48 protein-coding genes and 1 pseudogene (2 of these 49 cut by a window edge) are annotated in these 57,671 nt (G+C 63.1%); 23 read left to right on the top strand and 26 right to left on the bottom strand.

Annotated elements, in window-relative coordinates; translation table 11 throughout:
* The 6 genes from G7016_RS11455 to G7016_RS11430 form a co-directional block, all read left to right on the top strand.
* Positions 1-220, top strand: partial view of a LysR family transcriptional regulator gene (locus tag G7016_RS11455; protein ID WP_181114177.1) — the end only. 668 nt of this gene lie to the left of the window's left edge; the window shows 220 of its 888 coding nt (coding positions 669-888); its start codon lies off the left edge, out of view; the stop codon is at positions 218-220.
* A 130-nt stretch (positions 221-350) separates the two neighbouring features.
* Entirely contained in the window at positions 351-3,014 is a 2,664-nt protein-coding gene (gene acnA, locus G7016_RS11450) for an aconitate hydratase AcnA (RefSeq protein WP_181114175.1), read from the top strand.
* Positions 3,015-3,197: 183 nt separating this feature from the next.
* A complete protein-coding gene (locus G7016_RS11445; RefSeq protein WP_181114571.1) occupies positions 3,198-4,250 on the top strand; it encodes a lactonase family protein in 1,053 nt (350 codons plus the stop codon).
* 57 nt (positions 4,251-4,307) lie between these two features.
* Positions 4,308-5,633 (top strand): MFS transporter, encoded by a 1,326-nt coding sequence (locus G7016_RS11440; protein WP_181114173.1) that lies wholly within the window; start codon positions 4,308-4,310, stop codon positions 5,631-5,633.
* 32 nt (positions 5,634-5,665) lie between these two features.
* Positions 5,666-6,397, top strand: a complete 732-nt coding sequence (locus tag G7016_RS11435) for a transporter substrate-binding domain-containing protein (protein ID WP_181114171.1) — start codon at positions 5,666-5,668, stop codon at positions 6,395-6,397.
* A gap of 66 nt (positions 6,398-6,463) precedes the next feature.
* Positions 6,464-7,099 (top strand): helix-turn-helix transcriptional regulator, encoded by a 636-nt coding sequence (locus G7016_RS11430; protein WP_181114168.1) that lies wholly within the window; start codon positions 6,464-6,466, stop codon positions 7,097-7,099.
* Between the two features lie 11 nt (positions 7,100-7,110).
* Here the strand turns inward: G7016_RS11430 and G7016_RS11425 are convergent, their stop codons facing one another.
* Together G7016_RS11425 and G7016_RS11420 are read right to left on the bottom strand one after the other, a co-directional pair.
* Positions 7,111-8,061, bottom strand: a complete 951-nt coding sequence (locus G7016_RS11425) for an ornithine cyclodeaminase family protein (protein WP_181114165.1) — start codon at positions 8,059-8,061, stop codon at positions 7,111-7,113.
* Positions 8,058-9,032: a threonine/serine dehydratase gene (locus G7016_RS11420; RefSeq protein WP_181114163.1), complete on the bottom strand. Its 975-nt coding sequence runs from the start codon at positions 9,030-9,032 to the stop codon at positions 8,058-8,060. Before G7016_RS11420 ends, G7016_RS11425 begins: the two co-directional genes overlap by 4 nt.
* Positions 9,033-9,589: 557 nt before the next feature.
* On the opposite strand from G7016_RS11420, the gene G7016_RS11415 reads away from it, so the two are divergent.
* From G7016_RS11415 to G7016_RS11400, 4 genes are all read left to right on the top strand, one after another.
* Positions 9,590-10,765, top strand: a complete 1,176-nt coding sequence (locus tag G7016_RS11415) for a carbohydrate porin (RefSeq protein ID WP_258195148.1) — start codon at positions 9,590-9,592, stop codon at positions 10,763-10,765.
* Between the two features lie 93 nt (positions 10,766-10,858).
* A complete protein-coding gene (locus tag G7016_RS11410; RefSeq protein WP_181114157.1) occupies positions 10,859-13,282 on the top strand; it encodes a glucose/quinate/shikimate family membrane-bound PQQ-dependent dehydrogenase in 2,424 nt (807 codons plus the stop codon).
* A gap of 103 nt (positions 13,283-13,385) precedes the next feature.
* Positions 13,386-13,568 carry a hypothetical protein gene (locus G7016_RS11405; RefSeq protein ID WP_181114155.1) on the top strand — a complete coding sequence of 61 codons (183 nt, stop codon included), beginning with the start codon at positions 13,386-13,388 and terminating at the stop codon, positions 13,566-13,568.
* A gap of 149 nt (positions 13,569-13,717) precedes the next feature.
* Positions 13,718-15,337 (top strand): methyl-accepting chemotaxis protein, encoded by a 1,620-nt coding sequence (locus tag G7016_RS11400; RefSeq protein WP_181114152.1) that lies wholly within the window; start codon positions 13,718-13,720, stop codon positions 15,335-15,337.
* Here G7016_RS11400 and G7016_RS11395 read toward each other — a convergent pair.
* The 3 genes from G7016_RS11395 to G7016_RS11385 all read right to left on the bottom strand — a co-directional run bounded on the left by G7016_RS11395 (position 15,334) and on the right by G7016_RS11385 (position 16,630).
* Positions 15,334-15,849 carry a hypothetical protein gene (locus tag G7016_RS11395; RefSeq protein WP_181114149.1) on the bottom strand — a complete coding sequence of 172 codons (516 nt, stop codon included), beginning with the start codon at positions 15,847-15,849 and terminating at the stop codon, positions 15,334-15,336. The genes G7016_RS11400 and G7016_RS11395 overlap by 4 nt on opposite strands.
* Positions 15,850-15,914: 65 nt before the next feature.
* The gene (locus G7016_RS11390; RefSeq protein WP_181114146.1) at positions 15,915-16,352 is read right to left on the bottom strand and encodes a helix-turn-helix domain-containing protein; all 438 of its coding nucleotides are present in this window, start codon (positions 16,350-16,352) and stop codon (positions 15,915-15,917) included.
* Complete coding sequence (locus G7016_RS11385; protein ID WP_258195147.1) at positions 16,349-16,630, bottom strand: DUF4258 domain-containing protein; 282 nt, start codon at positions 16,628-16,630, stop codon at positions 16,349-16,351. The genes G7016_RS11390 and G7016_RS11385 overlap by 4 nt, the downstream gene beginning before the upstream one ends.
* A gap of 164 nt (positions 16,631-16,794) precedes the next feature.
* Here G7016_RS11385 and G7016_RS11380 point away from each other — a divergent pair, with 164 nt between their 5' ends.
* Positions 16,795-17,328, top strand: a complete 534-nt coding sequence (locus G7016_RS11380) for a GNAT family N-acetyltransferase (protein WP_181114144.1) — start codon at positions 16,795-16,797, stop codon at positions 17,326-17,328.
* A 127-nt stretch (positions 17,329-17,455) separates the two neighbouring features.
* Here G7016_RS11380 and dctA read toward each other — a convergent pair whose 3' ends face one another.
* Together dctA and G7016_RS11370 are read right to left on the bottom strand one after the other, a co-directional pair.
* Positions 17,456-18,772, bottom strand: coding sequence for a C4-dicarboxylate transporter DctA (dctA, locus tag G7016_RS11375; RefSeq protein ID WP_181114142.1), 1,317 nt, complete (start codon positions 18,770-18,772; stop codon positions 17,456-17,458).
* Between the two features lie 74 nt (positions 18,773-18,846).
* On the bottom strand, positions 18,847-20,016 hold the full coding sequence (locus tag G7016_RS11370; protein WP_181114140.1) for a mandelate racemase/muconate lactonizing enzyme family protein: 1,170 nt from the start codon (positions 20,014-20,016) through the stop codon (positions 18,847-18,849).
* 207 nt (positions 20,017-20,223) lie between these two features.
* On the opposite strand from G7016_RS11370, the gene G7016_RS11365 reads away from it, so the two are divergent.
* From G7016_RS11365 to G7016_RS11355, 3 genes and pseudogenes are all read left to right on the top strand, one after another.
* Positions 20,224-21,117 carry a LysR family transcriptional regulator gene (locus G7016_RS11365; protein ID WP_181114138.1) on the top strand — a complete coding sequence of 298 codons (894 nt, stop codon included), beginning with the start codon at positions 20,224-20,226 and terminating at the stop codon, positions 21,115-21,117.
* Positions 21,118-21,256: 139 nt separating this feature from the next.
* Entirely contained in the window at positions 21,257-21,508 is a 252-nt protein-coding gene (locus G7016_RS11360) for a helix-turn-helix transcriptional regulator (RefSeq protein ID WP_181114136.1), read from the top strand.
* Positions 21,508-22,707: pseudogene (locus tag G7016_RS11355) on the top strand (type II toxin-antitoxin system HipA family toxin). Before G7016_RS11360 ends, G7016_RS11355 begins: the two are co-directional and overlap by 1 nt.
* 35 nt (positions 22,708-22,742) lie before the next feature.
* On the opposite strand, the gene G7016_RS11350 reads toward G7016_RS11355, so the two are convergent.
* On the bottom strand, positions 22,743-23,648 hold the full coding sequence (locus G7016_RS11350; protein ID WP_181114134.1) for a carbohydrate kinase family protein: 906 nt from the start codon (positions 23,646-23,648) through the stop codon (positions 22,743-22,745).
* 12 nt (positions 23,649-23,660) lie between these two features.
* Positions 23,661-24,581, bottom strand: a complete 921-nt coding sequence (locus tag G7016_RS11345; protein ID WP_181114132.1) for a helix-turn-helix domain-containing protein — start codon at positions 24,579-24,581, stop codon at positions 23,661-23,663.
* A gap of 294 nt (positions 24,582-24,875) precedes the next feature.
* On the opposite strand from G7016_RS11345, the gene G7016_RS11340 reads away from it, so the two are divergent.
* The 4 genes from G7016_RS11340 to G7016_RS11325 all read left to right on the top strand — a co-directional run bounded on the left by G7016_RS11340 (position 24,876) and on the right by G7016_RS11325 (position 28,908).
* Complete coding sequence (locus G7016_RS11340) at positions 24,876-26,174, top strand: ABC transporter substrate-binding protein (protein ID WP_375139692.1); 1,299 nt, start codon at positions 24,876-24,878, stop codon at positions 26,172-26,174.
* A gap of 45 nt (positions 26,175-26,219) precedes the next feature.
* Positions 26,220-26,993: an L-iditol 2-dehydrogenase gene (locus tag G7016_RS11335; RefSeq protein WP_181114128.1), complete on the top strand. Its 774-nt coding sequence runs from the start codon at positions 26,220-26,222 to the stop codon at positions 26,991-26,993.
* Between the two features lie 121 nt (positions 26,994-27,114).
* Entirely contained in the window at positions 27,115-27,945 is an 831-nt protein-coding gene (locus G7016_RS11330; RefSeq protein WP_181114126.1) for an oxidoreductase, read from the top strand.
* A gap of 24 nt (positions 27,946-27,969) precedes the next feature.
* Complete coding sequence (locus G7016_RS11325; RefSeq protein ID WP_181114124.1) at positions 27,970-28,908, top strand: AraC family transcriptional regulator; 939 nt, start codon at positions 27,970-27,972, stop codon at positions 28,906-28,908.
* Positions 28,909-28,923: 15 nt separating this feature from the next.
* Here G7016_RS11325 and prpF read toward each other — a convergent pair whose 3' ends face one another.
* From prpF to G7016_RS11300, 5 genes are all read right to left on the bottom strand, one after another.
* Positions 28,924-30,105 (bottom strand): 2-methylaconitate cis-trans isomerase PrpF, encoded by a 1,182-nt coding sequence (prpF, locus tag G7016_RS11320; protein ID WP_181114122.1) that lies wholly within the window; start codon positions 30,103-30,105, stop codon positions 28,924-28,926.
* 24 nt (positions 30,106-30,129) lie between these two features.
* Positions 30,130-32,724: a Fe/S-dependent 2-methylisocitrate dehydratase AcnD gene (acnD, locus tag G7016_RS11315; RefSeq protein WP_181114120.1), complete on the bottom strand. Its 2,595-nt coding sequence runs from the start codon at positions 32,722-32,724 to the stop codon at positions 30,130-30,132.
* Positions 32,725-32,789: 65 nt separating this feature from the next.
* Complete coding sequence (gene prpC, locus G7016_RS11310; RefSeq protein ID WP_181114118.1) at positions 32,790-33,917, bottom strand: bifunctional 2-methylcitrate synthase/citrate synthase; 1,128 nt, start codon at positions 33,915-33,917, stop codon at positions 32,790-32,792.
* Between the two features lie 58 nt (positions 33,918-33,975).
* Positions 33,976-34,866, bottom strand: a complete 891-nt coding sequence (prpB, locus tag G7016_RS11305) for a methylisocitrate lyase (RefSeq protein WP_181114116.1) — start codon at positions 34,864-34,866, stop codon at positions 33,976-33,978.
* Positions 34,867-34,887: 21 nt separating this feature from the next.
* A complete protein-coding gene (locus G7016_RS11300; protein ID WP_181114114.1) occupies positions 34,888-35,583 on the bottom strand; it encodes a GntR family transcriptional regulator in 696 nt (231 codons plus the stop codon).
* 178 nt (positions 35,584-35,761) lie between these two features.
* On the opposite strand from G7016_RS11300, the gene G7016_RS11295 reads away from it, so the two are divergent.
* A complete protein-coding gene (locus G7016_RS11295; protein ID WP_181114112.1) occupies positions 35,762-36,271 on the top strand; it encodes a GNAT family N-acetyltransferase in 510 nt (169 codons plus the stop codon).
* Here G7016_RS11295 and G7016_RS11290 read toward each other — a convergent pair.
* Positions 36,268-37,158, bottom strand: coding sequence for a helix-turn-helix domain-containing protein (locus tag G7016_RS11290; RefSeq protein ID WP_181114110.1), 891 nt, complete (start codon positions 37,156-37,158; stop codon positions 36,268-36,270). The two genes, G7016_RS11295 and G7016_RS11290, sit on opposite strands and share 4 nt — an antisense overlap.
* Before the next feature lie 192 nt (positions 37,159-37,350).
* On the opposite strand from G7016_RS11290, the gene G7016_RS11285 reads away from it, so the two are divergent.
* The 3 genes from G7016_RS11285 to G7016_RS11275 are packed head-to-tail and all read left to right on the top strand — an operon-like array spanning position 37,351 to position 40,657.
* Positions 37,351-38,103, top strand: coding sequence for a TorF family putative porin (locus G7016_RS11285; RefSeq protein WP_181114108.1), 753 nt, complete (start codon positions 37,351-37,353; stop codon positions 38,101-38,103).
* 21 nt (positions 38,104-38,124) lie between these two features.
* Complete coding sequence (locus G7016_RS11280) at positions 38,125-39,993, top strand: CocE/NonD family hydrolase (protein ID WP_181114106.1); 1,869 nt, start codon at positions 38,125-38,127, stop codon at positions 39,991-39,993.
* 49 nt (positions 39,994-40,042) lie between these two features.
* The gene (locus tag G7016_RS11275; protein ID WP_181114104.1) at positions 40,043-40,657 is read left to right on the top strand and encodes a DUF3237 domain-containing protein; all 615 of its coding nucleotides are present in this window, start codon (positions 40,043-40,045) and stop codon (positions 40,655-40,657) included.
* A gap of 44 nt (positions 40,658-40,701) precedes the next feature.
* On the opposite strand, the gene G7016_RS11270 is transcribed toward G7016_RS11275, so the two are convergent.
* The 8 genes from G7016_RS11270 to G7016_RS11235 all read right to left on the bottom strand — a co-directional run bounded on the left by G7016_RS11270 (position 40,702) and on the right by G7016_RS11235 (position 52,678).
* Positions 40,702-41,652, bottom strand: coding sequence for a 2-hydroxyacid dehydrogenase (locus tag G7016_RS11270; RefSeq protein ID WP_181114102.1), 951 nt, complete (start codon positions 41,650-41,652; stop codon positions 40,702-40,704).
* Between the two features lie 142 nt (positions 41,653-41,794).
* A complete protein-coding gene (locus G7016_RS11265; RefSeq protein WP_181114100.1) occupies positions 41,795-43,942 on the bottom strand; it encodes an ATP-binding protein in 2,148 nt (715 codons plus the stop codon).
* Positions 43,943-44,218: 276 nt separating this feature from the next.
* Complete coding sequence (locus tag G7016_RS11260; RefSeq protein WP_181114098.1) at positions 44,219-45,859, bottom strand: dipeptide ABC transporter ATP-binding protein; 1,641 nt, start codon at positions 45,857-45,859, stop codon at positions 44,219-44,221.
* Positions 45,856-46,752 carry an ABC transporter permease gene (locus G7016_RS11255; protein ID WP_181114096.1) on the bottom strand — a complete coding sequence of 299 codons (897 nt, stop codon included), beginning with the start codon at positions 46,750-46,752 and terminating at the stop codon, positions 45,856-45,858. Before G7016_RS11255 ends, G7016_RS11260 begins: the two co-directional genes overlap by 4 nt.
* Before the next feature lies 1 nt (position 46,753).
* Positions 46,754-47,704, bottom strand: a complete 951-nt coding sequence (locus tag G7016_RS11250; protein WP_181114094.1) for an ABC transporter permease — start codon at positions 47,702-47,704, stop codon at positions 46,754-46,756.
* Positions 47,701-49,329 carry an ABC transporter substrate-binding protein gene (locus G7016_RS11245; protein ID WP_181114092.1) on the bottom strand — a complete coding sequence of 543 codons (1,629 nt, stop codon included), beginning with the start codon at positions 49,327-49,329 and terminating at the stop codon, positions 47,701-47,703. The genes G7016_RS11250 and G7016_RS11245 overlap by 4 nt, the downstream gene beginning before the upstream one ends.
* A gap of 54 nt (positions 49,330-49,383) precedes the next feature.
* Entirely contained in the window at positions 49,384-51,804 is a 2,421-nt protein-coding gene (locus G7016_RS11240) for a TonB-dependent receptor plug domain-containing protein (RefSeq protein WP_181114089.1), read from the bottom strand.
* Between the two features lie 76 nt (positions 51,805-51,880).
* Positions 51,881-52,678, bottom strand: a complete 798-nt coding sequence (locus G7016_RS11235; RefSeq protein WP_181114087.1) for a class II aldolase/adducin family protein — start codon at positions 52,676-52,678, stop codon at positions 51,881-51,883.
* A 223-nt stretch (positions 52,679-52,901) separates the two neighbouring features.
* Between G7016_RS11235 and G7016_RS11230 the strand changes: the two genes are divergently transcribed.
* Positions 52,902-53,867 carry an ABC transporter substrate-binding protein gene (locus tag G7016_RS11230; RefSeq protein WP_181114085.1) on the top strand — a complete coding sequence of 322 codons (966 nt, stop codon included), beginning with the start codon at positions 52,902-52,904 and terminating at the stop codon, positions 53,865-53,867.
* A gap of 10 nt (positions 53,868-53,877) precedes the next feature.
* Here the strand turns inward: G7016_RS11230 and G7016_RS11225 are convergent, their stop codons facing one another.
* The 3 genes from G7016_RS11225 to G7016_RS11215 all read right to left on the bottom strand — a co-directional run.
* A complete protein-coding gene (locus G7016_RS11225; RefSeq protein WP_181114082.1) occupies positions 53,878-55,098 on the bottom strand; it encodes an acyl-CoA dehydrogenase family protein in 1,221 nt (406 codons plus the stop codon).
* Positions 55,095-56,447 (bottom strand): LLM class flavin-dependent oxidoreductase, encoded by a 1,353-nt coding sequence (locus tag G7016_RS11220; RefSeq protein ID WP_181114079.1) that lies wholly within the window; start codon positions 56,445-56,447, stop codon positions 55,095-55,097. Before G7016_RS11220 ends, G7016_RS11225 begins: the two co-directional genes overlap by 4 nt.
* A gap of 93 nt (positions 56,448-56,540) precedes the next feature.
* Positions 56,541-57,671, bottom strand: the 3' portion of a protein-coding gene (locus G7016_RS11215; protein WP_181114075.1) for a rhodanese homology domain-containing protein. Its footprint extends 453 nt past the window's final position; the window shows 1,131 of its 1,584 coding nt (coding positions 454-1,584); its start codon lies off the right edge, out of view; its stop codon occupies positions 56,541-56,543.

Below are 57,671 nucleotides of genomic sequence, written 5' to 3'. Positions count from 1 at the left end.
CAGCAGCTTTGAGTGCATGTGTCGGCTGGTGGCCGCCGGGGTTGGCGTGGCGATCCTGCCGCGTACAGCCATCGGTCATTACCTGCGAGGGCTGAAGCTGCACACGCGTGAGCTCGAAGACACCTGGGCCCGGCGTTCACTGGTGATCGGCATCCGTCGGCTGGACCTTCTGGCGCCTACCGTTCGCACGCTGGTGGAGCATCTGCAGGGCCAGGCATAACCTCCAAGCGTTCGCATTAGGAGAACGCTGCCGTGGCGAATGATCAATTTTACGGTCGGGTTGGAGGGCCTAGCATGGCCCCATAACCGGTTGCATCGACAGCCGCGCTGACAACAACGAGAGCGCCCCCGTGAACGCCACTAGTTTCTATTCTGACCTGACGATAGGCAGCGACCACTTTTGCTATGTGGACCTGTGCAAGATCCTCCCCGCAGACACCCTCGCCTCATTGCCGTATTCGGTGCGCCTGCTGATTGAAAACGTGGCCCGGTGCAACCCCGAAGTGCTGCCCGGGGTACTGGCGGCTGCGCTTGGTCGCGGGCCTGCCTGCGAAGTTCCTTTTTTGCCCAACAGGCTGATGTTTCACGACACCACCTGCCTGCCCGCGCTGGCGGACTTCGCCGGCATGCGTGACCGGGTGGCCGCGCTGGGGGGCGATCCCCAGCGGGTCAATCCGCGCATTCCGGCGGTACTGGCGATCGACCATTCGGTGATCGTCGAGCGTTACGCAGAAGCGGGCGCGGTGGATGCCAACCTGGACATCGATTTCCGCCGCAACAGCGAACGCTACCGCTTCATCAAATGGGCGCAGAAAAGCCTGGATAACTTCCGAGTGATCCCGCCGGGCACTGGCATCATTCACCAGATGAACATGGAAGCCATCGCTCAGGTGGTCTGGGAAAGCCCCTGCGAGCAAGGTCAGCGGGTGCTGCACCCGGACCACATGGTGGCTACCGACAGCCACACCCCGATGATCAACGCACTGGGCATTCTGGGGTGGGGCGTGGGTGGCCTGGAAGGCCAGGCGGCCATGCTGGGCGAACCGGTGCCTATCAGCTTCCCGGAGGTGGTCGGCATTCGCCTGACCGGCCAGCTGGGCCCAGGCGTGACGGGAACCGACCTGTCCCTGTATGTGGCCCAGATCCTGCGCCGGCGGCAGATGGTCGGCAAGTTCGTGGAGTTCTGCGGCCCCGGCCTTGAAACACTGAGTTTTGCCCATCGCGCCACCGTTTCCAACATGGCTCCGGAGTACGGCGCTACCGTGGTGTTTTTCCCTTTCGATCAACACGCGGCCAATTACCTGGCGTTGACCGGTCGCAGCCAGGAGCTGCGAGAGCGAGCCGCCGTGTACCTGCGAGCCCAAGGCCTGTGGCGGGATGAGCGCTCGTCCGAGCCGGTGTTCGCCGAGCTGATCGAGTTGGACCTGGCCTCGCTGGAGCCCAGCGTGGCCGGCCCACACCAGCCGCACCAACGGCAGCCACTGGCGTTGGCAGGCGCATCGTTCCAACAGGCACTGGGCGCGCCGCTGATCGCCAGCAGCAGCCCGAGCCTGTTCACCAGCACGGCGTTCGATCAACCGCTGGCCCACGGCGCGGTGGTAATCGCCGCGATCACCAGTTGCACCAACACCGCCAACCCGGCGCAAATGATCCAGGCCGGCCTGCTGGCGCGCAACGCTCGCCGGCTGGGGCTCAAGGCCAGGCCTTGGGTGAAGACATCGTTGTCGCCGGGTTCGCGGGTGGTGGCCGACTACCTGGAGGCTGCTGGCCTGATGGAAGACTTCGCGGCGCTGGGCTTCGACCTTACCGGCTTTGGTTGCATGACCTGCATCGGCAACTCCGGCAGCCTCGAACCGCATGTAGAGGCTCTTGCCGAAGAAGGGCTCAAAGGGGTGGCCGTGCTGTCGGGCAACCGCAATTTCGAAGGCCGGGTGAACCCTAAAGTGCCCGCCGGCTACCTGGCCTCGCCCGCGCTGGTGGTGGCGTATGCGATCGCCGGGGAAATCCAGCGCGACCTTACCCGCGAACCATTAGGCGTTACCGATGGAAAGCCGGTGTACCTTGCGGACCTGATGCCCACTGACGTTGAGGTCGATACCCTCGTTGACTACGCCGTGCAGCCCGCGCAATTTGCCCGCCGCCTGGCGCAGGTATGGGAGGGCACGCACCATTGGCAAGCCCTGGGTGCCGAAGCGAGTGTGCACTTCCCATGGGACCCGGCCTCGACCTACCTGCGCCGCCCTCGCTACCTGGACACCATAGAGGCCGGGCCCAGCCAGGCGTTGAGCATCTCGCAGGCGCGGGTGTTGATGGTGCTTGGCGATAACGTCACCACTGATCATATCTCGCCCGCCGGGGCTATCCCGCGCGACAGCCTGGCGGGGCGCTGGCTGCTGGAGCGTGGCGAAGCCCCGGCGGACCTGAACCAATACTCAACCCGGCGCAGCAACCATGAAGTGATGCTGCGTGGTGCGTTCACGAATCGGGCCATACGTAATCTGCTGCTGGCCGAGCAGCCCGGAGAGGGCGCCTGGGCCTGGGCGGCCGATGGGGAACAGGTGCTGCCGCTCTATGACGCATCGCAAGGTTATGTGGAGCAAGGCATTCCTTTGGTGGTGTTTGCCGGGACCAACTACGGCGCCGGTTCCAGCCGGGATTGGGCGGCGAAGGCCCAGGCCTTGCTGGGGGTGAGGGCGGTAGTGGCGGGCAGCTTCGAGCGCATACATCGCAGCAACCTGATCGGGATGGGCATCCTGCCGCTGGTCTTCTCGCCGGGCGAGCAGGCCGCGCACCTGGCGCTGAGTGGCCATGAGCGGCTGGATTTCCACGGGCTGGATGCCCTGCAGGTAGGCGACAACCCCGTACAAATCACCCTCGCCGCGCCGGGCGCGCAAGCCAGGACACTGCAGGTGAACCTGCGGCTCGATTCCCGCCAGGAGGTGGCCTACCTGCGCAACGGAGGCGTATTGCCCTACGTGGTGCGCAAGCTTCTGGGCGAAGGCACGCCTGCCTGACACCGAACACACACGACAAGGACAATAACAATGCGTGATTCCGAGAACGCGCCGGCCAACCCGCGCCGGCGACAATTGCTGCAGCAAGCCGGGGCCGTGGCGGGTGCGACCTTGCTCGGCAGCCTGTTGCCACACGCGGCAAGCGCCGCCATTTCCACCACCCCCTCTCAAGGAGAGCGTTACATGTTCGCTTACGTTGGCAGCCGCACCACCCGCGAACGCAACGCCCGGGGCGAAGGCATCAGCGTGTTCAAGCTGGACCAGGAGGCCGGCACGCTCGAACCGGTGCAAGTGGTCAAGGACCTGGTCAACCCGTCATTCCTCACCCTCAGCCGCGACGGGCGTCATCTCTATACCGTTCACGGTGACCTGAGCGATATCAGCGCGTTCAGCATCGACAAATCCAGCGGCAAGCTCACCTTTATCAATCGCCAGAGCACCCAAGGCAAAAACCCTGTGCACCTGGCCCTGGACCCGACCGGCCGGTTCATGGTGGTGACCAACCACATCGGGCATAGCCTGGCGGTATTGCCGGTGAACGGGGACGGTAGCCTGAGTGAAGTGGCGCAGTTGGTGACCGTCGAGGGCCAGCCCGGCCCGCACCGCACCGAACAGCCTCACGCCAAGCCCCACTTCAACCCGTTCGACCCGTCCGGCGAGTTCGTCATCGTGCCGGACAAGGGCCTGGACAAGGTACTGAGCTACCGCTTCAAGGATGGCCGCCTGGCCCCGGCGGATCCGCCCTCGGTCGCCGCCCGGGAAACCTCCGGCCCGCGCCATGTGGCATTCCATCCCACCGGAGCCTGGGCGTATGTTGTGAACGAACTGGATTCGACCGTTGCCGCTTACCGCTATGACGCTATCCGCGGCGCGCTGCAGCCGCTACAGGTTTTGCCCACGCTGCCTGCCAGTTTTACCGGCAACAGCCGTGCCTCGGAGATCGCCGTCGACCGTGAAGGGCGGTTCCTCTATGCCTCCAACCGTGGCCTGGACAGCATTGCCGTATTTGCCATCGACCCGGCCTCCGGGCTGCTGACCTTCATCGCCGCCGCACCCACCCGCGGTCGTACGCCACGGTTCTTCACGTTCACCCCCAATGGCCGCTACCTGTTCGCGCTCAACGAGGAAAGCGACTCGATCGTGACCTTCGCCGTGGACCGCGAGCGCGGGGTACTGGAAGCCACGGGTGCTCAGGTGCAGTCCGGCAGCCCGGTGTGCATGGTCTTTTCCGTTTGATCGGCGTCACCCCACAATAACAACAGCGGCCGCCCGGCGCGGCCATGTGAGGCTTTAATGAGCGTTACATCCACCCTCGACGAGCAGGCCGTGGTACGCAAGGTGACGTGGCGGATCATTCCGTTCGTGTTCCTGCTCTACATCGTGTCTTACCTGGACCGCGCCAACATCGGCTACGCGGCCTTGCAGATGAACAAGGAGCTGGCGCTGTCCAGCGAAGCCTTCGGGTTCATTTCCGGCATTTTCTTCATCGGCTACTTCCTGTTCGAAGTCCCTAGCAACGTGCTTCTGAACAAGTTTGGCGCCCGGGTATGGATCGCCCGCATCCTGGTGACCTGGGGCGTGATCGCGGCGCTCACCGCCTTTGCCCAAACCGCCAACCAGCTGTACGTGCTGCGCTTTTTCCTCGGCGTTGCCGAGGCAGGGTTTTTCCCTGGCATCATCGTGTACCTCACGTTCTGGTTCCGCTCCAGGGAGCTCGCCACCACGGTCGCGCTGTTCACTGCGGCTATTCCGGTGAGCTACATCATTGGGGCGCCGCTCAGTACATGGATCATGGACAACGTCGGCTGGCTGAACTGGAGCGGCTGGCGCTGGATGCTGTTTCTGGAAGGCATCCCCGCCGTGATACTGGGCGTGGCGTGTTTCTTCCTGCTGACCGACAAACCCGAGCAGGCCAAGTGGCTTGAGCCTCGGGAGCGGGACTGGCTGATCGCCGAACTGGAACGTGACCGTAAAAGCCGCAAGAACGTGAAGAGCCTGGGCGTGATGAAAACCATGACCCACCCCAAGGTGCTGTACCTGTCGTTCATTTACTTTGTGTACCAGTGCGGCAGCCTCGGCGTTGGCTACTGGATGCCGCAGATCATCAAGAGCTTCTCTGCTTCGCTCACTCATTCGCAGATCGGTTTGATCGCAATGCTGCCGTACATCGTGGCTACCGTGGCGATGGTGCTGTGGTCACGCAGCTCGGACAAGCGCAACGAGCGCAAGCTTCATTCGGCGGTGCCTTTGCTCGTGGCCGCACTGGGGCTGGTTGGCGCGGGCATGCTGCAAAACCCGTATGTGGCCATGGCGATGATCTGCGTTACCTTGTCGGGCCTTTACAGTTTCAAGTCGCCGTTCTGGGCCCTGCCTACACTGTTCCTGGATCGGGCCACCGCCGCCGTCTCCATCGCAGTGATCAACTCCATCGGCAACCTCGGCGGCTTTGTCGGCCCATCATTGATTGGCTTGGTAAAAGGTGACAGCCAGAGCGCCTCCAATGGTTTGCTGTTTCTGAGCGCGTTGCTGCTCGCGGGCTTTGTGATGACGGCGCTGATGCGGGTACATAACCGCGAGCCCGAAGCGAAGGTAGCGGCGGTCGGCGGCCAGGCGCATTGACCCGCTGTGCATTTTTCAAACCTGGAGCATCCATGACAGCGATAGACCCAGCAGTACGAGAGCAATTGGCGCCAAATGGTGTGCTCAGGGCCGCCATCAATTTCGGTAACCCGGTGCTCGCACAACGGGCCGCGGACGGTACGCCCCAGGGGGTATCGGTGGCACTGGCCAAGGCCCTTGCCCAGGAGCTGGGCGCGGCTCTGCACATGGAAACCTTCAATGCGGCGGGGAAGGTATTTGCCGCGCTTCAAGAGAACCGCTGGGATATAGCCTTCCTGGCCATCGAACCTGTACGCGAAGCCGAGATAGTGTTCAGCGAGCCCTACGTGATCATCGAAGGCACCTACCTGGTTCGGGTGGAGTCCCCTTATACCGAAGTGGCCGAACTGGATCAGCAAGGCCTGCGCCTGGCTGTAGGGAAGGGGGCCGCGTACGACCTGTACCTGAGCCGCACGCTGGTTGATGCGCGGCTGGAACGGGCGCAAACCTCCGCTGCGGCCGTGGACCTGTTCGTCGAACACGGCCTGGATGCCGCCGCCGGGGTTCGCCAGCCCCTCGAAGCTGTAGCCCGCGCCAACGCGGGCTATCGGGTGCTGGCCGACAGCTTCACCCGCATCCGCCAGGCGATCGCGGTGCCACGGGGGCGCGAAGCCGCTGCCGCTTACGTGCGCACGTTCGTGGAGCGACAGAAGGCGGAGGGCGCCGTGGCCCAGGCATTGGCGGAGTCTGGCCAGGCTGAAGTGACGGTCGCGCCTTGTGCGTGAGCCTATGGGAAAGGTTGCGGCTGATTCGTTTATCATCACCGCGCCTTTTATGCCTTGGACCCCCACATGAGCTCCGCGCCCGGCACCTCCACCCGCCGCCTTACCAACTACAAAACCCTGGCCGACAGCATGGCCCAGTTGTTGTTTCCCCACGCCGAAGTGGTGCTGCATGACCTGGCCACGCAAACGGTGGTGCACATCGCCAACAACCTGTCCCGGCGCAAGCTGGGGGACGATTCGGCGCTTGAAGAGCTATCAGGGGATGTGAACACCCAGCGCAGCTTCGGCCCCTACGAAAAACTCAACTGGGATGGGCGGCGTATCCGTTCGATCACCAGCGTGATGCATAACGAGGAGGGAAGGCCGGAGTTCGCGCTGTGTATCAACCTGGACTATTCCGTGCTCGAACAGGCGCGCGACGCCTTGAACCTGTTCTTCCAGGCCAGCCGGATGGTCGCGCAACCCCAGGCCTTGTTCCGCGATGACTGGCAAGAGCGCATCAATACCTTCCTGCACGGCTGGCTGCAGGAACGGCACCTGGCGATCAGTGGCTTGAGCCGCGATCAGAAGCGCGAGCTGGTTGAAGCGTTGTATCGGGAAGGCGCGTTCGACGGCCGCAGCGCCCATGATTACGTGGCCAGCGTGCTGAACATGGGGCGGGCGACCGTTTATAAATACGTCAAGGCGTGCCGGGCCGTTTGAGCGCACGCGGTTTACAGGTCAGCGCAGGCCCGGAACGCGCAGCGTGCTATTACTGCGTCCTGAACCGCCACGCCCGTCAAGTCCGCCAGGGTAATCTGCCCATTATCGCGGCGCCCCTCAGCGTTGCCAGCCAGCAGCTGGCCCAGCTCCACGAGGCGCGCTGCCGGCAGTAGCCCAGCCTTGACTGCATGGGACACTTCGCCGAATGCACTGCACTGGGCGATCGAATCGGCAACCACCACATCAGCAGCGGCCACCAGCTCAGGTTCCAGTTCCTGTTTGCCGTTGGCATCCGCGCCCACTGCGGTGATGTGCGTACCGGGGCGTATCCATTCGCGCCTGAGCAACGCCTCCCGTGAAGGCGTGGTAGTCACGATCAGGTTGGCGGCACGGGCAACCTGCTCGGCGTTCAGCGTGGTGGTAACGGTGAAACCCAGCCCTTCCGCGAATTGCCTATAGTCCGCCAGCGCTTGGGCCGTGCGCCCCCATACCGTGACCTGGCGGCAGGGTGTGACAGGCATCAGGTGCTCCAATTGCAGGCGGGCCTGGCTACCGTTGCCGAGGATGCCGATCCCTTGCACCGATGACGGCGCCAAAGCGCGGGCGGCGAGCTGGCCGGCAAGGGCGGTACGCAACGAAGTGAGCCAGCCTTCATCCTGCAGCAGCGCCAACGGTTGGCCGGTGTTGGCGCACAACACCATCATCAGCCCGCTGTTGCTAGGCAAGCCCTTGGCCGGGTTGGAATAGAAACCGGTAGAGACTTTCACCGTGAAGGAATCGGAGCCTTCGACCCAGGCGGACTTCACACAGCAATCGCCATTGGCCTGTGCAAACACGAAATGCTGGACCGGGGGCACTTTCACGTTGCCTTGGGAGTACGCGATAAACCCTTCACGCAAGGCCTGCGCAGCGAGCTCGACATTGATCGAAGCGGCAATTTGCTGCTGGGTAAACACCTTCATTGGATGGCCCCCAAGAACTTCTCCAGCAGTATGTTGCGGCCGCAAATCACTACCGCTACGTGCTTGCCCTGATAGTCGGCTGCCAGCTTCAGGGCGCCCGCCAGCGCCACGCCGGCCGCGCCTTCGATCATCCAGCGCTCGAACCGCGCAACGGCTTTCATCGCTGCGCGGATTTCGTCTTCGCTCACCAGTACCGTGCGGTCGATCACGCGCTGACACAGGGGAAAGGTGATGCTGCCCGGCTCTATGCCCCCGGCCGTGCCATCGGAGAGGGTGTCCGCTTCTTCCATTTCTATAATGTGCCCCGCCGCCAGCGAGCGTTCCAGCGTCGGCGCATTGGCCGGCCAGCAGCCGATGATCTGCGCGTTTGGCTTGAGCTGCCTGATGGCCGTACCAATCCCGGAGACCATTCCACCGCCACCTACCGCGACGAACACAGCATCCACCTGCGGCAACTGCTCTGCAATTTCCACGCCGATGGTGCCTTGGCCAGCGATAACCTGCGCATCGTTGTACGGCGAAACGAACAGTTTGCCCTGCCGGTGTGCCTCGGCGGCAGCCTCCAGCTCCACGGCCAGCGGATCGGTGTCGAGGGTAATAACCTCGGCACCCAGGGCGCGGATGGCATCGAGCTTCAGCGCCGAGGCCGTGGTGGTGGCGTACACCGTGACCGGAACGCCCGCCTCATGGCCGGCCAGTGCAACGCCAAGCCCGTGATTGCCCGAAGAAGCCGTGATCACGCCGCCGCGACGCTGGGCCTCAGTGAGCAAGCGGACCTTGTTGCTCGCGCCGCGAAACTTGAACGAGCCCGTGCGCTGCAGATGCTCACACTTGAGGTGCACATGGCAGCCCGTGAGCGCTGACAGCGGTGAGCTGTAGGTGAGGGGTGTTTCAAGCACTGTAGGGCGAAGGGCTTGGTGCGCTTGTTGGATAGCATCGAAAAGGGCAGGTAGGGGGTGATTGTCGGGCATTGGGGGTCCTGGTTCATTGCATGTAACAAAGGTTGTTCGGGCGCGAACCCCCCGTAGGGAGCGGCGGGGCCGGCCATCCGGCGTCAGCTCGCGACAAAGACAATTCGCGAGCTGACGCCCGCTTCCTACGGGGAAATGACCTTTAACCGGATAAGCGTGGCTTGTCGCTTTATAGAATATAAATCCATTAGAGATGTTCAGTCCATAAATGCATATCGCTATCCAATTCCATGATTCAGCCAATCCACACAATCAATACCGTTCATCGGCCTTTGCTGTGATACCGTGCGCCCGCTTCGTAACAGGGCGTGACTCCGCTCTGCGACGGGCCTTCTATAAGCAGCGATGGCCCGCTGCCGCCTGCACTGAATAACCTGTCTTGACCGTCCGATGGAATGTCGGATGCCGTCGCAGTTGATGGAATCCTCGTTTTGCTTACCTCGATTATTGCTTTCAGACGGCCCTTGCGCCGCCTCGCCTGTATTGCGCTTGGCTGCGCGGGGGCGATAGCGCCTTGGGCTGCCCCCCACGCCGAGGGCTGGCAAAGCCGGGCCACGATGACCGGCGACTGGGGTGGTGAACGTTCCAGGCTGGTGGATGAAGGTATCCGGTTTACCGGGGACTACAGTGGAGAAACCGTCTACAACGCCCACGGTGGCAAGCAGCGCGGCACGCGGTATTCGCAGAACGTAAAGCTCGGCGTACGCTTTGAACTGGACAAGCTGCTGGGCCTGGAGCACGGCGGGAAGGTCCAGGTGACTATCAACGACCGGCGCGGCAACAGCGGCTCTGATGACCTGATCGGCAACCGGCTGCCTGTGCAGGAGAACTACGGTGGCTTGTACACCCGCCTCACGGAATTGAGCTACGAGAACACGTTGTTCACGCCGGACCTGGACGTGAAGCTCGGCTTCATGGCCATGGGCAACGATATCGGCGGGCTGAGCACCGGCGTTCTCTGCAACTTCATGAACGCCGGCTTCTGCGGCCATCCGTTGTCCATGTCAGGTGGCAGTGGCTGGAGCAACTACCCCAACGGCCACCTCGGCGCCATCGCCCGCTACCGCTTCAACCCCGAATTCGCGCTCCAGGTCGCGGCGTTCAAGGTTGATGCCGCAAGCAATGGCGATTCGAGCCGTGCCTGGCATGTGAGCCCCAAGGACAGCACCGGCAATGTGTTGCCCGTGGAGTTGATCTATACGCCGCACGGTGCGCTGCCGGGCGAGTACCGGCTGGGTTACTACTACGACACTTCCGATGCCCCTCGCATCGGCAGCGACAACACCGTGGCCGGCCGCGATGGCGCCTACTTCCTCATGGACCAGGCCGTGTGGGCTTCGGCGGCCGACCCCGCCCGCAACCTCCATGTCTTTGGCCAGATCGCCGATGCCAGCGCCGCCGCATCGCCGTTCAAGCGATGGTATTCCGCTGGCCTGGCGCTGAAGAAGCCGTTTGACAGCCGCCCGAACGATACCGTCGCCGTGGGCTATGGCCGTGCCGTGTTCAATTCCCGCAGCCGCGACGTGCAAGAGCAGGCTGCAGTTGCCAATGGCCAGGATTTTCCCGACCTGAGCAGTGGCGAAGGGCTGGTCGAGATGACCTATGGCGCTCAGCTCTCGCCCTGGCTGCTGGTGCGCCCTTCGCTTCAATACATCATCGAGCCGGGGGCCTTCTATGGCACCGAAACGGCGAATGCGCTGGTGTTTGGCGTACAGGTAAAAGCAGCTTTATGAGTTCTGAACGCAGTGAACACTGCGTATGTCCACAATCTACCTACCTTCATTGGTATTTGCCTCCACAGGCTCAAGCGTTAGAAGGAGCACACAATGTCTAACCCCCACCCCACGGCGGCCGGCGGCCGCTGGCTTGTCTGGATAGCCGCCCTCGGCACACTCGTGTTCGGCCTGTTGTTTACGGCGGGGGGCGGTTACCTCGCCTCGCTGGGCGGCAGCTGGTACTTCCTGCTCGCGGGCATCGGCATGATCGTGTCCGCCATTCTGTTGTTCAAACGCCGCCTGTGGGGTGCCTGGCTGTTCGCGGTCGTCATGGTGCTGTCCATCGTGTGGGCAGTTGTGGATGCGGGGCTGAACTTCTGGCCCCTGGTTTCGCGGCTGTTCGCGCTGGGCGTGCTCAGCCTGGTGGTAGCGCTGGTTTACCCTTCGCTGCGCAAATCCAATGGGCTGGTTGGCGGGCGCCTGGGCTATGGCCTCAGCGCCGTGCTGGCCATCGCACTGGCGGCGGGCTTCTGGGGCATGTTCCTGCCGCACAGCCCGGTATCGCCCAGCGGTGACGGCCCGGGGCTGACCAAGGTTGACCCGGCCAAGGCTCAGAAAAACTGGGACAACTACGGTAACGATGCAGGCGGCAGCCGGTTCGCCGCGTTGGACCAGATCAACCGGGACAACGTGTCCAAGCTGGCCCCGGCCTGGACCTACCACACCGGTGACGTGGCCATCAGCGATGGCAATGGCGCGGAAGATCAGCTCACCCCTCTGCAGGTGGGCGACAAGGTGTTTATCTGCACCCCGCACAACAACGTGATCGCGCTCGACGCCGACACCGGCAAAGAGCTGTGGAAGCGGGAGATCAATGCCAAGTCCGCCGTGTGGCAGCGTTGCCGCGGGCTGGCCTATTTCGATGCCACCGCCGCCGTGGCGCAGCCTGCTGACTCCAGCACGCCAGCCACCCCGGTCTCGATCCCGGCTGGGGCCAACTGCCAGCGTCGCCTGCTCACCAACACCATCGACGCGCGGCTGATCGCTGTGGATGCCGACACCGGTGAGTTCTGTCAGGGCTTTGGTGACAACGGCCAGGTAGACCTCAAGGCCGGCTTGGGTAGCGTGCCGGACTCCTACTACCAACTGTCTTCGCCGCCGCTGATGGCCGGCACCACCGTAGTAGTGGGTGGCCGCGTGGCTGACAACGTGCAGGCCGACATGCCTGGCGGTGTGATCCGTGGTTTCGATGTGGTCACCGGCGCCATGCGCTGGGCCTTCGACCCGGGCAACCCGCAGGACAAGCAAGCCCCGGCCAACGACAGCACCTACGTGCGCAGTACGCCCAACAGCTGGGCACCGATGTCGTACGACCCGGCCACCAACACCGTGTTCCTGCCGATGGGCAGCCCGTCCACCGACATTTATGGTGTGAAACGTACCGAGCTCAACCACAAGTACGGCGCTTCGGTGCTGGCGCTGAACGCAACGACCGGCGACGAAAAGTGGGTGTTCCAGACCGTCCATAACGACCTCTGGGACTTCGACCTGCCAATGCAGCCGACCTTGATCGACTTCCCTCAGGCCGACGGCAGCAAAGTGCCGGCCGTGGTGATTGGTACCAAGGCAGGGCAGATCTATGTGCTGGACCGTGCCACCGGCAAGCCGCTGACTGACGTGCAGGAAGTGCCGGTGAAGGCTGCGGATATTCCGAACGAACCATACTCACCCACCCAGCCGCGTTCGGTTGGCATGCCGCAGATCGGTGCGCAGCACTTGACCGAGTCGGACATGTGGGGCGCCACCCCGTTCGACCAGATGCTGTGCCGTATCTCGTTCAAGAAAATGCGTTATGACGGCCTGTACACCGCGCCGGGCACTGACGTGTCCCTGAGCTTCCCGGGTTCGCTGGGCGGCATGAACTGGGGCGGCGTTTCCACCGACCCGGTGCACGGCTTCATCTTCGTCAACGACATGCGCCTGGGTCTGTGGATTCAGATGGTGCCCGCCGAGCGTGAGGCCCGGGCCTCGTCCGGTGGCGAAGCGATCAACACTGGCATGGGTGCGGTGCCGCTCAAAGGCACGCCTTACGCTGTGAACAAGAACCGCTTCCTGTCCCTGGCCGGCATTCCTTGCCAGGCGCCGCCCTTCGGCACCCTCAGCGCGGTAGACCTGAAAACCCGCAAAATCGCCTGGCAGGTGCCGGTGGGTACTGTTCACGACACCGGCCCGCTGGGCATCAGGATGGGGCTGCCGTTGCCCATCGGCATGCCAACTTTGGGCGGTACCTTGTCTACCCAGGGTGGCCTGGTGTTTATCGCCGGTACCCAGGATTACTACCTGCGTGCGTTCAACTCGGCCACCGGGGAAGAAGCCTGGAAAGCCCGCCTGCCGGTGGGCAGCCAGGGCGGCCCGATGACCTTCGTGTCGCCAAAGACCGGCAAGCAGTACGTGGTGATCACCGCCGGTGGGGCGCGGCAGTCGCCTGATCGTGGCGATTATGTGATTGCCTACGCATTGCCGGAGAAGAACTGACAACAAAGGATGTGCCGCTGGTCCAGCGGGAGGCACTAGTGGCCTCCCGCTGCGCTCACAACCTTGAGCGCGGATCTTCTGCGCTGTGCACAGGAGAGTGATCATGGTTAATGACGACAATGGCACAGCAAGCCCGTACCCAGGCCCAGCTGGTGCGGACAGCGACGAGGAGCTGCTCGATGAAGAAGGCGGTTCGTCGGATGTCGAGCAGGGCGATGGCAACGAAGCGCCGGTGACCCCACCGGTGGACGATGATGAAGAGCCATCGCCGGGCAATGCCGTCTGAGTACGCTTGATAGCCTCGGCCTCGCTTGTTGCGGGGCCGAGCCGCTTACCTTCCATCCGTCCGCGCCATCACTGTCTCAACTTTCCCCTGCCTTTGCCGCTAACCGTGCATACCCGGCGTGCTTCGCCGCTTGAGCCACGGAACCTCCCATGAACCTGCGATCCCTCAAAATTGCCAAGCGCAGCGTTGTCTGCTTTGGCCTCATTGCCTTCGTATTGGCCGCCCTCGGCCTGTTCGGCCTGTATCAGATGGCGGGTCTTCGCGCGCAAGCCAAACTGGTTTCGGAGGAGAACGTTCCTGGCATCATCACCAGCGACGCCATCGCGCTGCAACTGGCGCGGGTACGTATTCAGGTATTGCGCATGGTTGCCGTTCCTGCCACGGCGGGCGAAACCCTGCAAGGGCTGCACAAGATCGGCAGCACGCTCGATGAGCTGTTCAAGGCCTACCGGCTAATGATCGGAAGCCAGATCGAGCAGTCCAGCTACGATCAGCTGGTCACGCTATACACCGCCTACATGCAACAGGCTGACCATGTAGCTGCCTTGGTGAGCGCCGGTGATGTGGATGCTGCACGCGACTATTTCACCCACACCATGACCGACGCCGGCACCCGGATGAACGACCTGTCCGCGGCGCTTCAGCAGGAAAACATTGACGAGTCCCGCGAGCACAACCACAAAGGCGATACCCTGTACGGCGAGTCCCGCTCGGTGACCCTGGCGGCCATCGTACTGGCGCTGGCATTGACTGTTCTGCTGTCGTGGCGCCTCACCCGTAGCCTGATCCGGCCGATCGAAAGCGCCGTCGCTGCGGCCCAGAATATCGCCGCGGGCGATCTCACCGCGCGGCTCGACACCCGCGGTACCGACGAAGCGGCGTTGCTGCTGCAGGCCATGGCATCGATGCAAGGCACGCTGAGGGATACGTTGGAGCAGATCATGCTGTCGGCCCAGCAGCTGGCCTCGTCCACCGAGGAAATGAGCGCGGTGATGAGCGAAAGCGCGACCGGGTTGGCCCAGCAGAACGACGAGATCGAGATGGCCGCCACAGCCGTGACCGAGATGAGCCAGGCGGTGGACGAAGTCGCCTCCAACGCCACCTCGGCCTCTTCGCAAACCCGAACGGCGAGCGAAACGGCGCTCCGCGGCCAGGGCCAGTTAGGCGATACCCTCTCGGCCATTGGTTCGCTGACCGACAACGTATTGGGCGCGTCCGAACACGCCCGTAACCTGGCCGAGCAAGCCCACGGCATCACCAAGGTGCTGGACGTGATCCGCGCCGTGGCCGAGCAAACCAACCTGCTGGCGCTGAACGCTGCTATCGAGGCTGCCCGCGCGGGCGAAGCGGGGCGTGGGTTCGCGGTGGTTGCCGATGAGGTGCGCTCGTTGGCTAGCCGTACGGGTGAGTCCACCCGGGAAATCGAGTCGATGATCTCCAGCATCCGTGCCGGCACCACCCAGACGGTAGATGCCTTGTTGACCAGCGCCGACCAGGCCCGGGTTACCCAGGAGCAGGCCCATGCTGCCAAGGATGCCTTGAGCAGTATTTCTGTTGCCGTGTCGGCGATCGACGAACGCAACGTGGTGATCGCCAGTGCCGCCGAGGAACAGGCTCAAGTGGCCAGAGAGGTTGACCGTAACCTCGTGCGTATCCGTGACCTGTCGATCAGAACCTCGGCGGGCGCCGAGCAAACCCATGCGGCCAGCCAGGAGCTGTCCCGGCTGGCCTCCGACCTCAGTGGGCTGGCGCAGCGGTTCAAGGTTTAAAACACGTTCACTTCAAAGGGCGCCATCTGTGCCCGGAAGCGCTCGCCGGCGAAGGTTTTGGTGATGGTTTGTTGCTGCGCTTGTTGCCATAGCTCAAGCGCCGCCTGCCGTGCCAGCTCCGAGCGCTCCATGGTCGGCTGCAAGGTGCGCATGGCGGCATAGGTGGCGCAAAGCATCACGGTAAGGTGTGCAGGGTCTTTGGTGTCCGCCGCGAACCGGGCATTGGCCAGCTTTCCCGATTTGGCGATATCGAACGTCATGTCGATTTCGGCGCCGTCGCGCTCCAGTTTCTGCTTGATCACCGCACCGTTCTTGAACGTTCGCGGCTTCTGGAAGGTGACGGTTCGGCAGTCCTGCTCCTCGGGCAGGTGCTGCTTGATCCCGGCCAGGAGTGCCGGGGCCGTGAGCTCCAGGCCCTCCCCGGGCGCGGTTTTCGCCGGGGCTTTGGTGGCTGCTTGGGTAGAAAGCACGGCTAACGAAACGAGACAGGGCAGTAGCAGGCGGGAGAGCATTCGGTAATTCCTTAAGATAAGAAAACCCGCCGAAGCGGGTTCCTGTAGCCTTGGCTGGAGCTTTATCAGGCGGCGAGTGCCTCGATCCATTCTTCACCCTGCAGGGTAAAGGTTGCCGTTTCGCGGGGGATCGTCGTTTTGGGGGCCTGATACGGCCCGTATTGAATATGACAGTACGCCGAATAGAGGCCCCGCATCGCAATGTCCGCCGGCCCGGGGACCTCTTGAGGCCCTCGTTTTTCCCAATTGGCTACGGTTTGGACGTCCACGCGCAGGATTGCTGCGAGTTCTGCCTGTACCAGGTCCTGCTCCTTGCGCAAAAACCGGAACTGATGCCCAGTCATTGGGGACCCTTGCGTGACAATTTCTGCGGCAATGGCGCGGTGCAAGCCTTGGACATTCTCGATCCGAACGCCTTGGCCATAAGGCGTCTGGAGAATTTCATAGCCATTCTTCAGGTAGATCCCTTCGAGGCCGCTACCTTTGTATTCGTACATTTTCATACCTCCCATACCGTAACGGCAAAGAGCTCGCCTGGCTCTGGGCTCGGTTTTACGGCGACCACAACGCAGGCGATATCCCTTGGTTGCGGCTCGCTCATACGAAATTTAAACATATTGTGTTCATTATCAAAGGACGGTTCATCAAGAATCAACCCTCGCTGTAGGCACCTCAGCACCTCGATGTAAGTGACTCCGCGCTGCTCCATGCGCAGCTGACAATGGTCGGTGATAATTACCCGCCAGGAGTCCATCGCCAGAACGTGCACGATGTCCTCCAATTGCTGTCTCGTCCATAGCGACGTTTTCAATATCGACTGCCTATGATTTTTATAGGTTCAGCAGTGGTAAGCCGCTTAGCCGTGAAGTCAATCAATCACCAGGCCGACGGGCTGAAGACGTTTCGTCCTATATCTACTTCCAGTGTACAGCCAGGCCCAGCACCATGACCCAACCCCATACCCGCCTGACCTACCGCCAGCCAATCACCGCTGACCTGCCACGTCTGTTTGCGATCTACAGCGACCCGCGTACCCAGGTCTTCAACCCTGCGGGCGCGTTCACTGATCCCGGCCAGGCCGAGCAGCTGCTAAGTACCTGGCTGGGGCATTGGGCCGCCAATGGCTTTGGCTGGTGGGCGGTGGCGGAGCAGGGCGCCCCGGAGCACATCATCGGCTTTGGTGGCGTGGCCTGGCACAGCTACCTGGGCGAGCAACGGCTGAACCTGGGTTACCGCTTTGCCGTGGAAGCCTGGGGCCAGGGTTATGCCACAGAGCTTGCGCTAGCAGCGCTGCGCCATGCTCTCGGCCCTTTGGGCTTCCCGCAAGTATGGGCGTTTGTGCGGCCGGATAACGCGGCCTCGATCAAGGTGCTCGAGAAGATCGGCATGCAACCCTGTGGCGTTCTGGACGACGTGCCAGGGCAGCCACCGAGCCGGCTGTTCCGCGCCACTGCCCGGGATGAGTCAGGGAGGCCGTGAGGCTTCGCCTGTCAGTTACTGCCTCGCAAGGCCTGAGAGGTCCGGTACAGGGCCATGGCTTTGAAGTATTCCACCCAGTGCGCACCCTCCTTGTGTCGGTTCGGCAGCGCCGCTCGAGCCGAGGTGATCATGACAATGTGTTGGCCTTGCCAGCCGGCCCCGCGGCGGCTGCTTCGGGGTTTCTCATGGCGGCGATTTCCTTGTCGGCAACCGCCTGGTCGAACGCCCCGTCCCACTTGGCAATGGCCAGGGTGCCGATTCCGTTACCGATGAGGTTGGTGACCGCACGCGCTTCGTTGAGGAAACGATCAACCCCAAGCAGTAGCACCAGGCCTACCAGCGGTATTTCCGGTATCACCGAGAGGGTTGCCGCGAGGGTGACGAAGCCGGCACCCGCCACGCCGGCCGAACCTTTCGAGGTCAGCAGCAGAACCCCGAGCACTACCAATTGGTCGGTAAGGGTGAGCGGCGTATTGGTTGCTTGCGCCACGAAGATCGCCGCCATTGTGAGGTAGATGCAAGTACCGTCGGAATTGAACGTGTAGCCCGTCGGCAGCACCATGCCGACCACCGAGCGCTGACACCCCAGCTTCTCCAGCTTGACCATCATGCGCGGCAGCACGGCTTCGGTGGAGCAGGTGCCGAGCGTCACCAGGATCTCATCCTTGAAATAACGCACGAAGGTGAACAGCGGAATGCCGGCCCAGCGCGCGACGGAGCCTAGTACCACGATGATAAAAAATAGCGTGGTGACGTAGAGCGCCAGCATCAGGTGCCCAAGCGATACCAGGGTTCCGATCCCGTATTTGCCGATGGTGAAGGCCATCCCGGCGCCCGCCCCGATGGGGGCAAGCCGCATGACCATGGCGACGATCCGGAACAGGCTCTGCAGTAGCACATCAATGACATTGACCAGCGGCTTGGCCACCTCGCCCAGTTGCACGAGCGCAACCCCCATGAACACTGAGACGAATATCACCTGAAGCATCGCGCCCTTGGCAAAAGCGTCCACAAGGGTGGTAGGGATAATGTTCATGAAAAAGCTGATGGCGCCGCCCTGGGCTTCGGCGGCCTGGGTGTAGCCCTTGATGGCGTCGGCGTTGAGCGAACTCACATCGATGTTCATGCCCTCGCCAGGCTTCATGATATTGACCACCACCAGGCCGATGATCAGCGCCAGGCTCGAAACGACTTCGAAATAGATAAGGGCTTTGCCACCGATGCGGCCGACCTCCTTGATACTGCCCATCTTGGCAATGCCAACCACGACGGTGCCGAAGATAATGGGCGCAAGCAGCATTTTGATGAGCTTGATGAACCCATCGGCGAGCGGTTGAAGTTTGGCGCCGAAGTCAGGGATGAAGTATCCGATCGCGCCGCCGACGACGATGCCGATCAATACCTGGACGTACAGCAGCTTGTACCAGCGCTTAGCCGTGTTCATGTTTGTACCTCGGTGTTGTTCTTGTATGAGGACAAAAAGCGGCCCGACAGGGGGCCGCTGTTGTGCACTGTGGATCAGCTTTCGCCCAATTCGCGCATCACCTTGTACAGCTCGGCCTTTGCTTCGAAGCCCACACCCGGAATGTCCGGCAACCCCACATAGCCGTTCTCCACCCGAATGCCGTCGGCGAACCCGCCGAAGGGCTGGAACACGTCGGGGTACGATTCATTGCCGCCCAGGTGCAGCCCGGCGGCGATGTTCAGGGACATTTGGTGCCCGCCATGGGGTACCACGCGGCGGGAAGACCAGCCCAGCTCCTTCATGACGTCCAGGGTGCGCATGTACTCCACCAGGCCGTAGGAAAGGGCGCAGTCGAATTGAAGGAAATCCCGGTCCGGGTGCATGCCACCATGGCGCAGCAAGTTACGTGCGTCCTGATGGGAGAACAGGTTTTCGCCCGTGGCCATGGGCAGTTCATAGTGATTGGCCATCTCAGCCTGCAGGGCATAATCGAGCGGGTCGCCGATTTCTTCGTACCAGAACAGGTTGTACTGCTTGATGGCTTCGGCGTAGGCAATCGCAGTCTTCAAGTCGAATCGGCCGTTGGCATCGACGGCCAGGCGGCGCCCGTCACCCACCACTTCGAGCACGGCTTCGATGCGGCGAATGTCTTCATCTAGCGGAACTGCGCCGATCTTCATCTTCACTACGTCGTAACCGCGGTCCAGGTAGCTCTGCATTTCTGCCTTGAGCTTGGTTTGGTCCTTGCCGGGGTAGTAGTAGCCGCCTGCGGCATATACCCATACCTTGTCATCAGCGACGCCACCGCGATAACGGTCGGCCAGCAGGCGGTACAGGGGTTTACCCTCGATCTTGGCCACGGCATCCCACACTGCCATGTCGATGGTGCCCACTGCCACGGAGCGCTCGCCGTGGCCACCAGGCTTCTCATTGCTCATCAGGGTTTTCCAGATGGCGAAGGGGTCGAGGTTATCGTTGACCTCGTCAACCAATGTGGCCGGATCGGCCTCGCTGATCCTCGCGAGAAAACGGTCACGCATCAGCGCGCCCTGGCCATAACGCCCATTGGAGTTGAAGCCATAGCCCACCACGGGTTTGCCGTCTCGAACGACATCAGTGATCACCGCCACCACCGAGCAGGTCATCTTGGAAAAGTCGATGTAGGCATTGGCGATAGGGGAGGCGATAGAGACGGTCTTCTCGCGAATTTCAACGATGCGCATGGCGCTGTCCTCTTGTTGTGAGGACTTCAACTTATGCTTGCGAAGGGCGCCCGCATAATGCTCTTATCGGCGCAGGCAATGCCGAAACGGCATTGCCGGGAATCCTTCCTTGCAGCGTGCGTGTAAGCAATGGCCCTGCCTAAGATCCCTCCCGGATCGAGCGCGGTTGCTGCAGGGCATTTGTGATGATGCACAGGAGGCATGGCCGTGGAACTCGCATGGCTAGAAGACTTTATCGCCCTCGCCGAGCAGGGTGGCTTCATTCGCGCCGCCCAGGCGCGGCATGTCACCCAGCCGGCCTTCAGTCGCCGGATCAAGGCGATGGAGCAATGGGTGGGTGTGCCTCTGTTCGAGCGTTCTTCCCAAGGGGCGACGTTGACTCCCGCTGGTGAACACGTGCTCAGTAGTATCCAGGACGCCGCGGTGCGGCTTTACCGGATCCGCGACGACGCGCGGGAGTTTGCCGGTACTGCGGCCAAAAGTTTGCATTTCGCCGCCACCCACTCCCTGTCGTTTACCTTTTTCCCGCGCTGGATTCGCCAAGTGGGGGGCGGCGCGCCTATCCAGGCAGTAAGGCTGTTGTCAGACAGCATGGCTGAATGCGAGCGGATGCTCGTGCACGGCCAGGCGCAATTTCTGTTGAGCCACCGCCATCCGCAAGTGCCGCCTCTACTGCCAATCGGGCAATTTATCAGCGAGCCCGTGGGCACCGATACGCTCGTCCCGCTGATGGGGAGCGATGCCGAGTTTACCGGCGATATCGAAGCGTTGCCCTACCTGGCGTACACCCGGGAATCGGGGCTTGGGCGCATTGTGGAGCACCACCTCAAGCACAGGGCGGAATACCTCCACCTGCAGCCGAGCTTCAGTAGCCACCTGGCGGCGGTGCTCACCTCGGTGGCGCTGGAGAATAAGGGGGTGGCCTGGTTGCCCGCCAGCCTCACAGAGCAGGAACGGGCGGATGGCCGGCTGGTTCGGGCGCTGGACGAAAGCTGGGACATACCCCTGGAGATTCATCTGGCACGGCCGGTGGCGCCGTTGCCTCCCTTCGCCGAAGCGTTCTGGCGGGAGGTAAGCGAGGCTGGCGAAAGCGGCTTTTGACTGCAGCGCCGCTCCTCATCGGCAATACATGGGCACGTTGCACCTGCTCTAGGACAGAGAACTATCCTGAATTAAGCGTTGCAGTCTTGGGATGTTCTGTATACGGTACATTTCAACTATTATGTCTCGTATACATAACATGGACCATGTGCTTATCACCGTTCGATTAGGAGCGCAGCTTCGGCAGCGTCGCCTCAACCGTGGGCTCACTCAAGCCGAACTTGCTGGGCTTGCTTGCCTTACCCGGCAAAAAATCATCGCTGTCGAACGCGGCGATCTTTCCGTCGGTATGTCTGCCTACGCGCGCGTCCTGGGTGCGCTTGACTGTGAATTGAGCGTGGTACCCGCAGCGATGCCTACGTTGGATGAAATCCATGGGATGTTTGACTGATGCCCGCTTCATTACAAGTCGCCACCCCACAAGGTGAGAGCGGAAAAATTCTCACCGCAAGTGGCGATTATCTCTTCAGGTATCACGAAAAGTGTCACCCTCAGGCTGCTATCAGCTTGCTTATGCCTGCGCGCTTTGAAGATTACCGCCACCGGGAATTGCATCCGATCTTTCAAATGAATTTGCCGGAAGGGTATGTGCTTGAGCAGCTAAGAAACCGGCTTGCCAAAATTGCTAACGTTGACCCGATGCTGTTACTTGGCTTGTCAGGTAGTAGCTCGCCGATCGGGCGAGTGGCGGTAAGCTCGGCTGAAGTGGATGCCTTACTGGGCCGGCAGCAGTTTCAGGGAGAAAAACTGTCTGAGATTCTGGCATGGGACGGGGCAGAAGACATTTTTGCCGGTCTGGTAGATCGCTATATCCTGCGTGCGGGAATTTCGGGGGTTCAGCCTAAGGTGCTGGTACCGGAGCGGCCGGACGGGGACGCGCAGCGTTTCACTTCCAAGACTTCAGACTTGATCATCAAAAGCGGAAGAGATGAGTTCCCGGGATTGGCGATCAATGAGTTCATATGAATGTCGGTTGCCAGGGAAGCCGGTATTACCGTGCCGGAGTTCTACTTGTCTGACAATACCCAGCTATTCATCATGCGCCGTTTTGACCGAGACGAGGCCTTGAATCCGCTGGGTTTCGAGGATATGGCCGCGCTCATGGGGCTTGGGGCAGAACAAAAATACAGCAAGAGCTACTCGGCCATTGCCAAGGCAATTCGACTGTTTTGTCCACCCGAACGGGTTTCGGGTTCGCTCGCCCAGTTATTCGCGACCGTCAGTTTGAGCTGCATCGTAGGCAATGGCGACGCCCACCTGAAGAACTTTGGGCTGCTTTATTCAGACCCTCGCCAGCGCGATGCCCGGCTTGCACCGGCTTACGATATTGTCAACACAACCGCTTACATACCTGACGACGTACTTGCGTTGGATCTCGCTGGCAATAAGTCTCTATTCGCCTCCCGCCAAGGGCTGCTTGAATTCGCGGCGTTATGCGACGTCGCGAACCCGAAAGAAGTGATCCGCCAACAATTGCAGGCGCTGGAGCGCGTACTTGCCGGCTCAGCGGAGCTCTGTGAGCAAGCACCACGGGTGGCCGCTGCCATTCGTCAAGCCGCAGAGCCCTTTGCTAGAACGTTCGATCAGTAGGCAGCGCTGCGCGCTACGCTGCCTAGGCTATTGCCTTATCGGCTGCGCTCGGCAATCAACGCCTCTACCTCGGCAACCGTTGGTGAATAGGCGCCAGCGTGGCTGCAGGACACCGACGCACAGGCGGCGGCAAATACCAGCCGTTGCTGCAGGTCGGTGATGCCCAGCAGCCCCGAGCCCAGCCAGCCGGCCATGCTGGCATCGCCCGCGCCCACGGTATCGGCGACGGTTACCTTGAGCGCGGGTTGCTCGTAGGTGCCCTCGGCGGTGTAGAGCGTCAGCCCGCGTTCGCCCCGGGTAAACAGTACCTGCGCCTTGGGGTTGAGTTCGCGCAGGGCCTGCAGCGCCTGCACTTCTTCGTAGTCGGGGTACAGGTTTTTCAGGTCTTCATCCGACAGTTTGATGGTGCTCGCCAGCCTCGCCAGGGTAGGGAAGGTCTCTTCTCGGTACCGCGCCGTCATCAGGTTGCGCCAGTTCGGGTCGTAGCTGATGACTTTGCCTGCGGCTTTCGCCTGCTCGGCGGTGCGTATCAGCAAGCTGGCGAGGGGCTCGCGCGCCAGGCTGATACAGCTGAAATGGCAGATTTCCACTTCATCCAACCAACCCTCAGGCAGCGCATCGAGGCTGAAGCGCAAGTCGGCTTCACCGGCGAAGAAGTACGTGGGTGGGGCGCTGGAAGGCACGACGGCAACCAGTGGGTCTGCCTTTACCCGCTGGATGAAGCGCATGTCCAGCCCCGCGGCTACCGACTGCTCGGCGATATCTTCGCCCAATGAATCCTCACTGATGGCCCCGCCGAACCCGGTAGCGATGCCTAGCTTGCTGAGGGTACGGGCTACGTTCCAGGGCGCGCCGCCCGGGTAGCCGCGCCAGTGGCCAGGGGTGGTTTGCACGATGTCGGTAAGCGCTTCGCCGAATACCACGACACGGGGGAGGGACATGCGAGGGGTTCCTTATTGTAGGGGATGCAGTGGCGAACCGGCGTTGGCCTGGCGCCGGTATTCGCTGGGGGTTTGCGCCATTTCATGGCGGAAGTGGCGATTGAAGTTGGACAGGTTGGCGTAGCCCACGTCGAAACAGATATCGGCCACCGAACGGTCGGTTTGCATCAACAACCTGCACGCCCGCTGCACGCGCAGCTTGCGCATCAGGTCCACGAAACCGTGGCCGGTCACCCGCTTGAAAAACCGCGAGAAGCCCGCTTCGCTCATGCCGACGCGCTCGGCCGCCACACTCAAGCGGATGTCCCCGGTCAACTCGGCCAGCAGGTACTCGAACGCCTGGGTAATCCGTTCGGCGCTGCGATCATCCAGCACGGGCGAGTAGCAGGGGCTTGCCAGCGGGCGACGGTCCGTCAGGGGTGCCTTGGCCAATGTGTCGCACAGCTGGAGAAAGCGGGTCAGGCGCTCCAGCCCTCGGGCCAGGCCTACCGCCTCGATCATCACCGCAGCGCGCCTGGCGGTTTGCCCGGTAAATTCCAGGCCCCGGCGCGCACTGCTGAACAGGCCCTTCAGCTCGGCCAGTTCCGGTAAGGCGCTGGCCAGCCCCAGCAAGGCCTCGCCGTCAAACTGGAGCACTACGTCACGGCCTGGAAGGTGCTCGCCCGGTGTGAGATCGCCGATCCAGTCGTGGGGCAGGTGGGGGCCGATCAGCGCTACATGGCCTGGGCTGAAGGGGCCAATATAGTCGCCCGCCAGCAGCTTGCCGTGACCGTGGCGTATCAGGTGCAGCTCGAACTCAGGGTGGTGGTGCCAGCGGGCGAGGGGGTAAGGGTAGTCATGCTCGAACCAGCGAAAGCCGTTCCCGGGCTCCGGGAGGATCACTTCCAGTTCGGCGGGCGGATGATCCAGCAGGTTGGCGTGAGTGGCCCGCATACCGGGTACCTGTGTTTTATTGTCAATGTGGCTCGAGCATACCATGGCTACCTTCACTGGCCAGCACGCCAGCTACGCGCGATTGATACTTTCTTGCCTTTTTCAGCCCAGGCCCTGGTGGGCAAAAAAAGTATCAGTGCAGCGTTCGTGGATCGTTTGTGGGCGGCTGGAGGGGGTGTTGTAATCGAGCCGCGCCCGCCATCGGATGTGCCCTCGCTGTGGCGGATACAAAAACAACAACGCTCGTGCCGGCCAGGCATAGAGTGGGAGAACGCCATGAACGCCATCAAACCCATGCAAGCACTTGCACTGTGTGCCGGGCTGTCGGTCACGCTCATCAGCCATGCGGCGGATACCGTCACCATTGCCACGGTGAACAACAGCGACATGATCCGTATGCAGCGGTTGAGCAAAGTGTTTGAAGAACAGCACCCTGACATCACGCTCAATTGGGTGGTGCTTGAAGAGAACGTGCTGCGCCAGCGGCTCACCACCGACATTGCCACCCAAGGCGGGCAGTTCGACGTGCTCACCATTGGCACTTATGAAACGCCCTTGTGGGGCGCAAAGAAGTGGCTCGAACCGTTGCAGGACCTGCCTGCCAGCTATGACGTCGAGGACATTTTCCCCGCCGTGCGTCAGGGGCTGTCAGTCAATGACGTGATGTACGCGCTTCCGTTCTACGGCGAAAGCACGCTCACCTATTACCGCACAGACCTGTTCAAGCAAGCCGGCCTCACCATGCCGGAACACCCCACCTGGACCCAGTTGGGGGAATTTGCCAGCAAGTTGCATGACCCTGCCAAGGGCCAGTACGGCATGTGCCTGCGCGGCAAGGCTGGGTGGGGCGAGAACATGGCCCTGCTGAGCACCATGGCCAACGCCTTTGGCGCGCGCTGGTTCGATGAGCAGTGGAAGCCGCAACTCACCAGCCCCGAATGGACCGCCGCAGCCAACTTCTATGTCGATACCTTGAAAAAGTACGGCCCACCCGGCGTGTCCAGCAACGGCTTCAACGAAACCCTGGCCCTGTTCAACAGTGGCAAATGCGCTTTGTGGGTGGACGCCAGCGTAGCGGGCTCCTTCACCACCGACAAAACCCAGAGCAAGGTGGCCGATCAGGTAGGGTTCGTCGCCGCGCCCGTGGAAGTGACGGACAAGGGCTCGTCCTGGCTGTACGCCTGGTCGCTCGCCATTCCTGCAAGCTCCAAACACAAGGACGCGGCGAAGGCCTTCATCACCTGGGCCACCTCGAAGGAGTACGTAAAGCTTGTCGCCGACAAGGACGGCATCGCCAACGTGCCGCCGGGCACCCGCCAGTCTACCTACAACGACGCTTACCTGAACGCCGCACCGTTCGCCAAGGTGACCCTGGCGATGATGCAGCATGCCGACCCCTCCCATCCCTCGGCCCAGCCAGTGCCGTACCAGGGCATCCAGTACGTGGTGATCCCGGAGTTTCAATCCATCGGCACATCGGTTGGCAAGTTGTTTTCCGCGGCGTTGACCGGGCAGACAAGCGTGGACCAGGCCCTGGCTGCAGCGCAGGCCAGCACGGAACGGGAAATGAAGCGCGCGGGTTATCCCAAATAACCACGTCTGCTCGCTGGCAACTTAACTCTTCGCAGGAACGCAGGTATGAAACGACTGGACGGTAAAAGTGCATTGATCACGGGCTCGGCGCGGGGTATCGGCCGCACCTTCGCACAGGCTTATATAAGAGAAGGCGCAACGGTGGCCATTGCCGACATCAACCTTGAACGGGCGGAAGCCACGGCCCGTGAGCTCGGCCCGGGCGCCTACGCCGTGCGCATGGACGTGACTGACCAGGGCTCCATAGACGCCGCAATCGCGGCGGTGGCGGCCAGGGCTGGCAAGCTGGATATTCTGGTAAACAACGCGGCGCTGTTTGATCTGGCGCCCATCGTGGAGATCAGCCGCGAGAGTTATGACCGGCTGTTTTCGATCAATGTGGCGGGCACCTTGTTCACCCTTCAAGCGGCCGCCCGGCAGATGATCGCCCAGGGCCACGGCGGGAAAATCATCAACATGGCCAGCCAGGCCGGGCGGCGAGGGGAGCCACTGGTAGCGGTCTATTGCGCCACCAAGGCCGCGGTGATCAGCCTCACGCAATCGGCAGGGCTGAACCTGATCAAGCAGGGCATCAACGTGAACGCCATCGCACCCGGGGTGGTGGACGGCGAGCACTGGGACGGCGTGGACGCGTTATTCGCCAGGTACGAGAACCGCCCCCTTGGCGAGAAAAAACGCCTGGTAGGCCAGGAGGTACCCTTCGGCCGAATGGCCACCGCCGAGGACCTTGTAGGCATGGCCGTGTTTCTCGCCTCGGCCGAGAGCGATTACGTGGTGGCGCAAACCTATAACGTGGACGGCGGGAACTGGATGAGCTGAGGGCTGCTTCGCGGTCGCCCCTCGTGTGGTCCATAGGAATAGGCAATACCTGTGTAAGCGTGGGCAATGGCGCTTCGGTTGGGGCTGGTTACGCTAACGGTCCCTTTACTGAGACACGGCCATGGCGACTTCAAAAACCTTTTTCATCACCGGTATCAGCAGCGGCTTCGGCCAGGCGCTGGCCAACGAAGCCCTCGCGGCCGGCCATCGAGTGATTGGTACGGTGCGCAACCAGGCCGCGCTCGAAGCTTTCGAAGCCAATGGGCCGAACGCCCACGCGGTGCTCCTGGACGTTACAAACTTCGAACTGGTGGCCGCTGTGGTGGCTGACGCCCAGCAGCGCTTTGGTGCGGTCGATGTGCTGGTCAACAATGCAGGTTACGGGCATGAAGGTTTGTTCGAAGAGTCTTCGCTGGAGGAATTGCGTCAGCAATTCGATGTGAACGTGTTCGGCGCGGTGGCGGTCACCAAGGCGTTCGTGCCAACCATGCGTGGGCGGCGCTGTGGGCACATCATCAACATCACCTCCATGGGCGGCAGCATTACCATGCCTGGCATCGCCTGGTATTGCGGCAGCAAGTTTGCGCTGGAGGGTATCTCCGATGCGCTAGGCAAGGAGCTGGCGCCCTTCAATGTGCACGTGACGGCGGTAGCGCCGGGCTCTTTTCGTACCGACTGGGCGGGCAGGTCCATGCAGCGAACGCCCAGGCGTATCGCCGATTACGACGCCAGCTTCGACCCGGTGCGACAGGCGCGCCATGAGAAAAGCGGCAAGCAGCTGGGCGACCCGCTCAAGGCCGCGCGGGCTATTCTGCAGGTTATCGACAACCCACGGCCGCCGGCGCACCTCTTGCTGGGCAGCGATGCTTTGGCGCTGGTGCGCGATCACCATGCCGACAGGTTGCAAGAGATCGAGCAATGGGCAACGCTCACGCGTTCGACCGACGGCTGAAACTGCCAGGAAAGGGCTACTCCGATGGAACATCGCTCGGCACGCACCGCGCGCATGGTGCAGTTGATGGAGGTACTCGCCCCGGTAGAGGGTTACAACCTCAGCGCTCTGAGCGACGTGCGCTTTTTGCGCTCCAACCAACCGCTGCGGCGTACGCCGGTGTTGTACGATCCCGGCATTGTGATCCTCTGTCAGGGCCGCAAGCGGGGGTACCTGGGCGAGGACGTGTATGTCTACGACGCCCAGCATTATCTCGTGGTGTCCGTGCCTGTGCCCTTTACCATGGAAACCGACGCCAGCCCAGGCGAGCCCATGCTGGCGGTGTACATGCGGCTGGACTTTCGGCTGGCCAACGAGCTGCTGATGGAGGTCGATAGCGCAATCGGGCCCACCAGATCGCCCCCCAAGGGGATGTACTCATCGCCGATGGACGACCGCCTGGCAGACTCTACGTTACGGTTTCTCGAAGCCATGAACCATCCGGATGACGCGGTGATCCTTGGCCCGGCGCTGGTAAGGGAGCTCTACTACCGGATCCTCACCGGAGAGCAGGGGGGGTCGTTGCGGGCGGCGCTCAATCAACAGGGCCACTTCGCCAGGGTCACCCGTGCCATCCGTAAGATCCATAGCCATTACCAGGAGGGTTTGAGCGTGGAAGCGCTGGCGCGGGAAGCGACCATGAGCGTGCCCAGCTTCCACCTTCATTTTCGCCGGGTGACCGATTCCACGCCCATGCAATACCTGAAATCCACACGGTTGCATCAGGCCAGGCTGTTGATGTTGCGCAGCGACATGTCCGCCGCTGCGGCGGCCTTCGCGGTGGGCTACGAAAGCCCGTCGCAGTTCAGCCGGGAGTTCAAGCGGTTCTTCGGCCGCACGCCGGTAGCCGAGGTGCAGTGGATGAAGGCCACCTATGCCTTGCCCGCGCCCGCCAGCCCGTCGGTGTTTGTGTCGTCCCATTGATGGCCGGCTTCCTTCCTACCCCGGCACTCTGACCCACCCCTCCATCAGCACCCGCGCGCTGCGGCTCATGATCGCTTTGGTGACCTGCCACTGGCCGTCTACCTGCTTCGCCTCGGCGCCTACCCGCAGGGTGCCGGAAGGGTGGCCGAAGCGGACGGACGTCCGCTCGCTGCCGCCCGCCGCCAGGTTCACCAGGGTGCCCGGAATTGCCGCCGCGGTACCGATGGCCACCGCTGCCGTACCCATCATGGCGTGGTGCAGCTTGCCCATGGACAGCGCGCGCACCAGCAGGTCGACGTCTTCGGGCGCGATCACTTTGCCGCTGGAAGCGGTGTAGCCGGCTGGCGGTGCCACAAAGGCCACTTTCGGCGTGTGCTGCCGCGTGAGCGCTTCATCCAGATGAGTGATCAGGCCCATGCGCAGGGCGCCGTAGGCCCGGATGGTTTCGAACCGTGTGAGGGCCTCGACATCGCCATTGATCGCGCCTTGCAACTCCGTGCCGGTGTAGCCCAGCGCCTCGGCGTTCAAAAAGATGGTGGGGATGCCGGCGTTGATCAGCGTAGCGCGGAAGGTGCCCACACCGGGTACCTCGAGCTCGTCCACCAGGTTGCCGGTGGGGAACATCGCGCCGCCGCCCTCTGCATCATCGGCAGCAGGGTCGAGGAATTCCAGCTGCACTTCCGCGGCAGGGAAAGTCACGCCGTCCAGCTCGAAATCACCGGTCTCCTGTACCTGGCCATCGGTGATCGGTACGTGGGCGATGATCGTCTTGCCGATGTTCACTTGCCAGATGCGCACCGTAGCGATGCCGTTGTGCGGCACTCGCGCCGGATCCACCAGGCCCTGGGCAATGGCGAACGGCCCCACGGCAGCGGAAAGGTTGCCGCAATTGCCGCTCCAATCCACGAAGGCGGCGTCGATGGACACCTGGCCAAACTGGTAGTCCACGTCATGATCAGGCCGTTGGCTGCGCGAAATGATCACCGTTTTGCTGGTGCTGGACGTCGCGCCGCCCATGCCGTCGATCTGCTTGCCATACGGGTCGGGGCTGCCGATCACGCGCAGCAATAAAGCATCCCTCGCCACACCGGGCGCTTGCGCAGCCGGGGGGAGGTCATCGAACGCAAAGAAAACGCCTTTGCTGGTACCGCCACGCATGTAGGTGGCGGGGATTTTGATTTGTGGGGCATGGGGCATCACAGGCCGCTCCAGGTAAGGTATTCAGGCTGCCGACGAGGATTCGAGGAAGTCTTGGGCGAAGCGCTGCAATACACCGCCGGCCTCATAGATGGATACCTCCTCGGCGGTGTCCAGGCGGCAGGTCACCGGCACCTCCAGGCGCTCGCCATTGCGCCGGTGGATCACCAAGGTAAGCAGCGCGCGCGGTGTGCGTTGGCCGACCACGTCGTAGGTTTCTGTGCCGTCGATGGCCAGCGTGTGGCGGTTGGTGCCCGGCAGGAACTCCAGCGGCAGTACGCCCATGCCCACCAGGTTGGTGCGGTGGATGCGTTCGAAGCCTTCGGCTGCGATGGCCTCCACGCCCGCAAGGCGAACGCCCTTGGCGGCCCAGTCCCGCGATGAGCCTTGACCGTAGTCGGCACCGGCGATGATGATCAGCGGCTGCTTGCGCTCCATGTAGGTTTCAATGGCCTCCCACATGCGCATCACCTGGCCTTCGGGCTCCACCCGCGCCAGCGAACCCTGCTTCACCTTTCCATCCTCCAGCACCATTTCATTGAACAGCTTGGGGTTGGCGAAGGTCGCACGCTGGGCGGTGAGGTGGTCACCGCGGTGAGTGGCGTAGGAGTTGAAGTCTTCTTCCGGCACGCCCATTTTCGCCAGGTATTCACCGGCCGCGCTGTCCAGCAGGATGGCATTGGACGGGGAGAGGTGATCGGTGGTGATGTTGTCGCCCAGCACCGCCAGCGGGCGCATGCCCTTGAGCGGCCGCGCGCCGGCCAGCGCGCCCTCCCAATAGGGTGGGCGGCGAATGTAAGTGCTCATCGGGCGCCAGTCGTAGAGCGGCGGTACTTTCGGCCCAGTGTCTTCGTGCACCGCGAACATGGGGATGTACACCTGGCGGAACTGCTCGGGCTTGACCGAGGATTTCACCACAGCGTCCACTTCTTCATCGCTCGGCCAGAGGTCCTTCAGGCGGATTTCCTCGCCATTGGCACCAATGCCCAGCACGTCCTTTTCGATGTCGAAGCGGATGGTACCGGCGATGGCGTAGGCCACCACCAAGGGCGGCGAGGCAAGGAAGGCCTGCTTGGCATAGGGGTGAATGCGCCCGTCGAAGTTGCGGTTACCCGACAACACGGCGGTGGCGTACAAATCACGGTCGATGATTTCCTGCTGGATGGCCGGGTCCAGCGCCCCGGACATGCCGTTGCAGGTGGTGCAGGCAAAGGCCACCACGCCGAAACCCAATTGCTCCAGCTCGTGAGTAAGGCCGGCCTCGTCCAGGTACAGCGCTACGGTTTTCGAACCGGGCGCCAGGGAGGTTTTCACCCACGGCTTGCGGGTCAGGCCCAGGCGGTTGGCGTTGCGGGCGAGCAGGCCGGCGGCGATCACGTTGCGCGGGTTGCTGGTGTTGGTGCAGCTGGTGATCGCGGCAATGATCACCGCGCCGTCAGGCATCTGGCCGGGGATGTCTTCCCACGGGCCAGCGATGCCTTTGGTCGCCAGGTCGGCGGTCGCCAAGCGCGCGTGTGGGTTGCTTGGCCCGGCCATGTTGCGCACCACCGAAGACAAGTCAAAGGCCAGGTTGCGTTCATACACCGCTTCGCTGAGGTCGCTCGCCCACAGCCCGGTCACCTTGGCGTAGTCCTCCACCAGTCGCACTTGCTGATCTTCGCGGCCGGTGAGACGCAGGTAGTCGATGGTTTGAGCGTCGATAGGGAACATCGCCGCCGTAGCGCCGTATTCAGGCGCCATGTTGGAAATGGTTGCGCGGTCGCCGAGGGTCAGCGCAGCAGCCCCTTCGCCGAAGAACTCCAGCCAGGCGCCTACCACTTTCTGCTGGCGCAGGAACTGGGTCAGCGCCAGCACCATGTCGGTGGCGGTGATGCCGGGCTGCAGCTTGCCGGTCAGTTCCACGCCGACAATTTCCGGCAGGCGCATCCACGACGCGCGGCCGAGCATCACGCTTTCCGCTTCAAGGCCGCCCACGCCGATGGCGATCACCCCCAGCGCATCCACGTGTGGCGTGTGGCTGTCGGTGCCCACGCAGGTGTCCGGGAAGGCCACGCCTTCGCGCACCTGGATCACCGGGGACATTTTCTCCAGGTTGATCTGGTGCATGATGCCGTTGCCCGGCGGGATCACGTCCACGTTGCGGAAGGCTTTTTTGGTCCAGTCGATAAAGTGAAAACGGTCTTCGTTGCGGCGGTCTTCGATGGCGCGGTTTTTCTCGAACGCTTGAGGATCGAACCCCCCGCATTCCACCGCCAGCGAATGGTCGACAATCAGTTGAGTAGGCACCACCGGGTTCACCTGCGCCGGGTCGCCGCCCTGGCGCGCAATGGCATCGCGCAGGCCAGCCAGGTCCACCAGGGCGGTTTGCCCGAGAATGTCGTGGCACACCACCCGGGCCGGGAACCAGGGGAAGTCCAGGTCGCGCTTGCGCTCGATCAGCTGCAACAGCGAAGCGTCCAGCGTGGCCGGGTCGCAGCGGCGTACCAGGTTCTCCGCCAGCACGCGGGAGGTGTACGGCAGCGTCGCGTAAGCCCCGGGCTGCAGGGCGTCAACCGCTGCGCAGGCGTCGTAGTAGTCCAGCGGGCTACCGGGCAGGGTGTTGCGGTACTTGGTATTCATGGCTAGCGGCTCGGTCACGGGGCACGGTAAAGGGCAGGGCGCGCGTGGCGACGCGCCCGGCCGGGTCAGCGTTGTTCGATTGGCACGAACTTGCGCTGGTCGACGCCGGTGTATTCGGCGCTGGGGCGGATGATGCGGTTGTTGGCGCGCTGCTCGAACACGTGGGCGGCCCAACCGGTGACGCGGGAACATACGAATATGGGGGTGAACAGCGGCGTGGGGATACCCATGAAGTGGTAAGCCGAGGCATGGTAGAAGTCGGCATTAGGGAACAGCTTTTTCTGTTCCCACATGGTCTTGTCGATGGCCTCGGACACCGGGTACAGCACAGTGTCGCCCACTTCGTCGGCGAGCTTTTTCGACCAGCCCTTGATCACTTCGTTACGCGGGTCGCTGTCCTTGTACACGGCATGGCCGAAGCCCATGATCTTGTCCTTGCGCGCCAGCATCGCCAAGGTGCCTTGCACCGCTTCCTCCGCCGAGCCGAACTTCTCGATCATCGCCATCGCCGCCTCGTTGGCGCCACCATGCAGCGGGCCGCGCAGGGTGCCGATGGCGCCAGTGATGCACGAATGCAGGTCCGAGAGGGTAGAAGCGCACACGCGGGCGGCGAAGGTGGAGGCGTTGAATTCGTGCTCGGCGTACAGGATCAGCGACACGTCCATTACCTTGCGGTGCAGCTCGACCGGGGTTTTACCGTGCAACAGGTGCAAGAAGTGGCCGCCCAGAGAGCGTTCGTCGCTGGTGCATTCGATGCGTTTGCCGTGGTGGCTGAACTGGTACCAGTAGCACATCACCGCCGGGAACACTGCGAGCAGGCGGTCGGTGGCGTCACGTTGCTGCTCGAAGGAGGTTTCCGGCTCCAGGTTGCCCAGGAACGAGGCGCCAGTGCGCATCACGTCCATCGGGTGAGCGCTGGCCGGGATGCGTTCCAGCACCTCTTTCAGGGCTTGCGGCAGGTCACGCAAGCCTTGAAGTTTATCCAGGTACGCATCGAGCTGAGCCTGGGTGGGCAGGTCGCCGTACAGCAGCAGGTAGGCCACTTCTTCGAAGCGGGCATGTTCAGCCAGCTCTTTCACATCATAGCCACGGTAGGTCAGCCCGGCACCCGCCTGGCCTACCGTGGACAGCGCGGTTTGCCCTGCCACCTGGCCACGCAGGCCAGCCCCACTCAATACTTTTGCTTCGGCCATTTGCAGTCTCCACGCTTGGATTTTTTATAAGAATTGGCAATGCATCACGGCGCCAGGCTTAGCGCTTGTTCTGGGCAAACAGGGCGTCGAGCTTCTGCTCGAACACGTGATAGTCGATGGCGTCGTACAGCTCCATGCGGGTTTGCATGGTGTCGACCACGTTCTTCTGCGTGCCGTCGCGGCGGATGGCGCCATACACGTTTTCCGCGGCCTTGTTCATGGCGCGGAAGGCCGACAGTGGGTACAGCACCAGCGACACCTCCGCGCTACGTAGCTCATCGGTAGTGAACAGCGGTGTGGCGCCGAATTCGGTGATGTTGGCCAGGATCGGCGCCTTCACCCGCTGGGCGAACAGCTTGTACATCTCAAGCTCGGTGATCGCTTCCGGGAACACCATGTCGGCGCCGGCTTCGATGCAGGCGGCGGCACGGTCCAGGGCAGCTTCCAGGCCCTCGACGGCCAGGGCGTCGGTACGCGCCATGATCACGAACGCGTCGTCGGTGCGCGCGTCCACGGCGGCCTTGATGCGGTCGACCATTTCCTGCTGGGAAACGATCTCTTTATTTGGGCGGTGGCCGCAGCGCTTGGCGCCTACCTGGTCCTCGATGTGGATAGCCGCGGCACCGAACTTGATCATCGAGCGCACGGTGCGTGCCACGTTGAACGCCGAGGAGCCAAAACCGGTGTCCACGTCCACCAGCAAGGGCAGGTCGCACACATCCGTGATACGGCGCACGTCGATCAGCACGTCGTCCAGGCCGGTAATGCCCAGGTCCGGCAGGCCCAGCGAGCCGGCCGCTACGCCCCCGCCAGACAGGTAGATCGCCTTGAACCCGGCCCGCTTGGCAAGCAGGGCATGGTTGGCGTTGATGGCGCCAACCACTTGCAACGGTTGCTCATTGGCGACCGCGTCGCGAAAACGCTGGCCGGGGCTGCTTGGCTGACTCATGACTCACCTCAGAGGCTGTTGTTATTGGACGGCGTCCTGATAATGACGCTCGACATTGCGCTTGGACCCCGCGATATGCCGACGCATCAGCAGTTCGGCCAGCTCGCCATCGCGGTCGGCAATGGCATCGAGAATGCGATGGTGTTCGGCAAAGGCCTGGCGGGGCCGGTTGGGCGTGGCGGAAAAGTGGATGCGGTACATGCGCACCAGCTGATACAGCTCGCCACAGAGCATTTGGGTAAGGGTGCGGTTGCCGCTGCCCTGGATGATCCGGTAGTGGAAGTCGAAGTCGCCTTCCTGCTGGTAGTAGCCCACGCCCGCTTGGAACGCGGCGTCCTGTTCATGGGTGTGAAGCACCGCGCGCAACTCGTCGATCTGTGCGTCGGTCATGCGTTCGGCCGCCAAGCGGCAGGCCATGCCTTCGAGGGATTCGCGAATTTCGTACAGCTCGATCAGTTCGGCGCGATTGAGCGACACCACCCGCGCGCCCACATGCGGCACCCGCACCAGCAGGCGCTGGCCCTCCAACCGGTGGATCGCCTCGCGCAGCGGCCCACGGCTGATGCCGTATACCCGTGCCAGCTCCGGCTCGGAGATCTTGCTGCCCGGGGCAATTTCGCCGCCCACGATGGCCGCCTGGATTCGCCGGAACACGTTCTCGGAGAGCGTGGCGGAATCAGGCGCGAGCGCTTCCGGAGCTTCTTGTGGGGTGGGCATTGTCGACACATCCACGATTGATGAGCGGAATCTACTCCCGCATATAGCGATAAGTCAATGCAGTGTCGACAATCGCCTGGGCTTCTAGGTTGCCCGATATGCCCTGCGGTAAATGACTCGCTGGACCCGTTTTCCCGCGCGCGGCACACTGGGCAACGGATATGCGGAGTAGAGATCAATGGCTGACGGCAGGTGGGTGATCGATGGCGCGACTGTCGGCACTATCCCGAAGGTGCTGCCCTTCGTACTCGCCGCTCGCGCACAAATGTTCCCCACACTCGAAGGCACCGCAATGCCGGCCGATCTGGCGGCTTTCGAGGCCACCTACATCAACGGCCCCGGCCGCTTTTTGCTGGCGCTGGATGAGGGCGAGGTAGTGGGCGTGATCGGTTACGTGCCTTACGACCGGCGCTTCCCGGCGCTGCCTTATCTCGGGCTGAGGGTTGTGGAAGTGGTGCGTTTATTCGTGCTACCCCAGTACCGCGGCGCCGGGTTGGCCAGTGCGTTGTACCAGGCGCTGCAACAGCAGGCAGAAGAAGAGGGGGTTGAAGTGATGTACCTGCACACCCACCCGTTCCTGCCTGGCGCGCAGGCATTCTGGGAACGGCAGGGCTTTGAATTGATCGTTCAGGACCCGGACCCGCTATGGCGTACGCTTCATATGCAACGGCCATTGCAGCACGATTAGCCAGAGGGGTGACGGGCCACCGTCTGGCTGGGTAATTCCTGGAACAGTTGTCGATATTCCCGGGAAAACCGTCCCAAATGCCAGAAGCCCCAGCGCATGGCTACTTCAGCTACGGTGAGGCGGGGATGGGCGCTTGCCAAGTCTCGGCGGGCAGCGTTCAGCCGGCGTAGTTTCAGCCATGCACTGGGCGTAACGCCGGTGAAGTCTAGAAAAGCCTTTTGTAATTGCCGCACCGAGACGCTGGCAGCCGTCGCCAGTTGAAGCGAGTTGAACAGTTCCTCCGGCTGGGCATTTACCAACTCGACAGCGCAGCGAACGATGCGGCGGCCAATGGGTGCGCGTCTTCGAGTGGTGCCTTCGAGACGGGCCGCAGCGCTCTCGGCGACGAAAAAGCAGTCTTCCAGCAACTGGTGGGCGAGGTTGTCGTGGGGTCCATCGCCCTGGGTGCTTAACAGGTTCGACAGCAACCCTCCCAACCAACGCTCGAACAGCGGGCAATGGGATGAGCGCAGCGGTGTCATGAACAGGCCGTCCAGTGCATGAATATTCATGGCACCGGCCCGGGCCAGGAACCCACCGGAGAATACCAGCCCGGTTTCAGCGTAATCCCGGGGCGTGATCCACGTGTTTTCGCTGTCTCCGTTGAGCACGTACAACGCCTGCTCACAATGGTCGAAGCAGAAGCTCAGTGCGTCGGCCGGGGCATGAAAATACTGCTCCACGCGCGTATTGATACGTTCCTGAAACACCTGCACGCCGTCGAGTTCGAGCTGGACGACCCGGTTGCGGAATATACCGCACGACATTTGCTGGTAATGCTCTCGCCAGCCGCCGAAGGCCTTTTCCTGCTGCTCGATGTGCACGATGTCATACGCCCGAATCCCCATTTCCCGCCCCCCTCGCAACGTTCACGTTGCATCAGGATAACCGTTATTTTTATTAATGGTTATGCACCATAACAGTGCCTTTCATGTGTGCGCAAGATGGATAGATGGAAGGGGTTGCGCTCCCTAACATCGCTCCCGCCATCCAGGCAATACAACGCTGCCGTTCAACAACAAGCACAAAAGGCGCGGACGATGAAAGCGAACAGGCACTATCAGGCAATGACGGTTGTGACGGCTATTACAACGGCTGCAGCCGCAGGCGTCGCGATGCCGGCGTGGGGCATGCCCTTGACCGAAGACGTGGAGGCAAGCCTGGTGATCGGCGCATTGAGCGACTACCGCACGGGCGGAATCTCGCAAACCCTGGGCGACCCGGCCTTGCAGTTCGATGCAAGCCTGACCCACAGCAGCGGCTTCTATGCGGGGGTGTTTACCTCCAATGTGGACTTCGGCACCGCTACCCACCGTGAATACGACTACTACGTAGGTTATTCGACCCGCTTCAACGAAGTGGCCGGAATGTCCCTGACCTATTTCGAGTACGACTACCCCAAAAACAGCGAATACAACTATGGCGAGTGGGTGGGCACCGTCGACGCCTACGGGGTGGAGCTGGGCATGAAGTACACATCCGAGGTGAAGCCTTTCGACGATGACCATGCAGTGTATTGGGCCAAATACACCCTCGAACTGCCCCAGGGCTTCAGCTTGGATGCCCGCTATGGCTACAGCGACGCCAAGGATGACGTCTGGGTGTCCGGCAGTGGCGCCACCCGCAGCGCCTACCGCGATTGGGAAGTGGGCATCAACCGTGAGGCCATCGGCGTGGAGTGGCGCCTGAGTTATATCGATACCGACCTGTCACGCGCCGAATGCGCTTCGGTGAACACCTACAAGGACGTGTGCTCGGCCGCTCTGGTCGCCAGCGCCACCAAAACCTTTTGAACCCGCGCAGGTACCCTTTGCATGAGCCATTCCACCGTTAGATCCGTCTGCAGGAACATTACTGTCTGGGGCAGCTGCGGCGTGCTGGTATTGCTGTCTGCCTGGGTCGATGCCCAGGACGTGCCCGACCAGGCGGCCTCCACTGCTCCAGCGCGACACTGGGAGCCGTTCTGGGGTAAGCGCGTCACAGGCTATTTGAAGGCCGCCGACGGCACCTCGCTGCGGTATTCCGTGCTGCTGCCCAAAGGGGAGGGCAAGTACCCGGTCATTCTCAAATACAGCGGCTACGACTCAGGCAGTATCGGCGGCTCGGCCTATCTGGCCGACGACGAAACCTTTTCCGTGGGCCTGGACAAAGCCCTGCTGGAGAATGGTTATGCCGTGATGGGCGTAAGCGCCCGGGGCACGGGGTGTTCCCAAGGGCAGTTTGATTTTCTGGGCAAGGCCTATGGCACCGATGGGCGTGATGCGGTGGAGTTCGCCGCGGTGCAGCCGTGGTCGACCGGCGCCATTGGCATGGCCAACTGGTCATGGGCCGGAATGTCCCAACTCAAGACTGCCGCTGAGCGGCCACCGCACCTGAAGGCCATCGCGCCGGGCATGGCGCTGGGTGAACCGCGCGGCGACAGCTGGGCGCCGGGGGCGGTCCCCGCACCTGAATTCGTGACAGGCTGGCACTGGTACCTGGACCAACGCTGGAAGGCGGTACGTGCAAGCGCCGAGACCGAAAAAGACGCCCGCTGCCTGGCGCAGTTGGATAGGAACGACATAAACGTTCGCAAGGTTTCGCTGATGGTGCAACTGGCGATCCACCCGTTGCGTGACGCGTGGATAGAATCGCGCAGCATTCGCGCCCATACCCATCAAATCCAGGTGCCCATTCTTTCCATGGAAGCGTGGCAGGACGAAGCGGTGATGGCCAGGGAAGGCTATTACCACGAAACTGTGGACCCCAAGCGGTTGTACATCGTGCAAACCAACGGCCAGCACGACCTTTACGAATCCCTTCACTTTCGCGACAAGCTCATTCGTTTCTTCGACCGTTTCGTAAAGGGTGAACAGAACGGTTTTGATAAACAACCGCGGGTAGAGATCTGGCAGGAAACCACCGCCGCCAGCCACGACGAGCACGCGATCAATGAACAGGCGACCCCGGGCTGGACTATCCAGCGGGGCAGCTTCCCGGTGGCGGTTACCCCGGCGGCATTTGTGCTGGGTGAGGGCCATCGGCTGGTCCGCGATGGCGCGCCCGGCGGCGAGCCGGATGAGTACCGCTACCCTGTTGCGGGGCCGGATGTGAACACCTACGAAGTCGACAATGCCTGGGGCGATCAGAAGCCCGGCTGGAAAGAAGGCAGCGTCGCCTACACCAGCCCGCCGCTGGCGGACGACATGGTCGTTTATGGCCCCGCCAGCGCGGACTTGTGGCTGTCCACCAGCCTGGGGCCGGATGCGGATGTGCAGGTGACCATAACCCAGGTGCTCGCGGACGGTCAGGAAGTGTATGTGCAGCGCGGCTGGTTGCGGCTATCTGCGCGCCAACTCGATGCCTCGCGGTCAACCGCGTTGCGCCCCTGGCTGCTGGACACGCCTGAAAGCATCCAGCCGCTATACCCGGAGGAACCCGTGCTTGGGCGGGTAGAGCTCTCGCCGTTTTCCCATGTGTTCCGCAAAGGCAGCCAGGTGCGGATCTGGATCGATGCGCCGGGGCGTACCGGCGGTTATGGTTTTGACAGCTTCTCGCTGCCGGCGGTGAACAAAGTGCTCCATGACGGGCAACATCCGTCGCGGCTGATGCTGGGGGTGCTCGGCGGGGTCACAGTGCCCACCACACAGCCGCCCTGTGGCTCGCTCCTCAAACAACCGTGCCGGCCCGACCCGTTGAAATGAACCCCTTACCACCCGTGCTCGCCGCCAATCGGCGGCTCAGGAGAACACCATGAGCGAATATGACGCGACAGGTTTCAATCGCAGGCACCTTTTGCGCAATGCGCCCATTGCCTTGGGTGCGCTGTCACTTGCAGTTGCGGGGCAACTCAGAGCTGCCACTACGCCCGGGGACAAGCGCTTGGTTGCTGACAACACAGCTGGTCGCATCAGCACTGAACGCGTGCTGCAGATCAACGTAAAACTGGGCCCGGAAGAAGACATGGGCAAAGGCGCCGACGGGCACCGAATCAACTACCCCATTGTAGGTGGCCATTTCGCCGGGCAGGGGCTCTCCGGCACGGTAATCCCGGGCGGCGCGGACATGTCGGTAGAGCGCGACGACGGCGTGACGTTGATCGAGGCTTTGTACCGGCTGAAAACCGACGACGGCCATGTGCTGATCATTCACAACCCCGGCATCTGGCGGCCCAACGAAGCGGGGAAGGCGAAACTTGCCAAGGGGCAGACGCCCGCCGCAGAGGATTACTACTGCCGTACCACTCCTTCGTTCAAGACGCCCCCCGGCCGCTACGCGTGGCTGAGCGACTTCGTGTTCGTAGGCACCATCGACGATGTAGCGGACGACGAAGTATTGATCGGCTGCTATCGGGTAGAAGGCGTTTAAACAAGGCAAGGGCGCGGCCCGCATAACCAGGCCGCGCCTAGGCGTCACTCCACCGGCGTGATCAGGGTGCCGTCGGCCATGAACTGCTGAAGGTTGGCGAACACCAGGTCGGCCATGGCCTGGCGTGTTTCGTGGGTGCCGCTGCCGATATGCGGGGCCAGCACCACGTTGTCCATGCTCATCAGCTCGCTGGGCACGTGGGGCTCGTTTTCAAATACGTCCAGGGCCGCGCCGGCAATCTCCTTGGCCTGAAGCGCGGCAATCAGCGCCTGCTCGTCCACTACCGAGCCACGGGCCACGTTGATCAGGAAGCTGTCCGGGCCGAGGGCCTGGAGCACTTCGCGGTTGATCAGGTGCTGGGTACCAGCACCGCCGGGCACGATCACGATCAGGTAATCGGCTGCCCGGGCCAGCTCGGCCAGGTCGTTGTAATGGGTGTAGTCGATCCCGGCATACGGCTCGCCCCGGCGGAAATAGGCGATGTTCATCTCGAACGCGGCGGCGCGCTGGGCAATGGTTTTACCGATCTTGCCCAGGCCCACGATGCCGCAGGTTTTGCCGGTGAGCTGGCGCCCCAGAGGGAACTTGCCGGTGGGCCAGGCGCCCGCCCGCACGAAACGCTCAGCCTCGCTGATGCGGCGAGTAAGGCACAGGGTAAGCGCCATGGCGGTTTCTGCCACGGCGTTGTTGAGTACATCTGGGGTGTTGCTCACCGGAATGCCACGGTCAGCCAGGTAGGCGATGTCGATGGCGTCATAGCCCACGCCAAAGCTGCACACCACCTTGAGGTTGGGCAGGCGCTCCAGTACGTCGATCTCGGTACCGAACACGCCACTGGTGATCACCGCAGTGATCTTCGCGCCATGAGTGTCACCCCAGGCCTGCAGGTCAGTGATCTCGGCGCGGTTATGCACCTGGTAATGCTGTTGCAGGTTGGCCATCAGGCTCGGGTTCAACGCGCCCCATACCAGTACGTCCACAGTGTTGTCAGTCATGCAGTGCTCCGCAGGAACGGCCCGCTATCGGGCCGTGGTCATGGAATCAGGCTCAGCGGGTGGAACGGCTGAGGGTTGGATGTTCAGGTTCGCGCTTGGGTTTTCCTGGCATTGCAGGGCCTGTTGCTGCTGCGTCAGGTGCTCAGCGTAGCGGAATCTTCACGGTGAACGTAACTTCACCCTCAGCTTGCTCAGCGATGATCGCCCCGCCATGGGCCCGGGCGATGGCATCGGAAATGTAAAGCCCCAGCCCCAGGCCATCGCGGTTGGCCTGTGGGTTGGTGGTGCCTTTGAGCGGCGTGAACAGGTGCTTGAGCCGCTCTTCGCTCATGGGCGCCGCCGGGTTGCTCACGGTGACGAGCAAGGCCTCAGGGCTGGCGCTCAGGCCCAGGCGCGCGCGGTTGCTCTCGCCGTGCTGGCTGGCATTGCCTACCAGGTTGATCACCACCTGTGCCAGGCGGTCCGGGTCCAGGTTGGCGTGCAGGCCAGGCTGGAGCTCGCGCTCCAGGCGAAGCCCCGGATAAGCCAGCTCTGCCTCGTCAGCGAGCGCTTCGAGCAGCGCGGAAACGTTGGTGGGCACCGTCGTGAGCGCCATGCCCAGGCCTGCCTGCAACCGGCTCAGTTCCATCACATGGCTTACCAGGCGGCTCATCCGCCCGGAGGACGTGGCAATACTCTGGCGCAGGCGCGCGGTGCGCTGCTCGTTATCGTTCAGCATCGAGGCCGCCATTGTGATCGACTGCAGCGGCGTACGCAGGTCGTGGCCGAGGGCGGCGATCAGCATCTGGCGCATGACATTGGTGTGGCTCAAACGCGTGAACACCACATTGGCGAGGGCCTGGCGCAGCTGTTCGGCCACCGTACGGTCGATGCGCGACCAAGGCACCGATTGCCCACGCACCACTTCTTCCCACGCCTCGAACGACCCGCGTGGCGTAAGCCGCGGGCCCAGTGGGCCGATGTCGACGATCTTTTCCGGCTTGCCACCCCAGCGTACGTTTTCCACCTGCTCAGGGCGGAACCACATGATCCAGCCGTTTTCACGGCGGTCAAAGCGCACCGCCAGCACTCCGCACAGGCCATTGATCGGCCCTGGCCCCGGCCAGCGCTCGAGTGCATACAGGTTGGCGTCGCTCAAGGCGGCCAGGTAGCCGTTCATTTGCCGTGCGGCTTCGTCGGCCACGCCGTGAAGGGTTTGCACACGACCCTTCAGGCACACGGCTACGTCCGTGCATTCCATCAGGCTGTCCAGGCCGGGAGTGGCCTGGCACAGGGCCGCGATCAGGTCGCCAGCGTCGTGCAGGCCTTCTTCCAGCGCATGAATACGGGTTTGCGCCAGGTTGATCGCTTCGCCCTCGCGGATCTGCTCCAGCCGCTCCACCAGCGCCGCGCAGATCTGCGACACCATCTGAAAAGACAGCCGCACGGAATACGCCAGCGTCTTGGCCGCATGGTGATGGCAGGAAAAAAGCCCCCACAGCTTGCCCGCGACCACGATGGACACGCTCATGGAGGCATGCACGCCCATGTTGCCCAGGTACTCGCAATGAATGGGCGACACACTGCGAAGCTCGCAGTGGCTCAGGTCAAAAGGCTGGCCCGTCGAGGGATGCCGCTGGGGCTCCAGCAGGGAAGGGCTGTAGGCTACATCGGCGATGAGCCGGGTAGGGTTCTGGATATACAGCCGACGGGCCTGCCTAGGAATATCCGACGCCGGGTAGCGCTGGCCCAGATAGGACACCAGACCCGGGCGGTGCGCCTCGGCAACCACTTCGCCGGAATCGTCCGGGCGAAAGCGGTAAGCCATCACCCGGTCGTAGCCGGTGAGGTCGCGGATATCCAGGGTAACCCGGCGCAGAAGCACGTCCGCGTCCCGGGCATGGCGAATGCGCGCAATGATCCGTTGAGCATCCGCAGCCAAGTGATAAAAAGCATTCTGGGCCAGCGGTTGAGCCTCGAATTCCAGATAGATCACGTTCTGATAGCGGTGCGCGATTACATCGAAACCGCTATCGCCCGCGGTGTACCGGCTGCTGTCGGTCCAACCTTCCTCGGCCACCAGCCCGGCGTGTACCAGTTCGGCGAGCTGGCTGAGCAGAACCTCGGGCAGCGGGTGGCCAGGTGCCGCGTCGGTGCCCAGATGCTCGGTGAAATTCAGGCTGCGCGTCAGCACCAGGCCATCCGGCGCCAGCGCCACCAAAGCTCCATGCGGCTGAATCGAGCCTGGGGTGTGGATGGGCTCGTTCTCGCAGTTGTCCAGGGTGATCTGGGCGGGTGACACAACAGACATGGCAGGCCTATATCGCTGCGAAAGTTCGGGTAAAGCTGGAAGCGGCTCAGGTATGACAACGCGCCGGAGCAGAGTGCCCATCATGATAGCAAAAAGGTGCGAGGCGTCATTTTTCGCGAGCTAACGCCGGGTGGCCGGCCCCGCCGCTTCCCACAGACTATGCCGGCCCCTGCGGGAGCAAGCGCAGCCACAGGCGGAGCTCGCGAATGGGTGGCTCGGCGCGAAGGTCTGAAAAATCAGCTCAAGACAGTTTCTTCCCACAGAGTTAGAGGCCCCCTACAGCATCTGTGCTTCTTGCGAGGGCACAGGGCTGTGTAGGCCGCGCCCCGGCACTGCGGCCAGCAATTCCCGTGTATAGGCCTGGGCCGGCCGTTCCAGCACCTGCTGCGCCGGGCCTTGTTCGATCACTTCGCCGTGGCGCAACACCAGCACCTGGTGGGCGAGGCTTTTGACCACGGCCAGGTCGTGGCTCACCAGCACATAGCCGACGCCCAGCTCGGCTTGAAGGGTGCGCAGCAGGTCCAGGATCTGTGCTTGCACTGACACGTCCAGCGCGGACACCGGTTCGTCCAGCAACAGCAGCTCAGGCCCCAGGCTCAGCGCCCGGGCAATGGCCACGCGCTGGCGCTGGCCGCCGGAGAGTTCCCGCGGCAATCGGTCGAGAAAGCTGACGGGCAGCCCCACCTGATCCATCAATGTGCGGGCTGCCTGTTCAAGGGCCTTGCCCTTCAGCCGGCCGAAGGAAACAAGTGGCTCGACCACACTCTGGAACACGCTGAAGCGCGGGTCCAGCGCGGCAAAAGGGTTTTGCTGCACCAGCTGCATGCGCTGGCGTACCGGCCGGAAGGCTTTCCAGCCAAGCCCGGTAAGGTCCTGGCCGTCGAACAGCACGCGGCCTTCGCTGGCGGCTTCCAGGCCCAGCGCAATACGCAAGGTAGTGCTTTTGCCCGAGCCCGATTCGCCCACGATGGCCAGTGTCTGGCCGGTATACACTTCGCAGCTCAGGCTGTGGAGCGCTTTAAGCGGGGCACCATGCCCGGGCAAGGGGTAGCGTTTACCCACTCCTTCAAGCTTGAGCAAGGGCCGGGTATCCGCAGCCCGTGCTGACAGTGGGACCGGCCCCGGCCCATCAGCGAACCCGGGCGCGGCGGCCAGCAACGCACGGGTATAGGGGTGTGCCGGTGCCCCGAGCACCTGCGGCGCGGGGCCATCTTCCACACGCTCACCTTTGCTCATCACCAGCACCCGGTCGGCGCGATCCGCCGCCACCCCCAGGTCATGGGTGATGATCAGCAGGGCGATACCGCGTTCCTTCACCAATTGCTCCAGGTGATCGAGGATGCGCCGCTGCACGGTCACATCCAGCGCGCTGGTGGGCTCGTCGGCGATGATCACCCGTGGCTCGGCTGCCAGTGCGATGGCGATCAGCACCCGTTGGCGCATGCCGCCGGACAGCTCGTGCGGGTATTGGCGGGCGCGCAGCTCGGGGTTGTCGAGCCCTACCTGCTCCAGTAGCGCAATCACGTCCGCATCGAGCGCGGGGTATCGGCCGCCGTGGCGCAGCATCAGGCTTTCGCCGATCTGGCGGCCAATGCTCAGCGTGGGGTTGAGGCTTACCATCGGGTCTTGCGGTACCAGCCCGATGATTCCACCGCGCAGTTGGCGCTTCACTCGCTCGCTGGCGTGGGTCACGTCTTCGCCGTTCACCTTAAGCACACCTTGTGTGATCCGTGCGCTGGCAGGCAGCAGGCCGAGCAGGGCGCTGGCCACGGTGGTTTTTCCAGAGCCTGATTCGCCCACGATGGCCAGGGTTTCGCCCTCATGCAGCTCGAAGCTCACGCACCGTACCGCTTCGGTTACGCCTGCGCTGCCTTGGTAGCTCACGCGCAGGTCGCGTACCTCGATCAACGCGCTCATGGTTGCAGCTCCTCGAAGGTGCGGGCCATGTGGTTGAGGCTGAACACCACCAGCACCACGAACAGCCCCGGCAGCAGCGACACCCAGGGCGCGGTGATCAGAAAATGCCGGCCGTTGGCGATCAGCGTGCCCCATTCGGCTGCGGGTGGTTCTGCGCCAAAGCCAAGAAAACTCAGCCCGGCCGTGGCCAGGATGGCCGCGCCCACATCCAGTGTGGCCAGTACCGCCACCGGCCCCCAGGCATTGGGCAGCACATGCCGCAGCAGGGTGCGGGCCCAGCTGGCGCCGCCCAGCCGCGCAGCTTCTACGTAGGGCAGGGTTTTGATCCGCAGCACTTCGGCGCGGGTGGTGCGGGCAAAGCCGGGGATAATGCCCACGCCAACAGCCACGGCCACGGGCAAGGTACCGAAGCCGATAGCGGTGACGATTGCCAAGGCTAACAGCAGGCCCGGCAAGGCCAGCAGCACATCCACCAGGCGCATGATCAGCGCGTCGATGCGGCCACCGATAAAGCCCGCCAGAATGCCCAGCCCAAGGCCGCAAACCAGCGCCAGGCCTACCGCCAGCAGCGCGGCTTCCAGCGACAGGCGGGCCCCGTACAGCATGCGTGTGTACAGGTCGCGGCCCAGCTCGTCAGTGCCAAACCAGTGCCCCGCGCCAGGCGGCAGCAGCTTGGCAACGGGTGCGGTGGCATACGGGTCCAGGCCGCTGAACAGCCAAGGCGCCGCAGCAGCGATCAACGTAAATACAACCAGCGCCGTGGCGAGTAGAAACCCCGGCCGGCGGGCCAATGGCTCGGCCACCGCCAGCCAGCGTTCAAGTCGGCGACGGGGCCGCCAGGCCAGCGGCTCGGCAGTGAAGGAAGGGGCGATCAAGCGGTTGGTACCAGTCATGTCAGGCCACCTTGGGCGAATGGGTGATACGCGGATCGAGCACGGGATACAGCAGGTCCACCAGCAGGTTCACCAGCACAAAGGCGGCAGCCGATATGCTGACGATCGCCAGCACCAGCGGGATGTCCTGGCGCATCACCGCTTCCTGCACCAGCCGGCCCACGCCGTTGCGGGCGAAGATGGTTTCCACCAGCACCGCGCCGGAAACGGTGTTGCCCACTTGCAGGCCGATCAACGTAAGCAGCGGCAGAGCGGCGTTGCGCAGGCTGTGGCGCGCCTGCACCTGGCCACGGCTCAGGCCCTTGGCATAGGCCGTGACGATATAGGGTTCGCGGGCCACGTCCCGGAAGCCCCGTTGCAACACCTGCGCATACACCGCCGCGCTGGGGATCGACAGCGTGATCGCCGGCAGCACCAGGCTGGCTACACCCTCACTGCCCGTGGCGGGCAACCAGCCCAGGCTGAACGCGAACACCTGGATCAGCAGCAGGCCCATCCAGAACACCGGCACCGAAAAGCCCAGCGCCGGCACCCTCGACAAGGCGGTTTTGAGCGGTGCCCAGCGCACACAAGCCGCCAGGTAGGCCAGGCCTACACCGCCCACCAGGGACAACACGATCGCACTGCCAGCGAGTGCCAGGGTTTGTGGCAGCCGTTCGGCCAATACGGCGGTCACCGGGCGGTTGAGAGTGAGGGATTGACCAAAATCGCCATGCAGCACGCCCCACAGCAGTTGCACATAGCGCTCCAGTACGCCCTGGTTCAGCCCGTAATAGGCTCGCGCCTTGGCCAGTTGCTCCGGGGACAGCGCGTCGATTTCCATGCCCGAAGCGCTGAGCATGATGGACAGCGGGTCGCCCGGCAGCAGGTACAGGATGAAGTAGGTAATGCTGTAGGCCCACCACAGCACCAGCAGCGCCTGGCCCATCCGCCCTAGCAGATAACGGCTCATGGCTTCACCTCGATGTCGTTGAGGAAGGCGAAGCCTTCAGCGCTCCAGCGGAAGTTCTGCACGCGAGGCGCGGTCGCCGCCTGCCATACCCGCTCATACACCGGGATCGCCGAGCCTTGGTCGAGCAGCAAGGCCTGCAGGTCGCCATAGGCCTGGGCGCGCTGATCCGCGCTGGTAGCGGTAAGACCGCTGTCGAACAGGGCTTGCGCCTGATTGAGCGTCGCCGGTGGGTACACGTTGGTGGCCAACGTGGAGCTGTTGGCGCTGCGGGGGTCGAGGATGGTCTGCAGCACGATAGGGTCGGCGCGCGTCATGTAGGTGTAAGTGAGGTCGTAGTTGCCCGCGGCGTTGGCGGCGGCCCACTCGGCCTTGGTCTGCACCCGTAGCTTGAGTTCGATCCCTACTTTTTTCAGCTGGTCCTGGATCAGCACATCCCCGGCGGTTTCCTTGCCGGCCAGGTTGTACACGAGGGTCAGGCGCTTGCCATCCTTGTAGCGGTAGCCGTCGGGGCCTGGTTGCCAGCCGGCGTGGGCCAGCAAGTGGCTGGCGCCTTGGGGGTCGAACGCCAGCTTGGCGCCCTGGCTGCGGAAGTACGGCGTGGTCACGTCGAACACGCCATCCACCACCGGGAAGGCCGGATTGTACACGGTGGCCGCATAGGTCTTGCGGTCGATGGCCTTTTGCACGGCCAGGCGTACGTCCTGGTCCGCCAGAATGCGATCGCCGCGCGTGTTGGGGTAAAGGTTCCACGCCGGGCCCGGCAGTGAGCGGCTCTGAATCGTCGCCTTCTTGCTTTGCAGCAGTTGCAGGTCTACGTCAGAGAAGGGATCGCGCGGCCACAGGATGTCCACCTGGCCCTGGAGAAATTGCCCGTTGCGCACGCTGTCCTCGGGCACATAGGTCACGTCGATGGCCGCCAGGTGGGACTCGCCCTTGTTCTGCACATTCGCCGAAGGCCACGCATAACCTTGGCGCTTCACCAGGCGCAGGCCGCTTTCCGGCGTGTAATGCTCCAGCACGAACGGGCCGGTGCCGATGATGGCGCCTTTCGAGCGCTCCTGCGCCGTTTTGCGGTAGGACTCGGGGGCGAGAATCGCCAGGTTGGTGGTCGAGGTCGCCTGCAGGAAGCCCGCGTTGGGCCGCGACAACACCAGCTTCACCGTATGGGCATCGACCACCTCGGCATTATCGTAACCGGCCAGGTAGGTGGCGCCAAAGGTGCTGGGTAGCTGCGCCGCAAAGGCCTTGTCACTGTCGAAGGCGGTTTTCACCGCCTCGGCGTCGAACGGCTCGCCATTGCTGAACGTCACGCCCTTGCGCAAGTAGAAGGTGTAGGCCCGGGCATCGGGGCTCACCTCCCAGCGCTCGGCCAGCCAGGGAATGATTTCGCCGGTTATCGGGTCCTGGTCAGTGAGGGATTCGGCCACGTTGCGCAGCACCACGCGGTGCTCCAGCCAGTACACCTGGAAAGGGTCCAGGCTCACCAGCTGGGTGTTGTCGCTGAAGAAGGCAATTTTCAGCGTGGTGGCGGCCTGTGCATCGGCAGGGGACGGTGAACAACCTGGCAAGGCCAGGGCGATGGCGGCCAGCAGGGCTGCGCTGGCCAGGGAACGATCAAGTGTCATAAGCGCATCCTCGGTCAAGGCCGCGCCGCCCTCCGGCAGCGGGCCGGATAGGTTTCAGAAGTCGTACGCGAGCTTGGTGTACCAGTAACCGCCGCCCGGGTAGAAAGGCGGGTTGCCATAGGGTGCCAGGCCCAGGCTGCTGTACACCGCGTTGCGGCTGGGGCGTACGTCGAAGATGTTGGTGCCGCCCACGCTCACGGTGAGCTGGTCGAAGAAGGTGTAACTCACGTCCAGGTCGGTGATCCACCGCGCATTGAAGCTGCGATCACCGCTGGGGTTCACCGCCAGGGTTTTCACCGCGCCATAGCGGGTGGTTTGCAGGTTTACCGCCAGGTCGTCCAGCTTCCAGTTGGCGCCCAGTATCCATTTGGTCTTGGGCGTTGCCTCGGTCAGGTCGCCCTCACGGTCCCGGCCCACCAGGGTCACGCCCGAATTGGCCAGCGCAGCGGGGGTGTCGCGCACGTCCTCGATGGTGGTCTTGTTCCAGTTGAACGCCAGGCTCCAGCGCACCTCGCCCCAACCGGCCAATGGCGTGGTGTGGTCGCCCACGATGTCCAGGCCGCGGGTGCGGGTATCGAACGCGTTGGTGTAGTAGTTCACCCAAGTGCCCGTAGTCACGCCTTGGGCGGCCAGGATGCTGCTGACCACGCCGTTGCCCTGGTCATAGATGTTGCTGGTAAGGGTGATGCGGTCGTCGATGTCGATCAGGTAGGCGTCGGCGGTCACGTTGGTGCGCGGCGCTGGCTGCCAGGTCAGGCCCAGCCCCAGGTTGCGCGACTTCTCCGGCTTGAGGTCATCGCCACCCAGCGCTTTGGCGAGGTTACTGTCCGAGGGCGTGAGCCGGGTAACCGCCGGCACCACGTTGCCGTTCACGTCGGTAGCCACGCGGTTGTCGGCCACGGTGTAGCCGATCTGCGTCAGTGAGGGCGCGCGAAAGCCCGTGCCCACAGTGCCACGCACGGCCACGGTGTCGGTGAGTTCGTAGCGGGAATTCACCTTCAGCCCGAAGGTATTGCCCGAGTCATCGTCGTAATGCTCCACCCGCCCGGCCACGTCCACGAACCAGCGGTCGGTAAGGTCAAAGCCGAGGTCGAGGTAACCGGCGTAGTTGTTGCGGATCAGGTTCACTTCGTCTTCGGGGCGGATGGTCACCGTCGCCTGGGCACCGGAGGCGGCCGGGTAGGTGCCAGTGATATACGCCTCTGGGTCGCCGGCGAAGGTGCTGAAGCGCTCCCAGCGGTGTTCCAGCCCGGCCGACACCTGCACCGGCGGCGTTAGCTGGAACAGGCTGTCGTAGTGGCGGGTGACGTCCAGGTTGTTCACCCATTGCTCGAAGCGGAAAGTGGCCAGGTTGTCGAATTTCGTGGGCGAGGCAGTGCCCAGCGATGGGTTGATGTTGAAGTCGCTGGAGTGGTGCACGTTGTTACGGCCGTAGCTGGTGCTCAGGTCCCAGTTCCATGCGGCCAGCTCGCCCTTGCCGCCGAACAGGAACTGGTAGTCCCGGTCCTTGATGTTGTTGAGCGGGTAGTAGCCGTCGGGGAACAGCTCGGGTACCGCAGCAGTGCCGGTGGGTAACCGGTAATAGTTGTACGCCTCGGCGTCGCGCTCGCCGTAGGTGGAAAAGGAATAGAGCGTGACCTGGTCCAGCGGCAACTCGGCGTTGTAGGCAAGGTTGAAGGCCTTGAGGTCCGGGTCGCCATTGCGAATGGCCACGCGGTCCCAGGCCGCTTCTTTCACGGGGTCGGCGTAGGCGTGCACGCTGCTGTCGGCCTTGCCGTTCCAGGACGCGTCGCCACGTTTATGGGCGTCTGCCGAGAGATGAAAAAACCCGCCATTGCCCAGCTCGAAGCCTTCGTCGCCGGCGAGTTTGATGGTTTCCCCTTCCCCGGAGTACAGCTTGCCGTAGCTGGTTTCCACGTGGCCACCGGCGTTGCCGCGCTTGAGGATGATATTGATCACCCCGGCCACCGCATCCGAGCCGTACTGCGCAGCGGCGCTGTCCTTGAGTACCTCGATGTGGTCCACGGCGCTGATCGGGATCAGGTCGATGTCCACGGCATTGGCGCCGCTGTTATCAATGGAGCCGCGCTGGCCCACGGCGCCGTTGTGCCGGCGTTTGCCGTTCACCAGTACCAGGGTGTAGGCCGGGCCCAGGCTACGGTTGCTCAGTGGCCGGGTGACCGAGTTGTACCCGGCGATATTGGTGCCGAAGTTGAACGAGGGCAGCAGCTTGGAAATGGCTTCGGACAGCTCCGCCCGCCCGGTTTTCAGCAGCTGATCGCTGTTGATCACGTCGATAGGGGCAGGGCTGTCGGCCACGGTGCGTTGTTGCCCGCGCACCCCGGTGGAGATCACTGTGACGGTACTGAGGGTAGGGTCAGTGTCGGCCGCTTCCGCCATGGGCGCGGTGGCCATGAACAAGCCAGGCAGAACAGAAGCGGTAACGGCTGACAGGCGCAAATACGGGTAAGGCATCGAGGGCGTCTTCCTTGAATCGAGTGTCACTGGCCCTTGGTGCGGGTGCAGCTGTGGCGTCTGGGTAAAAGCAGGGTTATTCCTTGTAATCCTGGCCTTCGCGGTCCAGCTGGCGGATAAGCGCATCCCAGTGGCGCTGCAGGCCGGGGCTGCTGCCGTCGAGCAGGCCAGCCGTTTGATGGCGTACTTTCTCGATAGCCGCGTCGGGCGCGAACAGAAGGTCTACGTTGCCGCCTGCCTGCGCGGCAATCTGGATGTTGCAGGCGCGCTCCAGCCCGTGCAGTTCACGGAAGGCATGCTCGATGCTCACCCCACCCGTGAGCAGGCCGTGGTTGCGCAGGATGAAGATATTGCTGTCACCCAGGTTGGCCACCAGCCGTTCCTGTTCGTCCAGGTCCAGCGCCACGCCTTCGTAGGTGTGGTATTTCACCCGGCTGTAGTACGCCAGCGCGTGCTGGGACAGCGGCAGCAGGCCATTACGCTGGGCCGATACCGCCGCGCCGTCGCGGGTGTGAGTGTGCAGCACCGCCTTGAGGTCGGGTCGGGCGCGGTGGATGGCGCTGTGAATCACATAGCCGGCCTGGTTGATGCCGAGGCCCAGTGGGTCGTCGATCAGCGTGCCGTCTACGTCTACTTTCACTAGGTTGGAGGCGGTGATCTCGTCGAACAGCAGGCCGAAGGCGTTGATCAGAAAGTGCTCCTCCGGGCCCGGCACGCGGGCGGAAAAGTGCGTGTAGATGTGGTCCGTCCAGCGGAGCAGCGCAGCCAGCCGGTAGGCTGCGGCCAACTTTACCCGCACCTCCCACTCTTCCGGGGTTACCCGCTGGCGAACGGTGAGGGCAGGGGTGTCAGGCAGTGCAGACAAAGCGGTCATCGAAGGGGCGCTCCTGTGTCGGGGCTTATGACGGTAGGGCGCAACATTTCCGCTGTAAAATTCTTTTTTGGTCTAAGCAAAGACGGGAAATGTTTTTGAAAACGCATATTAGGTTATTCTAAAAATGCATTTCAGGAATATAAAAGGTGCGGGTAGAGTTCATCGGGCCTTCTCTCTCAAGCCGCGTGCGGTAAGCACTGCGGCACGCTCAAGGAACCTGCCCATGCCTCCCTTTGCTCGAATCCTGGCCCTCGGCGCCGCCCTGTTGATGGCTGGCCATGCGGTGGCTGCTGACCGCATCGAACTGCGCATTGGCGACCAGAAAGGCAACATGCGTGCCCAGCTCGAGGCCGCTGACGCCCTGCGGGACCTGCCGTACGACCTACGCTGGTCCGAATTCCCGGCGGCCGCTCCTCTGGCCGAAGCATTGAACGCCGGCGCGGTGGATGCCGGCATCATCGGCGACGCGCCGCTGCTGTTCGCGCTCGCGTCGGGCGCTCAGGTGAAGGCCATTGCCGTGGACAAATCCGACGCCTACGGCACGGCCGTGCTGGTCAACCCTGATGCACCCCTGCATTCAGCTGCTGATCTCAAGGGCAAGCGTATCGCCACCGGGCGCGGTTCCATCGGCCATTACATCGCCCTCCGGGCACTGGCCAGCGTGGGGCTGACCGAGAAAGATGTGGAGTTTCGCTTCCTCGGCCCGGTAGACGCCAAGATGGCGCTGGCGAACGGTTCGGTAGACGCTTGGGCCACGTGGGAACCCTACACGGCGCTGTCCGAACTGAGCGGTCAGGCCCGGGTGCTGGTCAATGGCCGCGGGCTGTCTAGCGGCAACAGCTTCCTGGCCGCCACGGACAAAGCGCTGGCCGACCCCGCCCACCGCGCCGCCTTGCAGGATTACCTCGCGCGCCTGGCCAAGGCGCAGGTGTGGGCCTACCAGAACCTGGACAGCTACTCCCGCACGCTGGCCGCCATCATCGGCTTCCCGGAAAACGCCGCGCGCTTGCAGTTCGAACGGCGCCAACTGCGCTGGCAGGCGGTGGATGCCAACACCATCGGGCAGCAGCAGGAAACGGCCGATTTCTACCAGGCCCATGGGCTGATCAATGGCCACCTGGACGTGGCCCCTACCTTTGCCGAGGGTTTTGATGTGCCGGCCAACGAGCAGGTGGCCAAGCAGCCGTGAGGGCCTCAATTCAATCTGTGGGGCCAGCGGGCCGGCCATCCGGCGGCAGCCTGGGAATGGCCGCAAACGCGGCCTTTCCCACCCCAGCTAACACCGCGTCGTTCTGCGGCGTATGCACCCGCCCGCAGACCACGTTGCGGTAGTGCCGCTGCAATGGGTTGGCGCGGGAGAGGCCGGGGTTGCCCGCGGCTTCGATGGCCAGTTCCACTGCGCGGATGGCGTTGCCGGTGACCAGGTATTTGATCTGCCCCGCGTGCGCCGGGGCGGTCCAGCCATGGGCGGCGGCGTCGAGCAGAGAGCGGTTGGCGAACAGCAAGGTGTCGATGTGCCCGACCACTTCCTGGAACCGCGGCAGTGTGGACAGCGGCGCGCCCAGGTTGCTCGGCGCGCGGTCTTGCAGAAACGCCACCACCCAGTCCCGCGCTGCCTGCGCGATGGCGTCGTAGACGGAGGACAACAGCACGGCCATCCACAGCAGGCCGGTAGCATCCAGCTCGGACTGCGGTGCGCTCCAGCGGCTCACGCTCACCGCATGGTCCAATGGCACCAGCACGTCGTCCAATACGATTTCGTGGCTGCAGGTGGCGCGCATGCCGTGGTGGTCCCAGGCGTCGACAATGGTCACGCCCGTGCTGGCCTTGGGCACCAGCCAAGCGCCGACGAGAGGATCGTCGTCATCGCTGCGTGCCCATACGCTCAGCCAGGTCAGCCCGTGGCTGCCGGTGGAGTACAGCTTGCGGCCGCTGATGCGCCAGCCTTCGGGCGTACGCCGGGCAACGGTTGCTGGCAGGCCGCCCCGGGCGGGCGTGCCCAGGTCAGGCTCTACCCGCAGCGCATTGATCAGCGCCCCCTGCTGCACGGCCTCGGTCGCCACCCGCGTACGCAAATGCGCCGGCCAGCTGGTGCTGTCTTGCAAGCGGGTGTGTTGCAAGTACTGCATCACCAGAATCAACGCCGTGGAAGGCTCGCCCCGGGCTACGGCAGTGATCACCCGCCGCGCCTGGCTCAGGCTTGCGCCGCCGCCGCCCAGCGCGGCGGGCACGGTCAGGCCGAGCAGGCCATGGCGGTGCAGCAGCGCGAAATTGGCGTGAGGGAAGGCGCCGCTTTCGTCATAGGCCTGCGCCGTGGCGGCGAGCGCCGTGGTCAGGTTTTCAAGGCGAGCGGCGAACGCCTCGGGGGTTTCTGCTTCGGGTACCTCAGCAACCCGAAGGGCGGCGACGGGCTGGTTCAAACCTCGGCCTCCTCGGCTACTGGCGCAGGGGTGCGTTCTGCATCCGCGTATCGGTTCACCGGTACCTGCAGGCCAAAATGCTCGCGCAGGGTGCTGCCGCCGTATTCGCTGCGGTGCAGCCCGCGTTGTTGGAGTACCGGCACCACCAGTTCGGTGAAGTATTGGAGGCCGTCCGGCAGCAGAGAGTTGATGATGAAACCGTCGCTGGCGCCTTGCTCGAACCACTGCTGGATCTGGTCGGCGACCTGTTCGGGCGTGCCGACGAAGTCCCGGCGCGGGCGGGAGAAGTGCAGCGCCACTTCACGCAGCGTGAGCTGCTGCTCCCGCGCCAACTGCTTGATCCGGTCCGAACCGCCTTTCTGGCTGTTGGAACCCAGGTCGCCCAGCTCGGGGAAGGGTGCGTCCAGTGGGTATTGGCTGAAGTCATGGTCATTGAACGGGCGGCCCAAAGCGACGATGGCGTCCTCGATGCTCACCAGGTCCACGGCCTGCTGATAGCGCGCTTCCACTTCCGCTTCGGTGCGGCCGATGATCGGGCGGATGCCCGGCAGGATCGACAGGTCGTCCGGGTTGCGGCCACAGCCACGGGCGCGTTTTTTGAGGTCGGCGTAATAGGCCTGCGCGTCTTCGAGGGATTCGGCATGCACGAAGATCGCGTCGGAATATTCTGCGGCGAAGTTGCGCCCGTCTTCCGAGGTGCCGGCCTGGAACAGCACCGGCTGGCCCTGACGGGAGCGGGAGATGTTCAGCGGGCCTTTTACCTGGAAGAACTCACCCTTGTGGTCGAGGGCGTGCAGCTTGCGCCGGTCGAAAAATTCACCGGTGGCCTTGTTGCGCACAAGCGCGTCATCCTCCCAGGAGTCCCACAGGCCCTTCACCACGGACACATGCTCCTTGGCGATGCGGTAGCGCACGGCATGGGGCGGGTGTTCGGCCTTGCTGAAGTTTTCGGCGGTGCCGCTCAGCCACGAGGTGACCACGTTCCAGCCGGCGCGGCCGCCGCTGATGTGGTCCAGCGAGGCGAACTGGCGTGCCACCTGGAAGGGCTCGGTGTAGCTCACGGTCACGGTGGCGACCAGGCCGATGTGCGAAGTGGTGGCCGCCAGCGCAGACAGAATGGTCAGCGGCTCGAAACGGTTGAGGTAGTGGGGGCTCGATTTTTCATGGATGTGCAGGCTGTCGGCGATGAACACGAAGTCGAATTTCGCCGCTTCCGCCAGCGCGGCCTGGCCCTTGTACCAGTTGAAATTGACGCTGGCGTCGGCCTGGGCATTCGGGTGGCGCCATTCGCCCCAGCCGTGGCCAACGCCGTGGACCATGGCGCCGAGTTTGAGTTGGCGTGTGCTCATAGGTGTTCTCCCGGCAGCCCGCGAGGGAGGTAAGCGGGCTGCCTGTCTATCGTGAGGTGTCCTCCGCCTGGAAAGGGGTCGGCTGGGTAATGTTCAGATCACATGAAAGCCATGGGTGCCGTCGCGGGCCAGTTGCTCGACCAAACCGAATTCCCAATCCAGGTACGCCTGCATGGCTTCGCGAGGCGCCTCGGTACCTTCATAGGGGCGGCGGTAGCGGTCGATACGCGGGGAGGCCAGGCGAGTTTCACCGTGCTCCAGTTCAAGGCCGGCCTTCGCCCAGGCCGCATTGCCGCCGTCCAGCACAAATACCGGCTTGCCAGTCAGGGCTTCGACTTCGCTTACGGCCAGCCGCGCCAACCGGCTGCTGCCACAGGTGAGCACGTAGCGCTCGGCGGCGGGGATCTTCTTCAGCGCTGCGGCCAGGTCAGCTCGCAGCACCCACCAGGCACCGGGAATGTGCTGCTTCACATAGTTGGCGCTGGTAGTGAAATCCAGTACCTGCAGGTCCGGGTGGCTTTGCCATTCGGCCAACGAAGCGGGGCTGATGGCTTCCACCTGGGGTGGTACGGGGCCAGGCGCGTGCCAGTCGCCGGTTTCGCTGAAGTCGGCCGCGGCAAGGCCATCGACCACGTACACCTCCCAGCCCAGTTGCGCGAGCCACGAGGCTGACATGTTGGCGCGCACGCCGTCGTCATCCACCAAGGCAATCCGCGCGCCACGCACGCTGGCGTAGTGGTCGGTTTCCTGCACCAGCTGCCCGCCCGGTGTGGAGCGGGCACCCGGCACATGGCCCTTGGCGAATTCCTCCGGTGTGCGTACATCGAACAGGTAAGTGGTACGTGCCGCGTCCGCCTGCCACCGAGCGAGATCTTCCCGAGCGGCGCGCTTCACGCCCGCCTTGTCAGCAACCTGGCGGGCATCCGACGCCGCCTGGAGGCGTGTGCCGTCGGTGACGTCGGTGAATCGCTTGCTCTGGCCGTGCTCCAGCTGCTGGCCGGCCAACAACCAGCCGATGGTGCCGTTGCGCAAGGCCGCTACCGGGTTGGGAATGCCAGCATTTACCAGCGACTGGGTACCGATGATGCTGCGGGTGCGGCCGGCGCAGTTGACGATGATCCGGGTGTTCGGGTTGGGTGCGAGTTCGCGGGCACGCAACACCAGTTCGGCGCCGGGCACACTCACGCCGGTGGGAATGCTCATGGTTTGGTATTCATCGAAGCG

Origin of the sequence: Pseudomonas japonica, from assembly GCF_013522925.1 — a bacterium.
GTDB classification, from domain to species: Bacteria; Pseudomonadota; Gammaproteobacteria; order Pseudomonadales; family Pseudomonadaceae; genus Aquipseudomonas; species Aquipseudomonas japonica_A.
This window is presented reverse-complemented; position numbering and strand designations above follow the sequence as displayed.

Bases quoted from the DNA above. Each gene is read 5' to 3' on its own strand.
- dctA (WP_181114142.1), bottom strand. From the start codon at position 18,772: ATGAACACGGCTAAGCGCTGGTACAAGCTGCTGTACGTCCAGGTATTG.
- G7016_RS11440 (WP_181114173.1), top strand. From the start codon at position 4,308: ATGAGCGTTACATCCACCCTCGACGAGCAGGCCGTGGTACGCAAGGTG.
- G7016_RS11395 (WP_181114149.1), bottom strand. From the start codon at position 15,849: ATGCTCTCCCGCCTGCTACTGCCCTGTCTCGTTTCGTTAGCCGTGCTT.
- G7016_RS11220 (WP_181114079.1), bottom strand. From the start codon at position 56,447: ATGAGCACACGCCAACTCAAACTCGGCGCCATGGTCCACGGCGTTGGC.
- G7016_RS11255 (WP_181114096.1), bottom strand. From the start codon at position 46,752: ATGACTGGTACCAACCGCTTGATCGCCCCTTCCTTCACTGCCGAGCCG.
- G7016_RS11345 (WP_181114132.1), bottom strand. From the start codon at position 24,581: ATGCGGGCCACTCACGCCAACCTGCTGGATCATCCGCCCGCCGAACTG.
- G7016_RS11410 (WP_181114157.1), top strand. From the start codon at position 10,859: ATGTCTAACCCCCACCCCACGGCGGCCGGCGGCCGCTGGCTTGTCTGG.
- G7016_RS11240 (WP_181114089.1), bottom strand. From the start codon at position 51,804: ATGCCTTACCCGTATTTGCGCCTGTCAGCCGTTACCGCTTCTGTTCTG.
- G7016_RS11235 (WP_181114087.1), bottom strand. From the start codon at position 52,678: ATGACCGCTTTGTCTGCACTGCCTGACACCCCTGCCCTCACCGTTCGC.
- G7016_RS11420 (WP_181114163.1), bottom strand. From the start codon at position 9,032: ATGCCCGACAATCACCCCCTACCTGCCCTTTTCGATGCTATCCAACAA.
- G7016_RS11370 (WP_181114140.1), bottom strand. From the start codon at position 20,016: ATGCGCATCGTTGAAATTCGCGAGAAGACCGTCTCTATCGCCTCCCCT.
- G7016_RS11425 (WP_181114165.1), bottom strand. From the start codon at position 8,061: ATGAAGGTGTTTACCCAGCAGCAAATTGCCGCTTCGATCAATGTCGAG.
- G7016_RS11275 (WP_181114104.1), top strand. From the start codon at position 40,043: ATGAGCGAATATGACGCGACAGGTTTCAATCGCAGGCACCTTTTGCGC.
- G7016_RS11340 (WP_375139692.1), top strand. From the start codon at position 24,876: ATGCAAGCACTTGCACTGTGTGCCGGGCTGTCGGTCACGCTCATCAGC.
- prpC (WP_181114118.1), bottom strand. From the start codon at position 33,917: ATGGCCGAAGCAAAAGTATTGAGTGGGGCTGGCCTGCGTGGCCAGGTG.
- G7016_RS11415 (WP_258195148.1), top strand. From the start codon at position 9,590: ATGACCGGCGACTGGGGTGGTGAACGTTCCAGGCTGGTGGATGAAGGT.
- G7016_RS11330 (WP_181114126.1), top strand. From the start codon at position 27,115: ATGGCGACTTCAAAAACCTTTTTCATCACCGGTATCAGCAGCGGCTTC.
- G7016_RS11265 (WP_181114100.1), bottom strand. From the start codon at position 43,942: ATGTCTGTTGTGTCACCCGCCCAGATCACCCTGGACAACTGCGAGAAC.
- G7016_RS11250 (WP_181114094.1), bottom strand. From the start codon at position 47,704: ATGAGCCGTTATCTGCTAGGGCGGATGGGCCAGGCGCTGCTGGTGCTG.
- G7016_RS11430 (WP_181114168.1), top strand. From the start codon at position 6,464: ATGAGCTCCGCGCCCGGCACCTCCACCCGCCGCCTTACCAACTACAAA.
- G7016_RS11435 (WP_181114171.1), top strand. From the start codon at position 5,666: ATGACAGCGATAGACCCAGCAGTACGAGAGCAATTGGCGCCAAATGGT.
- G7016_RS11405 (WP_181114155.1), top strand. From the start codon at position 13,386: ATGGTTAATGACGACAATGGCACAGCAAGCCCGTACCCAGGCCCAGCT.
- G7016_RS11445 (WP_181114571.1), top strand. From the start codon at position 3,198: ATGTTCGCTTACGTTGGCAGCCGCACCACCCGCGAACGCAACGCCCGG.
- G7016_RS11285 (WP_181114108.1), top strand. From the start codon at position 37,351: ATGAAAGCGAACAGGCACTATCAGGCAATGACGGTTGTGACGGCTATT.
- G7016_RS11230 (WP_181114085.1), top strand. From the start codon at position 52,902: ATGCCTCCCTTTGCTCGAATCCTGGCCCTCGGCGCCGCCCTGTTGATG.
- G7016_RS11295 (WP_181114112.1), top strand. From the start codon at position 35,762: ATGGCTGACGGCAGGTGGGTGATCGATGGCGCGACTGTCGGCACTATC.
- prpF (WP_181114122.1), bottom strand. From the start codon at position 30,105: ATGCCCCATGCCCCACAAATCAAAATCCCCGCCACCTACATGCGTGGC.
- acnD (WP_181114120.1), bottom strand. From the start codon at position 32,724: ATGAATACCAAGTACCGCAACACCCTGCCCGGTAGCCCGCTGGACTAC.
- G7016_RS11325 (WP_181114124.1), top strand. From the start codon at position 27,970: ATGGAACATCGCTCGGCACGCACCGCGCGCATGGTGCAGTTGATGGAG.
- prpB (WP_181114116.1), bottom strand. From the start codon at position 34,866: ATGAGTCAGCCAAGCAGCCCCGGCCAGCGTTTTCGCGACGCGGTCGCC.
- G7016_RS11245 (WP_181114092.1), bottom strand. From the start codon at position 49,329: ATGACACTTGATCGTTCCCTGGCCAGCGCAGCCCTGCTGGCCGCCATC.
- G7016_RS11300 (WP_181114114.1), bottom strand. From the start codon at position 35,583: ATGCCCACCCCACAAGAAGCTCCGGAAGCGCTCGCGCCTGATTCCGCC.
- G7016_RS11290 (WP_181114110.1), bottom strand. From the start codon at position 37,158: ATGGGGATTCGGGCGTATGACATCGTGCACATCGAGCAGCAGGAAAAG.
- G7016_RS11260 (WP_181114098.1), bottom strand. From the start codon at position 45,859: ATGAGCGCGTTGATCGAGGTACGCGACCTGCGCGTGAGCTACCAAGGC.
- G7016_RS11335 (WP_181114128.1), top strand. From the start codon at position 26,220: ATGAAACGACTGGACGGTAAAAGTGCATTGATCACGGGCTCGGCGCGG.
- G7016_RS11350 (WP_181114134.1), bottom strand. From the start codon at position 23,648: ATGTCCCTCCCCCGTGTCGTGGTATTCGGCGAAGCGCTTACCGACATC.
- G7016_RS11380 (WP_181114144.1), top strand. From the start codon at position 16,795: ATGACCCAACCCCATACCCGCCTGACCTACCGCCAGCCAATCACCGCT.
- G7016_RS11280 (WP_181114106.1), top strand. From the start codon at position 38,125: ATGAGCCATTCCACCGTTAGATCCGTCTGCAGGAACATTACTGTCTGG.
- G7016_RS11390 (WP_181114146.1), bottom strand. From the start codon at position 16,352: ATGAAAATGTACGAATACAAAGGTAGCGGCCTCGAAGGGATCTACCTG.
- G7016_RS11270 (WP_181114102.1), bottom strand. From the start codon at position 41,652: ATGACTGACAACACTGTGGACGTACTGGTATGGGGCGCGTTGAACCCG.
- G7016_RS11360 (WP_181114136.1), top strand. From the start codon at position 21,257: ATGGACCATGTGCTTATCACCGTTCGATTAGGAGCGCAGCTTCGGCAG.
- G7016_RS11400 (WP_181114152.1), top strand. From the start codon at position 13,718: ATGAACCTGCGATCCCTCAAAATTGCCAAGCGCAGCGTTGTCTGCTTT.